Source organism: Aggregatibacter sp. HMT-949, from assembly GCF_041734645.1.
In the GTDB taxonomy this organism is placed as follows: Bacteria; Pseudomonadota; Gammaproteobacteria; order Enterobacterales; family Pasteurellaceae; genus Rodentibacter.
This window is the reverse complement of the sequence record NZ_CP162010.1, coordinates 1322601-1380271: the sequence shown is the minus strand read 5'-3', so window position 1 is coordinate 1380271 and position 57671 is coordinate 1322601. Positions and strand designations below refer to the sequence as shown.

The 57671-nt window shown below is 44.7% G+C and carries 50 protein-coding genes, 5 tRNA genes, 3 rRNA genes and 1 riboswitch (2 of these 59 cut by a window edge); of the genes, 32 read left to right on the top strand and 26 right to left on the bottom strand.

Translation table 11 applies throughout. The features are described 5' to 3' along the window. The 3 genes from AB3F25_RS06410 to hflC all read left to right on the top strand — a co-directional run. Positions 1 to 823 carry the 3' portion of a carbon starvation protein A gene (locus AB3F25_RS06410; protein WP_373603034.1) on the top strand. 773 nt of this gene lie to the left of the window's left edge, so the window shows 823 of its 1596 coding nt (coding positions 774-1596); its start codon lies beyond the left edge, outside the window; the stop codon is at positions 821 to 823. 134 nt (positions 824 to 957) lie between these two features. Next, complete coding sequence (gene hflK / locus AB3F25_RS06405; protein WP_373603033.1) at positions 958 to 2172, top strand: FtsH protease activity modulator HflK; 1215 nt, start codon at positions 958 to 960, stop codon at positions 2170 to 2172. After that, positions 2172 to 3059 (top strand): protease modulator HflC, encoded by an 888-nt coding sequence (gene hflC / locus AB3F25_RS06400; protein ID WP_373603032.1) that lies wholly within the window; start codon positions 2172 to 2174, stop codon positions 3057 to 3059. Before hflK ends, hflC begins: the two co-directional genes overlap by 1 nt. A gap of 271 nt (positions 3060 to 3330) precedes the next feature. Here the strand turns inward: hflC and hemL are convergent, their stop codons facing one another. Beyond that, positions 3331 to 4614: a glutamate-1-semialdehyde 2,1-aminomutase gene (gene hemL, locus AB3F25_RS06395; RefSeq protein ID WP_373603031.1), complete on the bottom strand. Its 1284-nt coding sequence runs from the start codon at positions 4612 to 4614 to the stop codon at positions 3331 to 3333. 128 nt (positions 4615 to 4742) lie between these two features. On the opposite strand from hemL, the gene wecA reads away from it, so the two are divergent. From wecA to rnd, 14 genes are all read left to right on the top strand, one after another. Beyond that, complete coding sequence (wecA, locus tag AB3F25_RS06390; protein WP_373603030.1) at positions 4743 to 5810, top strand: UDP-N-acetylglucosamine--undecaprenyl-phosphate N-acetylglucosaminephosphotransferase; 1068 nt, start codon at positions 4743 to 4745, stop codon at positions 5808 to 5810. Positions 5811 to 5985: 175 nt separating this feature from the next. Continuing rightward, positions 5986 to 6062: transfer RNA gene (locus tag AB3F25_RS06385), tRNA-Arg, on the top strand. 29 nt (positions 6063 to 6091) lie between these two features. Further along, a tRNA-His gene (locus AB3F25_RS06380) sits at positions 6092 to 6167 on the top strand. A gap of 18 nt (positions 6168 to 6185) precedes the next feature. Beyond that, positions 6186 to 6262 (top strand) — tRNA-Pro (locus tag AB3F25_RS06375). Positions 6263 to 6454: 192 nt separating this feature from the next. Further along, positions 6455 to 7995, top strand: a 16S ribosomal RNA gene (locus AB3F25_RS06370). A 77-nt stretch (positions 7996 to 8072) separates the two neighbouring features. After that, a tRNA-Ile gene (locus tag AB3F25_RS06365) sits at positions 8073 to 8149 on the top strand. Between the two features lie 43 nt (positions 8150 to 8192). Beyond that, positions 8193 to 8268, top strand: a tRNA-Ala gene (locus AB3F25_RS06360). A gap of 276 nt (positions 8269 to 8544) precedes the next feature. Continuing rightward, positions 8545 to 11441: ribosomal RNA gene (locus tag AB3F25_RS06355) — 23S ribosomal RNA — on the top strand. 188 nt (positions 11442 to 11629) lie between these two features. Beyond that, positions 11630 to 11745: ribosomal RNA gene (rrf, locus tag AB3F25_RS06350) — 5S ribosomal RNA — on the top strand. The 16S, 23S and 5S rRNA genes sit together here with 5 tRNA genes alongside, the layout of an rRNA operon. A gap of 260 nt (positions 11746 to 12005) precedes the next feature. Continuing rightward, positions 12006 to 13928 (top strand): ATP-dependent DNA helicase, encoded by a 1923-nt coding sequence (locus AB3F25_RS06345; protein ID WP_373603029.1) that lies wholly within the window; start codon positions 12006 to 12008, stop codon positions 13926 to 13928. A 12-nt stretch (positions 13929 to 13940) separates the two neighbouring features. Then, positions 13941 to 14675 carry a tRNA (adenosine(37)-N6)-threonylcarbamoyltransferase complex dimerization subunit type 1 TsaB gene (tsaB, locus tag AB3F25_RS06340; RefSeq protein ID WP_373603028.1) on the top strand — a complete coding sequence of 245 codons (735 nt, stop codon included), beginning with the start codon at positions 13941 to 13943 and terminating at the stop codon, positions 14673 to 14675. A gap of 27 nt (positions 14676 to 14702) precedes the next feature. Then, on the top strand, positions 14703 to 15242 hold the full coding sequence (locus AB3F25_RS06335) for a Slp family lipoprotein (RefSeq protein ID WP_373603027.1): 540 nt from the start codon (positions 14703 to 14705) through the stop codon (positions 15240 to 15242). A 44-nt stretch (positions 15243 to 15286) separates the two neighbouring features. Continuing rightward, on the top strand, positions 15287 to 16975 hold the full coding sequence (gene fadD, locus AB3F25_RS06330) for a long-chain-fatty-acid--CoA ligase FadD (protein ID WP_373603026.1): 1689 nt from the start codon (positions 15287 to 15289) through the stop codon (positions 16973 to 16975). 56 nt (positions 16976 to 17031) lie between these two features. Next, entirely contained in the window at positions 17032 to 18183 is a 1152-nt protein-coding gene (gene rnd / locus AB3F25_RS06325) for a ribonuclease D (protein WP_373603025.1), read from the top strand. A 180-nt stretch (positions 18184 to 18363) separates the two neighbouring features. Here the strand turns inward: rnd and pta are convergent, their stop codons facing one another. Together pta and AB3F25_RS06315 are read right to left on the bottom strand one after the other, a co-directional pair. Beyond that, entirely contained in the window at positions 18364 to 20499 is a 2136-nt protein-coding gene (gene pta, locus AB3F25_RS06320) for a phosphate acetyltransferase (protein ID WP_373603024.1), read from the bottom strand. A gap of 67 nt (positions 20500 to 20566) precedes the next feature. Continuing rightward, the gene (locus AB3F25_RS06315; RefSeq protein ID WP_373604344.1) at positions 20567 to 21769 is read right to left on the bottom strand and encodes an acetate kinase; all 1203 of its coding nucleotides are present in this window, start codon (positions 21767 to 21769) and stop codon (positions 20567 to 20569) included. A 219-nt stretch (positions 21770 to 21988) separates the two neighbouring features. Between AB3F25_RS06315 and yfbV the strand changes: the two genes are divergently transcribed. The 3 genes from yfbV to purF all read left to right on the top strand — a co-directional run bounded on the left by yfbV (position 21989) and on the right by purF (position 24561). Next, entirely contained in the window at positions 21989 to 22432 is a 444-nt protein-coding gene (gene yfbV, locus AB3F25_RS06310; protein ID WP_373603023.1) for a terminus macrodomain insulation protein YfbV, read from the top strand. Between the two features lie 109 nt (positions 22433 to 22541). Continuing rightward, positions 22542 to 23033: a CvpA family protein gene (locus tag AB3F25_RS06305; protein ID WP_373603022.1), complete on the top strand. Its 492-nt coding sequence runs from the start codon at positions 22542 to 22544 to the stop codon at positions 23031 to 23033. A gap of 10 nt (positions 23034 to 23043) precedes the next feature. Beyond that, on the top strand, positions 23044 to 24561 hold the full coding sequence (gene purF / locus AB3F25_RS06300) for an amidophosphoribosyltransferase (RefSeq protein WP_373603021.1): 1518 nt from the start codon (positions 23044 to 23046) through the stop codon (positions 24559 to 24561). A 91-nt stretch (positions 24562 to 24652) separates the two neighbouring features. Here purF and yedF read toward each other — a convergent pair whose 3' ends face one another. The 4 genes from yedF to ribA all read right to left on the bottom strand — a co-directional run bounded on the left by yedF (position 24653) and on the right by ribA (position 28100). Continuing rightward, on the bottom strand, positions 24653 to 24922 hold the full coding sequence (yedF, locus tag AB3F25_RS06295; RefSeq protein WP_373603020.1) for a sulfurtransferase-like selenium metabolism protein YedF: 270 nt from the start codon (positions 24920 to 24922) through the stop codon (positions 24653 to 24655). A 31-nt stretch (positions 24923 to 24953) separates the two neighbouring features. Beyond that, complete coding sequence (yedE, locus tag AB3F25_RS06290) at positions 24954 to 26177, bottom strand: selenium metabolism membrane protein YedE/FdhT (RefSeq protein WP_373603019.1); 1224 nt, start codon at positions 26175 to 26177, stop codon at positions 24954 to 24956. 209 nt (positions 26178 to 26386) lie between these two features. Continuing rightward, complete coding sequence (locus tag AB3F25_RS06285) at positions 26387 to 27139, bottom strand: Nif3-like dinuclear metal center hexameric protein (RefSeq protein WP_373603018.1); 753 nt, start codon at positions 27137 to 27139, stop codon at positions 26387 to 26389. 304 nt (positions 27140 to 27443) lie between these two features. Next, on the bottom strand, positions 27444 to 28100 hold the full coding sequence (ribA, locus tag AB3F25_RS06280; RefSeq protein ID WP_373603017.1) for a GTP cyclohydrolase II: 657 nt from the start codon (positions 28098 to 28100) through the stop codon (positions 27444 to 27446). Positions 28101 to 28168: 68 nt separating this feature from the next. Between ribA and AB3F25_RS06275 the strand changes: the two genes are divergently transcribed. Together AB3F25_RS06275 and nagK are read left to right on the top strand one after the other, a co-directional pair. Then, entirely contained in the window at positions 28169 to 28885 is a 717-nt protein-coding gene (locus tag AB3F25_RS06275; protein ID WP_373603016.1) for a phosphatase PAP2 family protein, read from the top strand. A gap of 63 nt (positions 28886 to 28948) precedes the next feature. After that, positions 28949 to 29863, top strand: a complete 915-nt coding sequence (nagK, locus tag AB3F25_RS06270) for an N-acetylglucosamine kinase (RefSeq protein WP_373603015.1) — start codon at positions 28949 to 28951, stop codon at positions 29861 to 29863. Between the two features lie 282 nt (positions 29864 to 30145). On the opposite strand, the gene AB3F25_RS06265 is transcribed toward nagK, so the two are convergent. The 7 genes from AB3F25_RS06265 to potA form a co-directional block, all read right to left on the bottom strand. Next, a complete protein-coding gene (locus AB3F25_RS06265) occupies positions 30146 to 31339 on the bottom strand; it encodes a Bcr/CflA family multidrug efflux MFS transporter (protein WP_373603014.1) in 1194 nt (397 codons plus the stop codon). Further along, entirely contained in the window at positions 31340 to 32038 is a 699-nt protein-coding gene (gene rsuA / locus AB3F25_RS06260; protein WP_373603013.1) for a 16S rRNA pseudouridine(516) synthase RsuA, read from the bottom strand. It abuts the gene before it with no gap. A 56-nt stretch (positions 32039 to 32094) separates the two neighbouring features. Then, a complete protein-coding gene (gene hypA, locus AB3F25_RS06255; protein WP_373603012.1) occupies positions 32095 to 32436 on the bottom strand; it encodes a hydrogenase maturation nickel metallochaperone HypA in 342 nt (113 codons plus the stop codon). Between the two features lie 177 nt (positions 32437 to 32613). Then, positions 32614 to 33696 carry an extracellular solute-binding protein gene (locus tag AB3F25_RS06250; protein ID WP_373603011.1) on the bottom strand — a complete coding sequence of 361 codons (1083 nt, stop codon included), beginning with the start codon at positions 33694 to 33696 and terminating at the stop codon, positions 32614 to 32616. Between the two features lie 128 nt (positions 33697 to 33824). Continuing rightward, on the bottom strand, positions 33825 to 34598 hold the full coding sequence (gene potC / locus AB3F25_RS06245; RefSeq protein ID WP_373603010.1) for a spermidine/putrescine ABC transporter permease PotC: 774 nt from the start codon (positions 34596 to 34598) through the stop codon (positions 33825 to 33827). After that, a complete protein-coding gene (gene potB / locus AB3F25_RS06240; RefSeq protein WP_373603009.1) occupies positions 34598 to 35458 on the bottom strand; it encodes a spermidine/putrescine ABC transporter permease PotB in 861 nt (286 codons plus the stop codon). The genes potC and potB overlap by 1 nt, the downstream gene beginning before the upstream one ends. Next, on the bottom strand, positions 35442 to 36560 hold the full coding sequence (gene potA / locus AB3F25_RS06235; RefSeq protein WP_373603008.1) for a spermidine/putrescine ABC transporter ATP-binding protein PotA: 1119 nt from the start codon (positions 36558 to 36560) through the stop codon (positions 35442 to 35444). The genes potB and potA overlap by 17 nt, the downstream gene beginning before the upstream one ends. A gap of 302 nt (positions 36561 to 36862) precedes the next feature. Between potA and pepT the strand changes: the two genes are divergently transcribed. Further along, a complete protein-coding gene (pepT, locus tag AB3F25_RS06230; protein WP_373603007.1) occupies positions 36863 to 38098 on the top strand; it encodes a peptidase T in 1236 nt (411 codons plus the stop codon). 144 nt (positions 38099 to 38242) lie between these two features. On the opposite strand, the gene AB3F25_RS06225 is transcribed toward pepT, so the two are convergent. Genes AB3F25_RS06225 through queC form a run of 3 tightly spaced genes read right to left on the bottom strand, consistent with a single transcriptional unit; the run spans position 38243 to position 39979 of the window. Continuing rightward, positions 38243 to 38917, bottom strand: coding sequence for a 7-carboxy-7-deazaguanine synthase QueE (locus tag AB3F25_RS06225; protein WP_373603006.1), 675 nt, complete (start codon positions 38915 to 38917; stop codon positions 38243 to 38245). Further along, entirely contained in the window at positions 38878 to 39303 is a 426-nt protein-coding gene (gene queD / locus AB3F25_RS06220) for a 6-carboxytetrahydropterin synthase QueD (RefSeq protein WP_373603005.1), read from the bottom strand. The genes AB3F25_RS06225 and queD overlap by 40 nt, the downstream gene beginning before the upstream one ends. Continuing rightward, on the bottom strand, positions 39296 to 39979 hold the full coding sequence (queC, locus tag AB3F25_RS06215) for a 7-cyano-7-deazaguanine synthase QueC (RefSeq protein ID WP_373603004.1): 684 nt from the start codon (positions 39977 to 39979) through the stop codon (positions 39296 to 39298). The genes queD and queC overlap by 8 nt, the downstream gene beginning before the upstream one ends. 1 nt (position 39980) lies before the next feature. Continuing rightward, a riboswitch (PreQ1 riboswitch) is annotated at positions 39981 to 40025 on the bottom strand. A gap of 106 nt (positions 40026 to 40131) precedes the next feature. On the opposite strand from queC, the gene AB3F25_RS06210 reads away from it, so the two are divergent. After that, positions 40132 to 40866 carry a glutamine amidotransferase gene (locus AB3F25_RS06210; protein ID WP_373603003.1) on the top strand — a complete coding sequence of 245 codons (735 nt, stop codon included), beginning with the start codon at positions 40132 to 40134 and terminating at the stop codon, positions 40864 to 40866. A 66-nt stretch (positions 40867 to 40932) separates the two neighbouring features. Next, the gene (locus AB3F25_RS06205) at positions 40933 to 41076 is read left to right on the top strand and encodes a hypothetical protein (RefSeq protein WP_373603002.1); all 144 of its coding nucleotides are present in this window, start codon (positions 40933 to 40935) and stop codon (positions 41074 to 41076) included. Positions 41077 to 41131: 55 nt separating this feature from the next. On the opposite strand, the gene AB3F25_RS06200 is transcribed toward AB3F25_RS06205, so the two are convergent. After that, positions 41132 to 41686 carry an NAD(P)H nitroreductase gene (locus tag AB3F25_RS06200; RefSeq protein WP_373603001.1) on the bottom strand — a complete coding sequence of 185 codons (555 nt, stop codon included), beginning with the start codon at positions 41684 to 41686 and terminating at the stop codon, positions 41132 to 41134. A gap of 112 nt (positions 41687 to 41798) precedes the next feature. Between AB3F25_RS06200 and sppA the strand changes: the two genes are divergently transcribed. Both sppA and AB3F25_RS06190 read left to right on the top strand, forming a co-directional pair. After that, entirely contained in the window at positions 41799 to 43664 is a 1866-nt protein-coding gene (sppA, locus tag AB3F25_RS06195) for a signal peptide peptidase SppA (RefSeq protein ID WP_373603000.1), read from the top strand. Further along, entirely contained in the window at positions 43637 to 43888 is a 252-nt protein-coding gene (locus AB3F25_RS06190; protein ID WP_373602999.1) for a hypothetical protein, read from the top strand. Before sppA ends, AB3F25_RS06190 begins: the two co-directional genes overlap by 28 nt. Positions 43889 to 44120: 232 nt before the next feature. Here the strand turns inward: AB3F25_RS06190 and AB3F25_RS06185 are convergent, their stop codons facing one another. From AB3F25_RS06185 to AB3F25_RS06160, 6 genes are read right to left on the bottom strand one after another with little or no spacing between them, the layout of a single operon-like run. After that, positions 44121 to 45053 carry a bile acid:sodium symporter family protein gene (locus AB3F25_RS06185; RefSeq protein WP_373602998.1) on the bottom strand — a complete coding sequence of 311 codons (933 nt, stop codon included), beginning with the start codon at positions 45051 to 45053 and terminating at the stop codon, positions 44121 to 44123. Between the two features lie 57 nt (positions 45054 to 45110). Beyond that, on the bottom strand, positions 45111 to 45920 hold the full coding sequence (locus tag AB3F25_RS06180; protein ID WP_373602997.1) for an ATP-binding cassette domain-containing protein: 810 nt from the start codon (positions 45918 to 45920) through the stop codon (positions 45111 to 45113). Positions 45921 to 45923: 3 nt separating this feature from the next. Then, on the bottom strand, positions 45924 to 46979 hold the full coding sequence (locus AB3F25_RS06175) for an oligopeptide/dipeptide ABC transporter ATP-binding protein (protein WP_373602996.1): 1056 nt from the start codon (positions 46977 to 46979) through the stop codon (positions 45924 to 45926). A gap of 12 nt (positions 46980 to 46991) precedes the next feature. After that, positions 46992 to 47879 (bottom strand): ABC transporter permease subunit, encoded by an 888-nt coding sequence (locus tag AB3F25_RS06170; protein WP_373602995.1) that lies wholly within the window; start codon positions 47877 to 47879, stop codon positions 46992 to 46994. Beyond that, the gene (locus AB3F25_RS06165) at positions 47869 to 48834 is read right to left on the bottom strand and encodes an ABC transporter permease (RefSeq protein WP_373602994.1); all 966 of its coding nucleotides are present in this window, start codon (positions 48832 to 48834) and stop codon (positions 47869 to 47871) included. Before AB3F25_RS06165 ends, AB3F25_RS06170 begins: the two co-directional genes overlap by 11 nt. Positions 48835 to 48836: 2 nt before the next feature. Beyond that, a complete protein-coding gene (locus tag AB3F25_RS06160) occupies positions 48837 to 50534 on the bottom strand; it encodes an ABC transporter substrate-binding protein (RefSeq protein WP_373602993.1) in 1698 nt (565 codons plus the stop codon). Between the two features lie 69 nt (positions 50535 to 50603). Here AB3F25_RS06160 and AB3F25_RS06155 point away from each other — a divergent pair, with 69 nt between their 5' ends. After that, positions 50604 to 52046 carry a YcjX family protein gene (locus AB3F25_RS06155; protein ID WP_373602992.1) on the top strand — a complete coding sequence of 481 codons (1443 nt, stop codon included), beginning with the start codon at positions 50604 to 50606 and terminating at the stop codon, positions 52044 to 52046. 149 nt (positions 52047 to 52195) lie between these two features. On the opposite strand, the gene AB3F25_RS06150 is transcribed toward AB3F25_RS06155, so the two are convergent. Next, positions 52196 to 53068 carry a VirK/YbjX family protein gene (locus tag AB3F25_RS06150; RefSeq protein WP_373602991.1) on the bottom strand — a complete coding sequence of 291 codons (873 nt, stop codon included), beginning with the start codon at positions 53066 to 53068 and terminating at the stop codon, positions 52196 to 52198. A 68-nt stretch (positions 53069 to 53136) separates the two neighbouring features. On the opposite strand from AB3F25_RS06150, the gene AB3F25_RS06145 reads away from it, so the two are divergent. Then, on the top strand, positions 53137 to 54216 hold the full coding sequence (locus AB3F25_RS06145) for a TIGR01620 family protein (RefSeq protein ID WP_373602990.1): 1080 nt from the start codon (positions 53137 to 53139) through the stop codon (positions 54214 to 54216). A gap of 36 nt (positions 54217 to 54252) precedes the next feature. Here AB3F25_RS06145 and cls read toward each other — a convergent pair whose 3' ends face one another. Next, positions 54253 to 55713, bottom strand: coding sequence for a cardiolipin synthase (cls, locus tag AB3F25_RS06140; protein WP_373602989.1), 1461 nt, complete (start codon positions 55711 to 55713; stop codon positions 54253 to 54255). A gap of 13 nt (positions 55714 to 55726) precedes the next feature. On the opposite strand from cls, the gene AB3F25_RS06135 reads away from it, so the two are divergent. The 3 genes in view from AB3F25_RS06135 to AB3F25_RS06125 are tightly spaced (at most 32 nt apart) and all read left to right on the top strand, a layout consistent with a single transcriptional unit that may run on beyond the window. Continuing rightward, on the top strand, positions 55727 to 56407 hold the full coding sequence (locus AB3F25_RS06135) for a TIGR01621 family pseudouridine synthase (protein WP_373602988.1): 681 nt from the start codon (positions 55727 to 55729) through the stop codon (positions 56405 to 56407). Between the two features lie 32 nt (positions 56408 to 56439). Further along, on the top strand, positions 56440 to 57243 hold the full coding sequence (gene xthA / locus AB3F25_RS06130; RefSeq protein WP_373602987.1) for an exodeoxyribonuclease III: 804 nt from the start codon (positions 56440 to 56442) through the stop codon (positions 57241 to 57243). Between the two features lie 9 nt (positions 57244 to 57252). Then, positions 57253 to 57671, top strand: the 5' portion of a protein-coding gene (locus AB3F25_RS06125; RefSeq protein WP_373602986.1) for a TIGR01619 family protein. It continues 355 nt past the right edge of the window; 419 of the gene's 774 nt are visible here — the first part of the coding sequence; the start codon lies at positions 57253 to 57255; its stop codon lies beyond the right edge, outside the window.

The window sequence follows — 57671 nt, the reverse complement described above, 5'->3', positions numbered from 1 at the left end:
TGGCCAAGGCTTAACTTGGGATAAATTTACACAAAACTTCCAAGTCAAAGGCGATGTACCGGTTTGGCCGTTATTATTCTTAACCATTTCTTGTGGCGCGTTATCAGGTTTTCATGCTACTCAAACTCCGTTAATGGCGCGTTGTGCTGAAAATGAAAAAGAAGGTCGTTTCATTTTCTACGGTGCGATGATTACCGAAGGTATTATTGCGTTAATTTGGTGTATGGTCGGTTTAGCATTCTATGAGAATCCACAAGCGTTACAAGATGCCATCTCTGCTGGTTCGCCATCTAAAGTGGTGTATGACAGTTCATTGCATTTCTTAGGCTTCATTGGCGGTATTTTTGCGGTGTTAGGTGTGGTTGTTCTTCCTATTACTTCCGGCGATACTGCATTCCGCGCCGCGCGTTTACAGTTAGCAGAAATCTTCAATATTGATCAACGTTCACTGTCTAAACGTTTATTGATTGCCGTGCCTTTATTTGTGTTAGGTTACTTTGTTTCCACCATTGATTTTAGCCTGTTATGGCGCTACTTTACTTGGGCAAACCAAATGACAGCTATGGTGATGTTATGGACCGGAGCAGCTTACCTATATCGTTACCATAAATTCCATTGGGTAGCGTCCATCCCGGCGTGGTTTATCACCACTGTTTGTGCAACTTACTTATACTACAATAAAATCGGTTTTAACTTAGATTATCAATTGTCTGTATATCTAGGTTTGGCTACAACAGTATTGTTTATTGTATTATTTTTCACCTTACTTAAACCGTTAGGTGATCGCGATGAAGAAGCTTATATCAACAATATAAACGCATAATTGCTTTAAAAGCATAAAACCGTTTAAGTGAAAGCTTAAACGGTTTTTTCTTGCCAAAATCGCTTGCATTTTAATAGACGCATCCCTATTAATTCGCTAAACTCGCAACAATTTTTTGACAAATGGAGAACGACATGTCGCAGAACGGTTCAGGACAAGATCCTTGGGGCAAGCCGGGGCAAAACAATGAGCAAAAGCCCGAAAACTCATCTAATAACGGATGGAGTTCAAATCAAAACCGCGGAAATCAAGAACAATCCCCGCCGGATATTGAGGAAATTTTTAGTAATTTACTGAAAAAACTTGGGAGAGGCGGTAAAAATGGCGGTCGGAATAATGCCGGTTCTAATCCTTCTCCTTTAATGCCAAATTTCGGTAAAGTGTTACCGGTTGCTATTGCGCTTGGTGTGATTGTTTGGGGCGTGAGCGGTTTTTACACAATTAAAGAGGCAGAACGCGGCGTAGTGTTGCGATTCGGTGAACTTTATTCCATTGTGCAACCGGGCTTGAATTGGAAACCGACTTTCGTTGATAAAGTGATTCCGGTAAATGTCGAACAAGTTAAAGAGTTGAAAACACAAGGCGCGATGCTGACACAAGACGAAAATATGGTGAAAGTAGAAATGACAGTGCAATATCGCGTGCAAGATCCGGCGAAATACCGTTTCAGCGTGACTAATGCCGATGACAGCTTGAACCAGGCGACCGATAGTGCATTACGTTATGTAATTGGCCATATGACCATGAATGACGTACTGACGACCGGTCGCGCCGTCGTACGTGAGAATACGTGGAAAGCCTTAAACGAAATTATCAAGCCTTATGATATGGGGCTTGAAGTGATTGACGTAAACTTTCAATCCGCGCGTCCGCCGGAAGAAGTGAAAGATGCTTTTGACGATGCGATTAAAGCGCAAGAAGACGAACAGCGTTTTATTCGTGAAGCCGAGGCCTATGCGCGCGAGAAAGAGCCGATTGCGCGCGGTGATGCGCAACGTATTATTGAAGGTGCAACGGCTTATAAGGACCGCATTGTATTAGATGCGCAAGGGGAAGTAGAGCGTTTACAACGTTTATTGCCTGAATTTAAAGCGGCACCGGATTTATTACGCGAGCGTTTATATATTCAAACCATGGAAAAAGTGATGGCAAATACACCTAAAGTGATGCTAGACGCTAATAATGGCAACAATTTAACCGTATTACCGCTGGAACAAATTATGGCTAAAAAAGCCACTTCGAAAACTGAAGGGGCGCCTGATGCTACACCGGTTTCAGTGCAAATGGGCGTTCAGCCTCAAGTTCAACCGACCATGACCGAACCGGTTCGCCAAGGGAGATTTAATTAATGCGTAAATTTTTATTACCCGTTATTTTCGTGATCGCGGCGATAATTTATTCCAGTGTAGTAGTCGTGACCGAAGGTACACGCGGCATTATGTTAAGATTCAATAAAGTGCAACGCGGCGCTGACAACAAAGTCTTGGTGTATGAACCGGGTTTGCATTTCAAAGTGCCGCTAATTGACAGCATTAAAGTGTTGGATGCGCGTATTCGGACATTAGACGGTTCAGCAACGCGTTTCGTGACCGTCGAGAAAAAAGACTTGTTGGTCGATTCTTACGTGAAATGGAAAATTAGCGATTTCGGTCGTTTTTATACTTCTACCGGTGGTGGTGATTACAGTCAGGCGGCGAGCTTGTTAAGTCGTAAAGTCAACGATCGGTTGCGTTCGGAAATCGGTACCCGCACCATTAAAGATATCGTCTCCGGCACCCGTGGCGAGCTGATGGAAGGTGCAAAAAAAGCGTTAAATTCAGGGCAAGACAGTACGGCTGAACTAGGTATTGAAGTGGTGGATGTACGCGTGAAACAAATCAACTTACCGGATGAAGTCTCTTCTTCTATTTACCAACGTATGCGCGCCGAGCGTGATGCGGTAGCGCGCGAACATCGTTCGCAAGGTAAAGAAAAAGCAGCGTTCATTCAAGCGGATGTGGATCGTAAAGTAACCCTAATTCTTGCCAATGCGAATAAGACCGCACAAGAATTACGTGGTTTAGGGGAGGCAAGCGCTGCAAAATTATATTCAGATGCGTTTTCTCAAGAACCGCAATTCTTTAGTTTCGTGAGAAGTCTGAAGGCCTATGAAGCGAGTTTCGCCAATTCCGATAATATGATGATTTTAAAACCAAATAGCGATTTTTTCCGCTTTATGCAAGCGCCGAAAAAATAATATGAACGAAAAATGCCGTCAAATGTGACGGCATTTTGTTTTGAAGCATGCAAGGAAATGGTTGGCGAAGTGCTAGAAACAGCATCCTAGGTTAATCAAATGAATCGTTGTCAGTTTGAAGTTCCAAAATAGCACCGCATTGGAGGTCGTTTCAATGCGGTGCTATTTTGGAAGTCTGAAATTATTTATGCTTTGATGCGTTTTCTGGCAGACCGAGGAACGCGCAGTTTTCCTATAACGAGATAATTAGCATTTGGTGGCTAAATTGTACTTAGGTTAGTGCGGCAAAGGCAATGTCCGCCGCTTCTAGCGTTTTGGCAATATCTTCGTCCGTATGGGCGAGAGACATAAAGCCGGCCTCAAAGGCAGATGGGGCAAGATAAACGCCTAAGTCCAACATTTTATGGAAGAATACTTTGAATTTTTCCGTGTCGCATTTCATCACTTCGGCGTAAGACGTCACTTCTTTTTGCTCGGTGAAGAAAATACCGAACATCCCGCCTACATAGTTCACAACGAACGGAATATGATGTTTTTCCGCTAGCGCTTTTAAACCGAGGCAAAGTTTTTCAGTTTTTTCTGCAAGTTGTTGCTCGTTGCCCGGTTTTTTCAATTCTGTCAAACAGGCTAAACCCGCCGCCATCGCAATCGGGTTACCGGAAAGCGTACCAGCCTGGTAAACCGGGCCAGTCGGTGCAAGATATTCCATCACGGCTTTTTTTCCGCCTACTGCGCCTACCGGCATACCGCCGCCAATGACTTTACCGAGCGTGGTTAAATCAGGCGTTACGCCATAATAAGATTGGGCACCGGCAAGCGCTACGCGGAAGCCGGTCATCACTTCGTCGATGATCAACAGCGCACCGTATTGGTCGCAAAGTTCGCGTAAGCCTTGTAAGAATCCGGTTTTTGGCGGTATGCAATTCATATTGCCGGCAACGGGCTCGATGATCACACAAGCAATGCTATCCGGAAATTCTGCAAAGTGTTTTTTTACTGAATCAAGGTTGTTGTATTCAGCGGTCAGTGTATGCTTGGCGAAGTCTTCCGGCACGCCGGGTGAGCTCGGTTGACCGAGTGTTAAGGCGCCGGAACCAGCTTTTACAAGCAGAGAATCAGAATGGCCGTGGTAACAACCTTCGAATTTTAAGATTTTGTCGCGGCCGGTATAACCGCGCGCTAAGCGAATTGCTGTCATGGTTGCTTCTGTTCCCGAGCTAACCATGCGTACCATTTCAATGGAAGGCACGATTTCACAAACTAATTCGGCCAGATCAATTTCGGAAGGTGTTGGTGCGCCGAAGCTTAAACCGTTGGATGCCGCTTTCAGCACCGCATTCAAAATCGTCGGGTGGTTATGTCCTAAAATCATCGGCCCCCAAGAACCCACATAATCAATATATTGTTTGTCGTCTGTATCGTAAATATAAGCGCCTTGTGCTTTTTGGATAAACACCGGCGTACCGCCTACGCCTTTAAAGGCGCGAACCGGTGAGTTCACGCCACCGGGAATAACGGCTTGTGCGCGGGAGAAAAGTGCGGTTGAATTGGTCATTATTTTTTCCTTTCGTTTCACTATAAAAAATGCCTTCATTGTACTTAAAAACGTGTGCTTTGTTAAAAATATCTTTCTCGCGAAATTTTCATTGTGTTATTCTTTGCAAAAAATTTTAAGGGCGAATTATGTTGAGTATTGTTGTAACTTTTTTGGGCGCATTTTTAACATTAATTGTGATGCGTCCGATTGCAAATAAAATCGGTTTGGTGGATAAGCCGAATTATCGTAAACGTCATCAAGGCGCGATTCCACTTATCGGTGGAGTGTCGCTTTTTATGGGTAATTTTTGTTACTACTTAATGGAATGGGATCAACTCCGCCTTCCTTATTTATATCTGTTTAGTATTTTTGTGCTGCTTGCCATCGGGATTTTGGATGATCGTTTTGATATCAGCCCGTTTTTACGCGCGGGTATTCAAGCGGTGTTAGCTATTTTGATGATTGATTTGGGTGGCGTATATTTGGATCACTTAGGCCAGATCTTAGGACCTTTTCAGCTAACCTTGGGTTCGCTTGGTTTGATTATTACTGTGTTCGCGACGATTGCAATCATCAATGCGTTTAATATGATTGACGGGATTGATGGCTTGTTGGGGGGATTATCTTGCGTGTCATTCGCGGCGATTGGAATTTTGATGCTTCGTGACGGGCAAATGGATATGGCATACTGGAGCTTTGCTTTAATTGCCGCAATGCTTCCTTATCTAATGCTCAATTTGGGTATTCCGTTTGGCCCAAAATATAAAGTTTTTATGGGGGACGCTGGAAGTACGTTAATCGGTTTTACTATTATTTGGATTTTATTGCTAAGTACGCAAGGCAAAGGGCACCCGATGAATCCGGTTACTGCGCTTTGGATCATTGCGATTCCATTAATTGATATGGTGGCGATTATTTATCGTCGTTTGCGCAAGGGTAAAAGTCCGTTTCGTCCAGATCGCTTGCATGTGCATCATTTGATGGTGCGCGCGGGTTTAACGTCGCGTCAAGCTTTTCTTTTAATTACCTTCGTTTCGGCAATTTGCGCGCTAATCGGTATCTTGGGAGAAGTCTATTATATAAATGAATGGGCGATGTTTGTTGGCTTTTTCATATTGTTCTTCTTGTATGTTTACTCTATAACGAGAGCATGGCGAATCACTCGTTGGGTAAGACGCATGAAACGTCGTGCAAAGCGGGCAAAAACACGATAATGAATGAGGGATGGGTAGTTATTTCTTTAATATGTAATATGTTTTTAAAAAATGCGAAAAATTTATAAATTTTATACAAATTGTGCAAAAAACTATCTTTCAAGAAAAAATTAGAAAAAAATGCTAGACAAGATTTTTTCAAATTATTAATATACGCGCCGCAACAACGCGGTATGCGTTCGTAGCTCAGTTGGATAGAGCGTTGGCCTCCGGAGCCAAAGGTCGCAAGTTCGAATCTTGTCGAGCGCGCCAGGTCAGTGCGATAAAAACTTAAATCTTTGGTGGCTATAGCTCAGTTGGTAGAGCCCTGGATTGTGATTCCAGTTGTCGTGGGTTCGAATCCCATTAGCCACCCCATCTTCTATAAGATTCTGCCGGCGAGTAGCGCAGCTTGGTAGCGCAACTGGTTTGGGACCAGTGGGTCGTAGGTTCAAATCCTATCTCGCCGACCATTTTATTTTTTGCTCTTTAACAACGAATCAGACAATCTGTGTGGGCACTTGTTGATTGACTTGTTTTAAAACTATTTTTAATTTTGAAGTCTTAATAGGTGCTAACTAGAAATTCATAAAACTTACTTTAAATTTAATTTATAAGTGAGAAGCGAAAACTTTTAGCAAGCAGTTTATTGAGCGATTAAACTTGAATTGAAGAGTTTGATCATGGCTCAGATTGAACGCTGGCGGCAGGCTTAACACATGCAAGTCGAACGGTAGCAGGTAAGTACTTGTACTTATGCTGACGAGTGGCGGACGGGTGAGTAATGTTTGGGAATCTAGCTTATGGAGGGGGATAACGACGGGAAACTGTCGCTAATACCGCGTAGAATCGGAAGATGAAAGTGTGGGACCGCAAGGCCACATGCCATAGGATGAGCCCAAGTGGGATTAGGTAGTTGGTAGGGTAAAGGCCTACCAAGCCTGCGATCTCTAGCTGGTCTGAGAGGATGGCCAGCCACACCGGGACTGAGACACGGCCCGGACTCCTACGGGAGGCAGCAGTGGGGAATATTGCGCAATGGGGGCAACCCTGACGCAGCCATGCCGCGTGAATGAAGAAGGCCTTCGGGTTGTAAAGTTCTTTCGGTGTTGAGGAAGGTTGTTGTGTAAATAGCGCAACAAATTGACGTTAAACACAGAAGAAGCACCGGCTAACTCCGTGCCAGCAGCCGCGGTAATACGGAGGGTGCGAGCGTTAATCGGAATAACTGGGCGTAAAGGGCACGCAGGCGGCTATTTAAGTGAGGTGTGAAAGCCCCGGGCTTAACCTGGGAATTGCATTTCAGACTGGGTAGCTAGAGTACTTTAGGGAGGGGTAGAATTCCACGTGTAGCGGTGAAATGCGTAGAGATGTGGAGGAATACCGAAGGCGAAGGCAGCCCCTTGGGAATGTACTGACGCTCATGTGCGAAAGCGTGGGGAGCAAACAGGATTAGATACCCTGGTAGTCCACGCTGTAAACGCTGTCGATTTGGGGGTTGGACTTTAAGTTTGGCGCCCGAAGCTAACGTGATAAATCGACCGCCTGGGGAGTACGGCCGCAAGGTTAAAACTCAAATGAATTGACGGGGGCCCGCACAAGCGGTGGAGCATGTGGTTTAATTCGATGCAACGCGAAGAACCTTACCTACTCTTGACATCCATGGAATCCTGTAGAGATACGGGAGTGCCTTCGGGAACCATGAGACAGGTGCTGCATGGCTGTCGTCAGCTCGTGTTGTGAAATGTTGGGTTAAGTCCCGCAACGAGCGCAACCCTTATCCTTTGTTGCCAGCGCGTAATGGTGGGAACTCAAAGGAGACTGCCGGTGACAAACCGGAGGAAGGTGGGGATGACGTCAAGTCATCATGGCCCTTACGAGTAGGGCTACACACGTGCTACAATGGCGTATACAGAGGGTAACGAAGCTGCGAGGTGGAGTGAATCTCAGAAAGTACGTCTAAGTCCGGATTGGAGTCTGCAACTCGACTCCATGAAGTCGGAATCGCTAGTAATCGCGAATCAGAATGTCGCGGTGAATACGTTCCCGGGCCTTGTACACACCGCCCGTCACACCATGGGAGTGGGTTGTACCAGAAGTAGATAGCTTAACCGCGAGGGGGGCGTTTACCACGGTATGATTCATGACTGGGGTGAAGTCGTAACAAGGTAACCGTAGGGGAACCTGCGGTTGGATCACCTCCTTACCAAAAATGAGCGACAGCGAGTGTTCACACAGATTGTCTGGTGTATTGTAGACAAATGAGCAGAAGAAACTACCCTTGGGTCTGTAGCTCAGGTGGTTAGAGCGCACCCCTGATAAGGGTGAGGTCGGTGGTTCAAGTCCACTCAGACCCACCACTCTGACGAGTGAGTGAAGTGGAAGCGGTAGTGATGATGAAATGGGGATATAGCTCAGCTGGGAGAGCGCCTGCCTTGCACGCAGGAGGTCAGCGGTTCGATCCCGCTTATCTCCACCAGTTATCATCGTTAAGTAAATTTTAAAATGTACTATAAGTTTCAAAATATAGTAAAAGTTTATTTAACGATAATAACTAAAAAATTTTATCAAACTGTTCTTTAAAAAATTGGAAACAAGCTAAAAACGAGAGATTTTCGAAAGAAAGTCTGAGTAAAACAAAATAACGACATGTTTTGTTAAAAACTCTGAATTGAACAAAAGCAATTTAAGAGTGTTAGTTGAATTAAAGATAGCTATTAAATGCAAATCGTAAGAAGAGCATTTGAGGTTGTATAGTTAAGCGACTAAGCGTACAAGGTGGATGCCTTGGCAATCAGAGGCGAAGAAGGACGTGCTAATCTGCGAAAAGCTTGGATGAGTTGATAAGAAGCGTTTAATCCAAGATATCCGAATGGGGCAACCCAGTGGGTGAAGAGCCCACTATCAACGAGTGAATACATAGCTTGTTGAGGCAAACCGGGAGAACTGAAACATCTAAGTACCCCGAGGAAAAGAAATCAACCGAGATTTCGTCAGTAGCGGCGAGCGAAAGCGAAGTAGCCTGTTAATGATAGCGACAGAGACAGAGGAATGTGCTGGGAAGCACAGCGACACAGGGTGATAGCCCCGTACTCGAAGTCCAGGTCGTGGTACTAAGTTAACGACAAGTAGGGCGGGACACGTGATATCCTGTTTGAAGAAGGGGGGACCATCCTCCAAGGCTAAATACTCCTGATTGACCGATAGTGAACCAGTACTGTGAAGGAAAGGCGAAAAGAACCCCGGTGAGGGGAGTGAAATAGAACCTGAAACCTTGTACGTACAAGCAGTGGGAGCCCGCAAGGGTGACTGCGTACCTTTTGTATAATGGGTCAGCGACTTATATTTTGTAGCGAGGTTAACTAAATCAGGGAGCCGAAGGGAAACCGAGTCTTAACTGGGCGAAGAGTTGCAAGGTATAGACCCGAAACCCGGTGATCTAGCCATGGGCAGGTTGAAGGTTGGGTAACACTAACTGGAGGACCGAACCGACTAATGTTGAAAAATTAGCGGATGACTTGTGGCTGGGGGTGAAAGGCCAATCAAACCGGGAGATAGCTGGTTCTCCCCGAAATCTATTTAGGTAGAGCCTTGAGCGGACACCTTCGGGGGTAGAGCACTGTTTCGGCTAGGGGGCCATCCCGGCTTACCAACCCGATGCAAACTACGAATACCGAAGAGTGATACTCAGGAGACACACGGCGGGTGCTAACGTTCGTCGTGGAGAGGGAAACAACCCAGACCGCCAGCTAAGGTCCCAAAGTCTATATTAAGTGGGAAACGAAGTGGGAAGGCTTAGACAGCTAGGATGTTGGCTTAGAAGCAGCCATCATTTAAAGAAAGCGTAATAGCTCACTAGTCGAGTCGGCCTGCGCGGAAGATGTAACGGGGCTCAAATATAGCACCGAAGCTGCGGCATCAGGCGAAAGTCTGTTGGGTAGGGGAGCGTTGTGTAAGCGGACGAAGGGAGTTCGAGAGGGCTGCTGGACGTATCACAAGTGCGAATGCTGACATAAGTAACGATAAAACGGGTGAAAAACCCGTTCGCCGGAAGACCAAGGGTTCCTGTCCAACGTTAATCGGGGCAGGGTGAGTCGGCCCCTAAGGCGAGGCTGAAAAGCGTAGTCGATGGGAAACGGGTTAATATTCCCGTACTTGGTAAAGCTGCGATGTGGGGACGGAGCAGGTTAGGTTAGCGTGCTGTTGGATATGCACGTTTAAGTTGGTAGGTGGGAAGTTTAGGCAAATCCGGACTTCTTTAACACTGAGAGATGATGACGAGGCTCTACGGAGCTGAAGTAACTGATACCACACTTCCAGGAAAAGCCACTAAGCGAAAGGCTTTACTAAACCGTACTGAAAACCGACACAGGTGGTCAGGTAGAGAATACTCAGGCGCTTGAGAGAACTCGGGTGAAGGAACTAGGCAAAATAGCACCGTAACTTCGGGAGAAGGTGCGCCGGCGTAGATTGTAATCCCTTGCGGATGAAGGTTGAACCGGTCGAAGTGACCCGCTGGCTGCAACTGTTTATTAAAAACACAGCACTCTGCAAACACGAAAGTGGACGTATAGGGTGTGATGCCTGCCCGGTGCTGGAAGGTTAATTGATGGTGTTATCGAAAGAGAAGCACCTGATCGAAGCCCCAGTAAACGGCGGCCGTAACTATAACGGTCCTAAGGTAGCGAAATTCCTTGTCGGGTAAGTTCCGACCTGCACGAATGGCATAATGATGGCCAGGCTGTCTCCACCCGAGACTCAGTGAAATTGAAATTGCCGTGAAGATGCGGTGTACCCGCGGCTAGACGGAAAGACCCCGTGAACCTTTACTATAGCTTGACACTGAACATTGAATTTTGATGTGTAGGATAGGTGGGAGACTTTGAAGTCGTCACGCCAGTGATGATGGAGTCGACCTTGAAATACCACCCTTTAACGTTTGATGTTCTAACGAAGCGCCCGGAACGGGTGTTCGGACAGTGTCTGGTGGGTAGTTTGACTGGGGCGGTCTCCTCCCAAAGCGTAACGGAGGAGCACGAAGGTTTGCTAATGACGGTCGGACATCGTCAGGTTAGTGCAATGGTATAAGCAAGCTTAACTGCGAGACGGACAAGTCGAGCAGGTACGAAAGTAGGTCATAGTGATCCGGTGGTTCTGAATGGAAGGGCCATCGCTCAACGGATAAAAGGTACTCCGGGGATAACAGGCTGATACCGCCCAAGAGTTCATATCGACGGCGGTGTTTGGCACCTCGATGTCGGCTCATCACATCCTGGGGCTGAAGTAGGTCCCAAGGGTATGGCTGTTCGCCATTTAAAGTGGTACGCGAGCTGGGTTTAGAACGTCGTGAGACAGTTCGGTCCCTATCTGCCGTGGGCGTTGGAGAATTGATTGGGGCTGCTCCTAGTACGAGAGGACCGGAGTGGACGCACCGCTGGTGTTCCGGTTGTGTCGCCAGACGCATAGCCGGGTAGCTAAGTGCGGAAGAGATAAGTGCTGAAAGCATCTAAGCACGAAACTTGCCAAGAGATGAGTTCTCCCACACATCAAGTGAGTAAGGGTTGTTTAAGACTAAGACGTAGATAGGCGCGGTGTGTAAGTGGTGTGAGCCATTGAGCTAACGCGTACTAATTGCCCGAGAGGCTTAACTATACAACGCTCAAATGTTTTTAGGAGAGCGGGTGAAGCTAACGAAAAAAACGAAACGAAACAAAACAGAATAAAAGTTTAGCTTGTAGCCAATAAAAGTGCGCATAAAGCATAAAGACGACAAAGACAACAAAGACCAAGACCAAGACATAAAGCTAACGTCCAAGGTCTAAAGTCTAAAACCGAATAATCCTGGCGGCGATAGAGCGGTGGTCCCACCTGACCCCATACCGAACTCAGAAGTGAAACGCCGAAATGCCGATGGTAGTGTGGGGCTTCCCCATGTGAGAGTAGGGCACCGCCAGGTAGATATGGAATGAACCCCGGTCACAAGGCCGGGGTTTTTTATTGGCGAAAAATCGCAAAACGGGAGAAAGACAAACAGCCCCAATGCGGTGCTCAAACCGATGTTCAATTCTGTGGCTTAATTGGCGCGCCTATAATCGTTTCCAATGCGGTGCTGAAATCACAATGCGTTTAACCTTTCTTTTTCTGCTTCGCTGGATTATCAATGACGCTTTGGGTGAATTTTGCTAAACTGACGCAAATTTTTCCTCTTATAAACGAATGAATTATCAGCAAGAAATCAACCAGATCTTCTCTATTGATGGTGCGCTAGGCCGAGCGATTAAAGGTTTTCGTCCTCGAATCGAACAATTGGATATGGCGCAATTCGTAGGCGAGACAATTCGGAATAAATCCTCACTTGTGATTGAAGCGGGAACCGGTACTGGTAAAACTTTTGCTTATCTTGCGCCCGCATTGCTCGCCGGGAAAAAAACGATTATCTCCACAGGTTCTAAAAATCTTCAAGATCAATTATTTAATCGTGATCTACCGGCAATTAAAAAGGCACTTAATTTCACCGGCAAAATTGCTTTATTAAAAGGTCGTGCTAATTATCTTTGCCTTGAACGCTTAGAACAAGTGATTGCGCAAGGCGTGCTTGGGGATAAATCGGTATTGGCAGATTTAGCCAAAGTACGCAAATGGAATAACGGTACGCAAACCGGCGATTTTACCGAATGTATTGAACTTGCCGAAGATAGTTCAATTATTTCGCAGTTGACCAGTACCGCCGAAAGTTGTTTGGGTACGGATTGTCCCAATTATGCTGAATGTTATGTAGCAAGCGCACGAAAAAAAGCCCTCAATGCGGATCTCGTTGTGGTTAATCATCATTTATTTTTTGCCGATATGGCGGTGAAAGAGAGCGGCTTCGGCGAGTTGATTCCAAATGCAGAAGTGATTGTATTTGATGAAGCGCACCAATTGCCCGATATTGCGAGTCAATATTTCGGACAATCTTTAACTTCACGACAATTATTTGATTTATGCAAAGATATTAATATCGTTTACCGTACTGAATTAAAAGATATACGGCAGCTCGGTAGTGCATCCGATACTTTGCTTAAAGTGGTGCAAGATTTTCGTCTATTGCTCGGCGAAGGCAATAATGCACGCGGAAATTGGCGTGAATTGTATACTCAAAGCGCGGTCAAAAAAGCCTTTGAATTATTGCAGGAAAAAATCGAATTTATTTCCGAAGTGGCTAAATTGGCTTTAGGGCGTTCGCAAACATTAGATAATATTTTTGAACGTATCGAATCCGTTAAAAACCAACTTAAACGATTGACGCAAACCAATATCACTGGCTATTGTTATTGGTATGAGAGCAATGGCCGTCAATTCGCCTTACATATTACGCCGTTAACCGTCGCAGATAAATTCGGTGAGCAAATGGCAGCAAAAGAAGCTGCATGGATTTTTACTTCGGCGACGCTTGAAGTCGGCGGAACCTTCAAGTATTTTTGTCGGCGTCTCGGCATCGAAAATGCTGTGCAGAAAGTTTTGCCGAGCCCGTTTAATTACCCTGAACAATCCCTGCTTTGCGTGCCACGTTATTTACCGAATGCCAATCAAACACACACCTTAAAATTCCTTGGCGCAATGCTTCTGCCCGTAATTGGAGCAAATAACGGGCGTTGTTTTGTGCTTTGCACTTCCTATTCCATGATGCGCGGCTTGGCGGAATATTTCCGCGAAAATAGCGAGCTTTCCATTCTTTTACAAGGTGAAACTTCGAAAGGCAAATTATTGGAACAATTCATTCAAGAGCCACATAGCGTACTAGTGGCTACTTCCAGTTTTTGGGAAGGCGTGGATGTGCGTGGCGATGCGCTTTCTTTGGTGATCATCGATAAATTGCCGTTCACTGCACCGGATGAACCACTGCTGAAGGCTCGCATTGAAGATTGTCGCTTGCAAGGTGGTGATCCTTTTTACGAGATTCAAATGCCTGAAGCGGTGATTATGCTCAAGCAAGGCGTCGGCCGTTTAATTCGTGACGTGACGGATCGCGGTGCGGTCATTATTTGTGATAACCGTCTTGTTATGCGTAATTACGGCAAAATCTTTTTAAAAAGTTTACCTAATTCAAGCCGTACCCGAGATCTCAACAAAGTGATACAATTTTTACAAAATAAATAATTGAGAACATAAATGACGAATTTAACTTTATTGGCGCTTGATACTTCCACTGAAGCTTGTTCTGTCGCGTTATTGTATAACGGTGAAAAAACGTATTTGAACGAATTGGCGCAGCGCACGCATGCTAAACGTATTTTGCCGATGGTTGATGAAATTTTGACAGATTCCGGACTTAAATTGAATCAACTTGATGCATTGGCCTTCGGGCGCGGTCCGGGTAGCTTTACCGGCGTACGAGTTGGGGCGGCTATCGCGCAAGGATTAGCGCTTGGTGCTGATTTACCGGTGATTCCAATTTCCAATTTGACCGCCATGGCGCAAGCGGCTTTTGAACTGTATCAAGCGGAAAACGTGGCCGCCGCGATTGATGCGCGAATGAATGAAGTTTATTTTTCTCAGTTGGTGCGTGAAAAAAAATGTACGGATTTTGGCCAATTTTTTATTTGGAAAAATCTAATTTCCGAGCAAGTGTGCTCACCCGAGAAAGCACTTGTGCAGCTTGTTAATAGCACCGCATTGAACATCGCTACGAGCACCGCATTGAGAGTTGGTACCGGTTGGAATGCTTACGCGCAATTTGCCACAAAAGGTTTGACAGGTTCGGATATTGAATTGCCGGATGCGCGTTATATGTTGGAATTGGCTCGCGTAGAATGGCTACAACAAAAAACGATTTCGGCGTTGGAGATTGAACCGATTTATTTGCGTAATGAAGTGACTTGGAAAAAATTAGCGGGGCGCGAATAGTTCAGGTTACGGAATAAGGAGAATCTTATGAAAGGAAAAACATACTTGTTGTTAACCGTGCTTTTGTGTTTAAGCGGATGCGTTTCAGTGCCGCAAGGTTTAGAAAAAGAACGATTTTCCATCACCCAATATCGTGCAATTTCGCCACAAGATTTGAATTGCCGTTGTCAATCGGTGCGTTTGGGCGGAAAAATTATGAGTTTTGAGGTTTTGCCGAATAAAACTAAAATCGAAGTGTTGAGTTTACCGGTTTCCGACTATTCCGGCGAACCGCTTGTAGAATCGCAATCAGACGGGCGTTTTATCGCGTATTTGAATGGTTTTATTGATCCGGAAAATTTAAAAGATCGTTATATTACGCTCGGCGGTCAAATAATCGGTAAACAGCAAGGCAACATCGAGCAAGCAAATTATACTTATCCGGTTATTCAAATTGAAAAATATCGCCTTTGGAGATTAACGAAAAGTTATTATTATCCTACTGACGATTGGGATGATTGGGGTTTTTGGGGCTGGCCTCATCGCCCGTGGTACAGCGAGCCGGAAATTCGCTATTATTTAAATTAGATGATAGAATCCGCCGTCAATTTTCCAATATTATAAGGTTAAAAATGGAAAAAATATGGTTTCAAAATTATCCGGAAGGTGCAGAAAAATTTCTGGATACTTCGAAATATGAATCAATTTTAGATATGTTTGACAAAGCGGTGCGCGAACATCCCGATCGTCCGGCATATATTAATATGGGGCAAGTGCTCACTTTCCGTAAATTAGAAGAACGTAGCCGCGCTTTCGCTGCTTATTTACAAAATGAATTTAAATTAAAACATGGCGACCGCGTGGCATTAATGATGCCGAATTTATTGCAATATCCTATCGCGCTTTTTGGTATTTTGCGCGCCGGTTTAATTGCGGTAAACGTTAACCCGCTTTACACGCCGCGCGAGTTAGAACATCAATTACAAGACAGCGGTGCAGTAGCGATTGTGGTGGTGTCTAATTTCGCCTCGACGCTGGAAAAAGTGGTATTTAACACGAATATCAAGCACGTTATTCTGACCAGAATGGGCGACCAGCTTTCCTTTGGTAAGCGTACCTTGGTGAATTTCGTGGTGAAATACATCAAAAAACTGGTGCCAAAATATAAATTGCCGAATGCGGTGACCTTTCGTGAAGTGCTGAGCATCGGTAAATATCGCCAATATGTACGTCCCGAAGTGGCGCGTGACGACTTGGCGTTCTTGCAATATACCGGCGGCACCACCGGTGTGGCGAAAGGCGCAATGCTTTCACACGGCAATATTATTACCAATGTATTCCAAGCCAAATGGATTGCTGAACCGTTTATCGGTGATCACGCTCGCCCGCGTTCGGCGATTCTAGCCCTGCCGCTTTATCATGTGTTTGCCTTAACTGTAAACTGTTTGTTGTTCCTCGAATTGGGTATAACGGCGATTTTGATCACTAATCCGCGCGATATCGACGGTTTCGTCAAAGAGCTGAAAAAGCACCGCTTTGAAGCTATTACCGGTGTGAATACTTTGTTTAACGCGTTGTTAAATAACGAAAATTTTAAAGAAGTGGACTTTTCTGCGTTGAAACTTTCCGTCGGTGGCGGCATGGCGATCCAGCAGTCAGTGGCAACACGTTGGCATGCGTTGACCGGTAGCAGTATTATTGAAGGATACGGTATGACGGAATGTTCCCCGCTGATTGCCGCTTGTCCGGTAAATGTGGTGAAACATAACGGTACTATAGGTGTACCGGTGCCGAATACGGATATTAAAATCCTTAAAGAGGATGGCTCCGAAGCGCAAATCGGGGAGCCCGGTGAATTATGGGTGAAAGGCGAGCAAGTGATGCGAGGCTATTGGCAACGCCCAGAGGCCACTAACGAAGTGTTGAAAGACGGTTGGATGGCGACGGGCGATATCGTGGTGATGGACGAAAGTTACAGTTTACGCATTGTGGATCGTAAAAAAGATATGATTTTGGTGTCTGGTTTTAATGTTTATCCAAATGAGATCGAAGATGTTGTCATGCTCAATTACAAAGTGGCGGAAGCGGTGGCAATCGGCGTGCCGCACGAAGTTTCTGGCGAAACGATAAAAATTTTCGTCGTAAAAAAAGACGAAAGCCTGACTCGCGATGAATTGCGGCAACATTGTCGTCAACATCTGACCGGCTACAAAGTGCCGAAAGAAATCGAGTTCCGCGATGAATTGCCAAAAACCAACGTTGGCAAAATCTTACGCCGCGTGCTACGCGACGAAGAAATCGCCAAACGACCAACACATTAATGCAATAAAATGGGATAGCGATATCCCATTTTTATTCCGACCTAAGAAAAAATTCCATGATAAAAGAATGTCAAAATCCACCGTGTTTTTCTCTGATTAACAGTAACTACGCGTTAGCCGATGTTTGTCAATCGGCGCGTGAACAAAGCGTGGTCGCGTTAGATACAGAATTTGTGCGTGTCTCGAGTTATTTTCCGAAACTCGGTTTAATTCAACTGTATGACGGTGAGCGTGTATCTTTGATTGATCCTTTAAGCATTACGGATTTTTCGCCTTTTGTAGCATTGCTGAGCGATCAAAACGTGCTCAAAATTCTGCACGCTTGCAGTGAAGATTTGCTGGTGTTTTTGCAGGAATTCGACCAACTGCCGCAACCGATTATGGATACACAAATTATGGCGCGTTTTCTTGGTTTGGGAACTTCGGCCGGTTTGGCGAAATTGGCGCGGCAATATTTGAACGTGGATGTGGATAAAGGCGCGACACGTACCAATTGGATCAAGCGCCCATTGTCTGAAAGTCAATTACATTACGCCGCTGGCGACGTGTGGTATTTATTGCCGCTGTATCATCGTTTGCAGCAAGAATTGGCGGCCGGCCCTTGGTTGAATGCGGTGCTGGCGGACTGCGCGCTTGCCTTGACGAAAACGAAAAAATTGCAAGCATATGATGCGGAAACTGCTTATTTAGATATTCCAAATGCGTGGAAATTGAATCCGCTAGAATTGGCGCGTTTAAAAATTCTCGCAAAATGGCGTCAAGAAGTTGCAATAACGCGTGATTTGGCGCTTTCTTACGTGGTGAAATCCGAGCATTTGTGGAAAGTGGCGAAGTACAATCCGCGTAATACCTCCGAAATGTTGGAAATAGGGCTCACCAACAACGAAGTTCGCGTGCGCGGTAAAAAGATTTTGCAGCTTTTAGCCCAAGCGCGTCGCATTTCGCCTTATGATTATCCGAAACGCATCGTACGCATCGTAGATGATGCACGTTATAAAAAAGCTATGCGTTTATTACAAGAAAAAGCCTACGAACTTACGCCACAAGGCTTAACGCTGGAAATTTTGGCGAGTAAACGCAGTTTGGAAGAGTTACTCAAATGGGTTTGGTTGTATAACGAACCGCAAGATAAATTGCCGGATTTATTGCTTGGTTGGCGCCGCGAAATCGGTTTGCAGTTGTTGTCATTGCTCAAATCCATTGAGTAGCAATATTGAAAACGTTGAGCCAAAACAGCACCGCATTGAACTCCGCTAGAGTCTGAATGCGGTGCTGTTTTGATATGTCAATTTGGGTGCCTTAAAAAATCAAGAAAGCTTAATGAATACAAGACAAAATGGCCGCACTTTTATGTCAAAAGTGCGGCCATTGCTGATTAGAATTGATGATTATTGTGTTGCTTGAATTGCCGTTAACGCAATGGTGTAAACGATATCATCAACTAATGCACCACGGGATAAGTCGTTCACCGGTTTGCGCATACCTTGTAACATTGGGCCGATAGAAACTAAATCCGCAGAGCGTTGTACCGCTTTGTAAGTGGTGTTACCGGTGTTCAAGTCAGGGAATATGAAAACGGTAGCTTTACCCGCTACAGGAGAGTTTGGCGCTTTGGAACGCGCGACGTCTTCCATCACTGCCGCATCGTATTGTAACGGACCGTCGATAAGTAAATCCGGACGTTTTTCTTTCGCGATACGGGTTGCTTCTTTCACTTTTTCGACATCGGCACCGCTACCGGAAGTGCCGGTAGAGTACGAAATCATCGCCACTTTCGGATCGATACCAAAGGCTTTAGCGGAGTCGGCCGATTGAATTGCAATTTCGGCTAATTGTTCCGCCGTCGGATCCGGATTCACCGCACAGTCGCCGTATACCAACACTTGATCCGGTAACAACATAAAAAAAATAGAGGAAACGATTGAACTGCCCGGTGCGGTTTTGATGATTTGCATCGGCGGGCGAATAGTGTTGGCCGTAGTATGAACTGCACCGGAAACCAAGCCATCTACTTCGTTGGCTTCCAACATCATGGTGCCGAGTACTACCGTATCTTCCAGTTGTTCGCGAGCTGCGCTTTCAGTCATGCCTTTCGCTTTACGTAATTCGACTAAACGATTCACATAATTTTCGCGTACGTCAGCCGGATTGATAATCGTGATACCTTTACCTAATTGCACACCTTGCGCTTCGGCTACACGTTGCACGGACGCAGGATCCGCTAAAAGAATACATTCGGCGATGCCGCGTTCTGCACAAAGTGCTGCCGCTTTAATGGTGCGAGGCTCATCGCCTTCGGGAAGAACGATACGTTTTTTGGCAGCACGAGCAAGTTCGGTTAATTGGAAACGGAATGCCGGTGGTGATAAGCGACGTAAACGGGTGGAGCCGGCAACGAGGCCATTGATAAATTCGGCGTTGAATTGCTCGCTCATATAACGTTTAATGCTTTCGATACGTTCTTTGTCATCAACCGGAACTTCAAGATTAAAGCTTTGTAAACTTAATGCGGTTTGCCAAGTATTGCCTTCAATGCGGAAAATCGGCAATTTGCTGCTTTCGAATACGTGCTGGCAAAGTTTATTGATTTGTGCATCAATTTTGTATCCGCCGGTTAATAACATCCCGCCAATTTCTATGCCGTTGGAAGCCGCAAGTGCTGCCGCGACAATCACATCCGGACGATCGGCAGAAACTACTAACAAGCTACCGGCACGGAAATGTTCCACCATGTTTGGTAGGCTTCTGGCGCAGAAAGTGATACCACGAATACGACGATTAATATCACCTTCATTGATAATAGCCGCGCCTAAGTGTTTTACTAGGTCTATTGCGCGAGTTGCGATTAATTCGGCGGACCAAGGCACGCAAGCAAGGAGTTTGATTGAACCGGTGGCGAATAATTTAGTTAATTCGCTTTCGCTATTATGGCTGTGTTGGAAAGAATCGAAAATTTCGGTTAAGTCCGGACGGGTACGACCGGATTCGTCAATCGGTGCGTTAAATTTATTAATCACGACACCTAATAAATTCGGGTTGTTTTTGCCGCCAAATAACGAGGCATCCGCTTCTACGCGTTCTTTTAACTCCGCTGGAGTTTCGGTTGCAGGCGCTGCCACTAAAATGATTTCGGCATCTAATGCTTGGGCGATTTCGTAGTTAATGCTATTGGCATAGCCGTGCTTGCGGGTCGGGATTAAGCCTTCGACCACTACGATTTCGCTGTTTTTCGCCAGTTGTTGGTGATTTTCAACGATTTTTTCTAGTAATACATCGGATTGGTTTTGACCGATTAGTGATTCCGCCACGCTAAGCATAAAGGGTTCGGCGGTTTCCAATGCGGTGCTGGTGCGAACGATGGAGGTTGTTCGGTCTAATTGATCTTCTCCGGAGTTCGGTTGAGAAATTGGTTTCATAAAACCAACTTTCGCGCCTTTTTGTTCCAAAGATTGGATTAAGCCGAGACTAACGCTGGTCAAGCCTACACCGGCGCTGATGGGAATAAGGATAATTGTACGGGACATAATAAACCTTAACTTGATTGAGTTATAAATAAAAACTGCCGAAAAAATTCGGCAGTTTGGAGTGAAATTAGAAACAAAGTTTTGCGGTGTCTTGCGCGATCACTAATTCTTCGTTAGTTGGAAGTACCATCGCAATCGGCGATCCTTCTTTGGTGATGATGCCTTCGTTACCGAAACGCGCTGCAAGATTACGTTCTTGATCAATTTGGTAACCGAAAAGTTTTAAGTGATTTAAGGTGATTTCACGCACATGAGCTGAATTTTCGCCGATACCGCCGGTAAATACGATGGCATCTAAACGTTCACCGATTACCGCCATGTAAGAACCGATATATTTGGCTAAACGGTAGCAGTAAACATCTAATGCGCGTTTTGCTGGGATTTCTTTTTCGTAATTATCTTCCGCGTAACGGCAGTCGCTGGTGACTTCGGTTAAACCTAAAAGACCGGATTTTTTGGTTAATGTGGTTTCGATTTTTTCTACCGACATACCGAGCGTGTTGTGCATGTAAAACATAATTGCCGGGTCAATATCGCCGGAACGGGTGCCCATTACCAAACCTTCTAATGGTGTTAAGCCCATGGAGGTATCGATACATTGGCCGTGACGAATGGCAGATACAGAACCGCCGTTACCCAAATGGCAAGTGATGACGTTAACTTTATCTTCGGCAATGCTTAAACGTTTCGCCGCTTCACGGCTGACAAAATAGTGGCTGGTACCGTGTGCACCGTAGCGACGAACGCCGTGTTCTTTATATAAAGAGTACGGAAGCGCATAAAGGTAAGCTTCTTCCGGCATAGTTTGATGGAATGCGGTATCGAATACGACGACGTTTTTGTCTTTTAAATGCGGGAATAATTTAAATGCTTCACGAATACCGATTAAGTGCGCTGGGTTGTGTAACGGAGCGAATTGAATGGCGTTTTCGATTTCGTTTACCACGTCATCCGTTACGATCATTGATTTGGTTAACTTTTCGCCGCCGTGAACAATACGGTGACCGATTGCGCAAATTCCGTTTTGTAGTTCAGCATCTTTGCTGAAAATATTTTTTACGATGAAGTTTAACGCTTCCGCGTGCGCTGCACCGGCGCCTAAGTCCGCTTGTCCTTTTTCACCGTGCAATTTCCATTTAATACGTGCTTCCGGCAAATAGAACGCTTCAGCTAAACCTGATAATTTTTCATCACCTGAAATCGGATCAAGGATGGAGAATTTTAATGAGGAGCTACCGCAGTTAAGAATAAGAACAAGTTTTGACATAATAAACCCATTATATTTAGTTGACGGAAATTTGCCGTGCTCGAATAAATCGACTGAAGCAAACCAAAAAAAACGTGCATAGAATACACCTTTTAAGTAATAAAATAAATTCATAGCGAAAGAAAAAATCCGGCTTCAAGCATCGCAAAGCGAATATTCGATGAGATAGTAAGTTACGGTGGATTGGCGTATTATAGGCACTGTTATTTTAAGGGTGTTTTTATGTCATTTTTTTCGGTTTTTAAACAAGGGCAAACTTATCTCAATACTTGGCCACAAGAGGCTAAATTAGGCATGATTTTTCCGGAAAATCGTGTGATGAAAACGACGCGTTTTGCGCAGAAAACCATGCCGATCATCGCTGTGTTTTCTGTTGTGTGGCAACAGCTTTACGCCAAATCGGATTTAATGGCGTTTTCGCTTGCAATTATGACGGCATTTTTGGCCTTGTTGATTCCCTTGCAAGGGCTTTATTGGTTAGGTAAACGCGCCGCTTCACCGTTGAAAGCGCAAAGTGCGGCTTGGTTTTATCATATTTGTGAACGTTTGAATAAAATCCATGAACCTTTGCCTTTGGTGCAAGAGCAACCGACATACCAACATTTGGCCGAAGTTTTAAAGAAAGCGCAAAATCGATTGGATCGCGCATTTTGGCAGGAGCTCTGACCGAATCTACGTGCCGAATTAATCTTACGCAAACGTTTTCTTTTTTACTTTATTTTTTGTAGAATACCGCAGCTGCTTAGGCAGCTCTTTTTTATTGAGAGATTTTTTAATGATTGATTACATTATTATCGGCATCATCGCTTTTTCTATTATCGTCAGTTTACTGCGCGGTTTTGTACGCGAAGTGCTGTCCCTTGCCAGCTGGGTGGTGGCGTTTATCGTCGCCAGCCAGTTTTACCCATCTCTTGCTGCTTATTTGACTCAAATCGACTCCTTATATATTCGTAACGGCACAGCGATCGGGATCTTATTTGTATTGACGTTAATCGTCGGCGCCATCGTTAATTTTGTGATCGCCCAGCTAGTGGATAAAACCGGTTTAACCGGTACCGATCGTGTGTTAGGTGCGGCTTTCGGTTTATTGCGTGGCGTGTTAATTGTGGCTGCCGTTTTATTTTTCTTGGATACCTTCACCAATTTTGAACAAACCGAGTGGTGGAAAGAATCAAAATTGATTCCGCACTTCGGCTTTATTATTGAATGGTTTTTTCAACAGCTTCAACAAAGTTCCAGTTTCTTAAATTCAACACTTAATCAATAAGGGTCATGAAATGTGTGGTATTGTCGGGATCATCGGTCAAAATCCGGTTAATGAATCTATTTATGCAGCGTTAACGTTGTTGCAACATCGCGGACAAGATGCCGCCGGTATCGTCACGGTGGACGACGAGAATCGCTTCCGTTTGCGCAAAGCCAATGGCTTGGTCAGCGACATTTTCAGACAAGAACATATGTTACGCTTACAAGGCAATGCCGGCATGGGACACGTACGTTATCCGACGGCGGGCAGTTCCAGCGTCTCGGAGGCACAACCGTTTTATGTCAATTCGCCTTACGGCGTGACGTTGGTGCATAACGGCAATCTCACCAATTCCGCCGAACTCAAAGAAAAAGTGTTTAAAAGCGCACGTCGTCATGTCAACACCAATTCCGATTCTGAGCTGTTGCTTAATATTCTCGCCAATCACCTCGACAACATTCCGCAAGATCATCTTGATCCGCAAGATATTTTCTACGCAGTGAGCAAAACCCACAAAGATGTGCGCGGCGCCTATGCGTGCTTGGCGATGATTATCGGTCACGGCATGGTGGCGTTTCGCGATCCCTTTGGTATTCGACCGCTGGTTTTGGGTAAACGCGAAGAAAACGGTCAAACCGAATATATGTTCGCGTCGGAAAGCGTGGCGTTAGATGTTGCCGGTTTTGATTTCGTGCGCGATGTGGCGCCGGGCGAAGCGGTTTACGTGACTTTCGATGGCAAGCTGTACGCACAACAATGCGCCGTCAATGCGGTGCTAAATCCGTGCATCTTTGAATATGTCTATTTTGCCCGGCCGGATTCTATTATGGACGGTGTATCCGTGTACGCCGCACGCGTTCATATGGGGGAAAAACTCGGCCAAAAAATCGCGCGTGAATGGCAAAATGAACTGGAAAATATCGATGTGGTGATTCCCGTACCGGAAACGTCCACCGACATTGCGTTACAAATCGCCAACGTTTTAAACAAGCCGTATCGCCAAGGTTTTGTAAAAAACCGTTACGTAGGACGCACCTTTATTATGCCGGGTCAGGCGCAACGTATCAGTTCCGTGCGCCGGAAACTCAATACCATCAAAGCGGAATTTAAAGATAAAAATGTGTTGTTGGTGGATGATTCCATTGTGCGTGGCACCACTTCCGAGCAAATTGTGGAAATGGCGCGCGCAGCCGGCGCGAAGAAAATTTATTTTGCCTCCGCCGCACCGGAAATTCGTTATCCGAACGTGTACGGCATTGATATGCCGAGCAAAGACGAATTGATCGCTTATGGCCGCGATGTCGATGAAATTGCGAAATTGATCGGTGTGGATAAATTGGTGTTCCAAGATTTAAGTGCGCTCACCGAATCTGTGCAACAAGAAAATCCGGCAATTCAAGGCTTTGATTGTTCCGTCTTCACCGGTGAATATGTAACCGGCGATATCACGCCGGAATATCTCGACAATATCGCTTTGCAACGCAATGATGGCGCGAAGAAAATGCGTGAAAAAGACGCCACAAATTTAGAAATTCATAATGAAAGGTAAGAAAAAGTGCGCTGATTGATTTAACCGTCAGTTTGTATTTGAAGGTCAAAAATAGCACCGCATTGGAAGCGCTCCCAATGCGGTGCTGTTTTTAACGTTGAATTAAATAACGCAACTTGGTGCCGTCTTGTTCCACACTCAATAAGGTGTAGCCGTGGTTTTTAGTGTCCACTGGGATATTGTTGATGGATTGTGCGCAGTCGCTTAACAGTTCCAGAATTTCGCCTTTTTGTAGCTGTGGCATCGTCTCTAGCATGACGATTGCCGGGTACGGGCAAGGTTCACCTAGTGTGTCTAAGGTATAATCCGGGGTAATGTCTTGCGGATCTTTATCTAATTTTTGTACAACGGTAAATGCCATAATATTTCCTTTTTTGTTGATGAAGAATAAATTACGCGCCGCAGCCATTCATTGGCGTTTGAGCGCTCGCGAGTTTTGCTTTAGTAAGGAAGCGTTTTTCCCACCAAATCACGGCGACTAAGCAGAGAATTAATAAACCGTAGTTCACCAATAACCCGCCGACCGGGCCGAATTCTTTCAGTAAGTTGAGCTTTTCGTAATCAAGCGCCAGTAACGGTGCCAAATCATCCCAAGCGTATGCCAAATAAGTGGAACCAACCACATTGCCTACGCCGACCCACATGAAATGTACTTGACCTTCCATTGAACGATACATCCAGCCGGTTTCGCAGCCCCCCGCCAGCACGATACCGAAGCCGAACAATAAGCCGCCGATAATGGCATTTGGACCTGCCCACATGATTTTCGGTGATACGCCGAGTTGAATGTAACTAAATACGCCGATGGTGCCCACGATAATGCCGAAAATAATTGCTTTCGCCATATAAGCGCGGCCGGTTACCCAAAGATCACGGAAGGCTGAAGTGAAGCAGATTTGTGCCCGTTCGATTAGCAAGCCGAAAGCTAAACCACACAGCATGGCAAAGCCGAGTTTGACGGATTGGGTCATCACATAAAGGGACGCGATGAGATAGATGAAAAACACCGCTATGCCAAACCAAAAACGGCGTTGGGCTTTTTTCGGGTCGCTTTCCTGTAATTTCGCTGCCCCTTTTTTTAGTTCCAGTTTTACGCGGAACATAGGAAGAAGCGTAAATTTCACACCTACATAAGAACCAATTGCGGTAGCGATGGTAAAAAACCAGGCATGCACGGAAAATTGCGGAATTCCGGTAAACAGTGAGGCGAGGTTACACCCCATTGCCAAGCGTGCACCGAAACCGGCCAGAGCACCGCCAATTAAGGCTTGAGCGATACGGCGTTTATGCGGCTGGTTACGCCATTTGACGTTGTTTGCCCACAATGCAGCGGAAATACAGCCGGCGAACATACCAAGAATCATCACGCCATCAATACGGGTGAAAATGGTACCTTGCATACCGATTATTTTGTAATAGCTCCAATCGGATACATCCACGCCAAGCGCTTGCAAGGCGTGTCCGCCCCAACGGGTAAATTCCCCCGTTACCGCCCAATAAGTGCCGGTTACGCCGAAATAATAGGCGGAAATTACCCCCGCTGCGATTACTGCTACGACAGGGTTCCAATATTTAATCAGATAATTTTGTTTGAATTGTTGCAAAATCTCTTTCATAGAAAACCTTAAAGATTGAATAGAAAATTTGCAAGAAAGGTATAAATAATGTGAAAAAAGAGGGATTCATCATTTTCCTATACACAAAACTTGCGACATAAGACAAATGGATTGTCGGGCGACATGATAGCATGGATTGCTTTTAAAGAATAGAGGTGCGGTTCACCGTTAACATAAAGAGGTAACCGCGTGGTTTACTTGTTGAGATATTAGGCCGGATTATCAATATCCTTAAATTCCACCACCAAACCGTATTCTTTGGCTAGCCATTCGCCCAAGGCTTGAATGCCGTAACGTTCGGTGGCGTGGTGGCCGGCGGCGAAGAAATGAATGTTTTGCTCGCGTGCGGAATGAACTGTTTGTTCCGATACTTCGCCGGTAATAAATGCGTCACAACCTTGTGCTGCAGCCAGATCGATATAGCCTTGACCGCCCCCGCTGCAAAGGCCGATTTTGCGGATTAATTGCGGCCCGTTAAGACAAGCCAGCGGTTTGCGATTTAATGCGCGTTCAATACGGTGCTCAAACGCAACTCCGCTTAACGGTTCGCGCAGTTCGCCCCAAACGGGAATACTCACCGCGCCGCTTTCGAGCGGTTGGAGATTTTCAATGCCGAGCAATGCAGCAAGTTGCGCGTTATTGCCCAGTTCGGGATGCACGTCTAACGGCAAATGATAAGCGTATAAATTAATATCGTTTAGCAGTAAGGTTTTAATCCGCTTTCCCTTCATACCGCGAATGCACGGATTTTCGTTTTTCCAAAAATAGCCGTGGTGTACCAGCACCGCATCGGCACCTTGTGCCGCGGCGTAATCAATCAGCGCTTGGCTTGCCGTTACGCCGGTAACGATTTTTTGAATCTCTGCTTTGCCTTCTACTTGCAAGCCGTTTGGTGCGTAATCGTTAATGCCGTTAGAATTGAGTTTGCACTTGAGAATATGTTCGAGTTCGAGATTGTTCATGCTCTGTCGGAAATGAGAAAAAGGTGGGCTATGTTACGAAATTTCCTGCGACATTTCAAAAAAAATGGCTAGTGCGAAAAGTTGGGGGAAGTGCACTAGCCAAGTTTCATTACTATCTAGTATCTAAAACGAGATTCATTATATATAAATATATATAATGAACAAGAGAAATTTACAAATTTATAAAAATAAATAAGAAATTTTTGTAAAGCTTGATTTTGATCACAAAAATACATTTATTTAGTCGACGATTTAAATGAAAAAAACCGCCTTTTAAGGCGGTGGATATGTTGTGCGGCTTTAGTTATTTCTGATTCATCACTTCTTCTTGACAGTGTGGGCATTCCATTAAGTACTCTTGCTTGTTATGTACGATGTAATGTCCCATTTTTTTTGCTTTGGTGTCGAGGTATTTGGTGTTGTAGCGATTTTCGCCCACATTGAGCGGGACGCGCTCCACCACATTGATACCGGCTTGTTTCATGGTGTCCACTTTTTGCGGATTATTTGTCATTAGACGCACTTTTTTCACACCGAGCAATTCGAACATATCGGCGCACACCGCAAAATTCCGTTCGTCCGCTTTAAATCCAAGGGCGAGGTTGGCCTCGATGGTATCCATACCTTGATCTTGCAAAGCATAGGCACGAATTTTATTAATCAAGCCGATGCCGCGACCTTCTTCCCGGTGATAAATCAACACGCCGCGTCCTTCTTCTTGAATTTGGCGTAGCGCCGTGGCAAGTTGAAAACCGCAGTCGCACTTTAAGCTGTGTAACGCGTCGCCGGTTAAGCATTCGGAGTGGATACGAGCTAAAACCGGTTCTTCTTCGTTCGAAATATCGCCCATTACCAACGCGACGTGTTCTTTTTTACTATCCGGCAATTCAAAGCCCACTAGTTTAAAAATGCCGTATTCAGTGGGCAGGTTGGCTTGCGCGACCCGTCGAATTTTTGCCATAAAGTTGTCCTTCTTCGTTTTCGATTCTGTTAAAATGCGCACTTTATTTTTATTCTTAAGGAGCGCTTATGTTTAAAAGGCTGTCATTATATATGTTATTACTTTGTCTTGTACCGTTTTTTGTTTGGGGATTTTCCTATCGGTGGCATGGCAACGGCCAATTAAATGAAGCCGATTATTGGTTGTATTTGCTCACCGAAACAGGCAGTGCGCCTTATGCGCTTATTACTTGTGCGTTGTTTGCGCTTATTTTTCGCTTCTTATTTCGTAGCCGTAAACAATGGCTTTTCGCCGTATCAGTGATGGCGCTTTCGGTGGCGGCCACACAAGCCTTGAAAACCGGCTTGAAAGCGGTGTTTCAAGAACCGCGTCCGTTTGTTACGTATTTGGCAGAGCAAAACAATAGCAGCACAGAAAGTTTTTATCAAAATGATCGCGCTCAACGGGCATTAATTGCTAAAGACTTTTATTCCCAAACGGATACGCCCGCTTGGTTAATTCATCATTATGAAAACGAAACCGGCTATTCGTTTCCGTCCGGTCATACTCTTTTTGCGGCAACCTGGTTAATGTTGGCAGTTGGTTTTACTCAATTGACGGGTAATCGTAGCAGAGCGGCGAAATTGTTGATCGGTGCGATATTGGCGTGGAGTTTATTGATGCTAATCAGTCGCCTACGCCTCGGTATGCATTATCCGATCGATTTATTGGTGGCGATAATTACGGCTTGGTTAGTGAATGTAATTATTTTCGGCTTTTTACTGAAAAAACGATCTTTGTCATAAATTTTAATAAAACGTGCGGTTAGAATTCTCGTCAATTTTAACCGCGTTTTTTAAGGAGAGGCTATGTACTACGGTCTAGACATCGGCGGCACTAAAATTGAACTCGCCGCGTTCAACGAAAAATTAGAAAAATTATATTCCGAACGCGTGGCGACACCGAAAACGGATTACGATGAATGGCTTGATACTATTGTGGAGCTGGTTAAGCGCGCCGATGCACGTTTCGGTGAACGCGGCAGCGTGGGGATGGGCGTACCGGGTTTTGTTAATCAGCAGACCGGTTTGGCGGAAATCACGAATATTCGCGTGGCCGATAATAAACCGATTTTACGTGATCTGTCCGAACGCTTGGGGTGCGAAGTACGAGCGGAAAATGACGCGAACTGTTTCGCCTTGTCTGAAGCGTGGGACGAGGAAAATCAACAGTACCCGAGCGTGCTCGGTTTAATTCTCGGTACAGGCTTCGGTGGCGGTTTCGTGATTAACGGCAAAGTGCATTCCGGTCAAGTGGGCATGGCAGGCGAATTGGGACATTTGCAGCTCAATTATCACGCATTGAAATTACTCGGCTGGGATAAGGCGCCGATTTATCCGTGCGGTTGCGGCAACACGGCTTGTTTGGATACTTATCTTTCCGGTCGCGGCTTTGAAATGCTGTATCGCGATTTAAAAGGCGAGGCGCTTTCAGCTCGCGAAATTATTGATGCGTTCTATCGCGGCAAAGAAAGTGCGTTGGATTTTGTGACACTTTTTGTGGAACTTGCGGCCATTTCAATCGGCAATATCATCACCGCATTTGACCCGCATATGATTGTGCTCGGCGGCGGTTTATCGAATTTCGATTATCTTTACGAAGCCTTACCGAAAGCGCTTCCGCCGCATTTAATGCGTACTGCCAGAGTGCCGCCGATAAAAAAAGCCAAACACGGCGATTCCGGTGGCGTACGCGGTGCAGCGGCGCTATTCTTAGGCAAATGATTTTGTTTACATTGAAAACAAAAGCGATGCCAATGCGGTGCTAAAAGCGAAGGTCATTTCAATGCGGTGCCGGTTGGCGCTTTTGTTTTTTACCGAACGCGAAAGGATTTTTTGAGTAAAACTTTTGATTTCGAGGAATGTGTAGCAAATGCACAAAATGATTGGCGAGTGAAATATAAGTTTGTATGTAAATAGCACCGCATTGAGAGCGATTCCAATGCGGTGCTATTTTGTGAGGGTAATTTTCGTTTGTGCGTTTGTTCGGTAATTTCGTTCCGCACGCTATTTGGTTAAATTTCGACAAGCCAAAAAATAATAGGAGAATGCGGAAATTACTACGCAAGCGCCCATGGTGTAAAGCATTGGTGCGGCGCTGTCCATTTTCATCATCGCGACCAATGTGCCCATTAATGCGCCGATAGCGAAACGTACACTACCTACCAGGGAATTTGCAGTGCCCGCCATATTCGGAAATTTTTCTAAAATTGATGCCATGGCGTTTGAAGAAATCAACGGGTTTTGTCCAACGAAAAATGCCACACCGAGCGCTATCGACCAAAAGCCTAGATTAAAAAGTGCGCTCAAAACCAGCCACATTCCGGCTAGAAATTGAATGGTAATACCGATACGTAGCATAGTTTCTGCGCCAAATTTTAATACAAAACGTCCGTTTAGGAAGGAGGCGAAAGTCATAATCGCGATATTGAGCATAAAGAAATAACCGAATTCATCCACCGCAATACCGTAAATACCGATATATACGATAGAGCCGGCCGTCAAAAAGGCGAACAATCCGCCAAAGCCGAAAGAGGCGGCGAACATATAACCCAGCACTTCTTTTTGTTTCCATAAAGCCATGAAGTTCCGTGCGATGATATTGAGGCGTAGCGGAATGCGGTTTTCTTTTTTATGGGTTTCGGGAATGATGAAAAAGACCAATAGCGCCGATAATACGCCCATAAATGACATGACATAGAAAATTGCATGCCAGTGGGCATATTTCACGATGTACCCACCGATTACCGGTGCGATGAGCGGTGCTATCATAAAGACCAGCGTGATAGTGGACATGACTTTAGAGAGTTCGTTTTTGCTAAATAAATCGCGTAATAACGCACCGGAAAGTACGACCGGCGCAGCACCGAAAAAGCCTTGTACAAAGCGAAGGGTGGTGAAATTGCCGATAGTATTGATTTCCGTCAGGATTAAGGCGGTAATTGCACTGATAATAACGCCGAGCAAAATAATCGGTTTACGTCCGAAGCTATCGCCGAACGGTCCCCAGAATAATTGACCGAACGCCATGCCGTAAGAAAATGCGGTAAGCGTATGTTGTACCTGTTCCGGACTGATGTTGAGATCTTCGGCGATAGCTAAAAATGACGGCAGATACATATCTACGCCGAAGGGTGGCAACATGGATAAAATACCGAGAGTGGCAATAAAAATAAAATCAGGTTTGATTTTTTTGTTCATTTATTTCACCAAATTTTCAATTTCTTCGGGCGTTAACGGACGAAATTCGCCTTCTTGCAAGGATTCGTCTAATACTACGTCGCCGATTTTCCAACGATGAAGACCGATGACTTTATTACCGAGTGCGGCAAACATGCGTTTTACTTGGTGATAACGCCCTTCGGAAAGGGTGAGATTAACGTTGTAATCATCAAGAATTTCGAGTTTCGCCGGTTTGGTTGGCGTTTTTTCGCCGCGCAATAAAATGCCTTCGGTGCAAGCTTGCGCATAATGCGTTTCCACGGGATCGGCGAGTGTGACGAGATAGGTTTTTTCGCAATGATGTTTCGGCGAGGTGATGCGGTGCGACCACTGCCCGTCATCGGTTAATAGCACGAGTCCGGTGGTATCGACATCCAAGCGCCCCGCGCTGTGTAATTTGCCGGTGAGCGGATAGTCGAAAAATTGATAAATATTCGGGTAGTCGCCGTCATCGTTGGAACATACGTAGCCTTGTGGTTTATTCAGCATAAAATATAGTCCTTCGTCAAGCCAGCCGAGTAATTCCTCTTCAAAATAAATTTGGTCTTTCGATGAAACTTGGCGCGCACCGCTTTTTTCAATTTCTCCGTTAATTTTGACTATGCCTTGGCGAATGGCTTTAGTGGCTTGGGAACGGGTTAGGCCGGTGTTTTCGGCGATAAATTTGTCTAGTCGCATAGGGTCTCTGTGATGAATTCCGGATGTTTTGTTACGAGGAAATATGAACGGAATGGTTATTCGAATGCCATTTCTTTTATTCTCAATTCAGTACCGTTTTGTCGCTGTAAATGAGGACTACCGCATTGAGGGCAGATGTCGTGGTGCGCTTGAATTTCTACTTGTTTTTCGCATTGCCAGCACCAAGCGAGGGCAGGAATTTCGATAAGGTGAAGCGTGCAACCTTCGGCCGGTGTGCCTTGGCAGCTAATGTCGAAGCAAAATTTCAATGCATCCGGTTCCACGCACGAAAGTGCACCAATTTCCAACCAAAGTTCGGTGACTTTTTTTATATGATGGGTTTTACATTGCTGTTCTACGATTTCCAATATATTTTGGCAAAGGGAAAGTTCGTGCATAAATCCTCCGAATTTATTGAGCGCTTATTTTAGGAAAATGTTTGGGTGCGTGGCAAATATATTGAGAAGATTGCTTGATACGCTGCAAAAAACTGAGCTTAAATAACAGCACCGCATCGGAACTGCTTCCAATGCGGTGCTGTTTTAGTATAGCGCACTCTTTTTTGAGAGAACGATTTATTTCGCCGCTTTCAGTTCTTGATAATATTGTTCGTAATATTGAATGGCATCGCCCACATCATCTTGCCAATGGCTGTTTTTTAACACTTCAGCGGTAGGGTAAATTGCCGGATCTTCGGTGATTTCTTTCGGCAATACTTTTTTCGCTTCCAGGTTGGCGGTTGGATAACCGATGGCAAGGGTTAATTTTTCGGCCGCTTTCGCACCTAACATATAGTTAATCAGTTTGTGCGCGCCGTCCGGGTTTTTAGAGGTTACCGGAATGGCTAAGGTATCCACCCAAAGTACCGGGCCTTCTTTCGGGAACACCATATCTAACGGAGCTTTCTCTTTTTTCGCAATACGCACGGAACCGTTCCACAATTGACCTACTTCCACTTCACCTGAAATGAAGGCGTTTGCCGGGTTGTCGGAATTGAAAGAAAGCACGTTCGGACGCAATTTCAATAATTCTTCGTAAGCCTGTTTGATAATTGCCGGATCTTGTGTATTCGGATCTTGACCGATTTTCAATAAAGCAATGTTGAATACTTCGCGCGCGTCGTCTAATAATTGTACTTTATTGGCAAATTCCGGTTTCCATAAATCGCCCCAAGAGGTGAAATCGGCGCCTTTGTAGCTATTGGTGTTAAAGGCAATGCCCGGCGCGCCTAATAATTGCGGAAGGGAATATTTGTTGCCTTTGTCGTAAGGTTTGTCGAGCCAATCAGGGTCTAATTCTTTAATAACAGGTAATTTGCTGTGATCCAGTTCTTTTAACATGCCTTCGCGCGCCATTTTGGAAACGAAGTAGTTAGAAGGGGCAATGACGTCATAACCGCCGGCGGCGCCTTGGGTTTTGATTTTTGCATACATGGTTTCATTGGACTCAAGGCTGGAAACGATTACTTTGATGCCGGTTTCCTTAGTGAATTCGTCTAATAAACCGTCCGGAACGTACTCGGTCCAAGTATATAAATATACAGTATCATTAGCAGCCGCCGGTGCGTTAGTCCTTTCAGACTTGTTCTCTTTGTCGTTACAAGCGGTTAATGTTGCGGCAATTAAACCGGCAGTAAGCAGACCTGCAAATTTTTTCATTTTTGTTTGTTCTCCGTAAAAGAGGGTAAAAAAACACCTGCGTAAAATGCAGGTATAAAAAAACGCCTTGATTGTGCGTCAAGGCGTATTGTATGTGCTATTAGATTATTTGTGAAGCATTATTATGACTAGATGTCTTTGTGTTTCTTACCGATAAATTGGCTTGCAACAACGAGTAATAATGACAGCACAATCATGATGGTGGCAAGGGCGTTCACCTCCGGCGTGACCCCGGTTTTTACCAAGGAGAAAATGCGCAACGGCAGAATTTCATAGCTGACACCGCTGACGAAAGAGGATACTACAACGTCGTCCAACGAAATGGTGAAACTTAACAACCAGCCGGAAACCACCGCCGGCAAGGCAAGCGGTAGGATAATTTTGCGTAAAATGGTGATTTCGCTTGCTCCCAAATCTTTCGCCGCTTCCAACATTCTGGCATCAAAGCCATTTAAGCGGGAGAAAATAGTTACCGTTACATAAGGCAAACAGAAGGTCACGTGTGCCAACAATAAGGACCAGAAACCTAAAGAAATCCCCACAACCATAAACAACGCGAGTAAGGATACCGCCATAACGATATCCGGCGACATCATCACGATAAACAACATGCCGCTCACCGCCTGTTTACCGCGGAAGCGATAGCGATATAAAGCAATTGCGGTTAAACCGCCGACAATAGTCGCTAAAGTTGCCGCAAAGAAGGCGATGGTGACAGAGTGAATCGCTGCTTGGATTAGGGTGTCGTTATTAAATAAACGCTCGTACCAGTTCCAACTGAAACCTTTCCAACTTAAACCGTAGCGGTCTTCATTGAAAGAATTCGTCACTAAAATAATAATCGGGATATACAAATAAGCGTATACCACAAACATAAAGATATTGCGTAGTAAACGGCTCATTACTCCAACTCCACTTTCTTATTCAATAGTTTATTCGCGCGGTAGTACACGAAAATTAACAATGCCATTAAGATGGTTAAACCGATACTGATTGCCGAACCGAACGGCCAGTTGCGGGAAATTAAGAATTCACTCTTAATCACGTTACCCACAAGTAAGACTTTCGCACCACCAAGCAAGTCAGCGACATAGAACATGCCCATTGCCGGCAATAATACCAACAGGCAACCGGCAACGATGCCCGGCATGGTGAGAGGCAGAATTACGCGGAAGAAACGTTGAAATGCATTAGCGCCTAAGTCTTTTGCCGCTTCCAATAAGCGTCCGTCAAGTTTTTCGATAGCGGAGTAGAGTGGCAGAATCATGAACGGCAGAAGCAAATACACCAAACCGATAATGACCGCCACTTCGGTGTTCAGAATTCGAATCGGTTCACTCAGAATGCCCATGTCCATCAGCATAGTATTCAACACACCTTTCACGCCGAGGAATACTTTCATGCCGTAAATTCGAATAAGTGAGTTTGTCCAGAATGGCAATACCACAAGGAACAATAAGAGCGGTCGATATTTCGGATGAATTTTGCTGACCATAAAGGCGAACGGATAGCCTATCACTAAGCAAATAATGGTGGCGATGCCCGACATATATAATGAATTCCACACCACCTGCGCATAAAGCGGATTAAACAGATTGATGTAGTTATCAAAATTAAATGGCAAGCTATAAAAGTCACTACCATCTCGGGTTAAAAAGCTTACGACCAACACCAATAAGTTTGGGATCAGCACGAAGAAGATTAGCCAACCGAAGATAATCGCAACAGTAATTTTTTGGAATTTATTATTGATTATCTTCATCGTTGAGTACAACCTCCCAACCTTCGTGCCATGTAATACCCACGCGTTGACCGACACTGTGATCCATATGTGGGTCGTCTTCGTTAAAGAATTCACTAACCAATACGCGTTTGCCGTTATGCTCAAATTCCACGGTGGATTCCAATGTCATGCCTTTGTAAGTACGGTCGATAATATGACCGATGATGGCTTTGGAATGCTCATGCTCGTCCAGTTCTTCAATCACAATATCTTCCGGGCGAAGCAATACTTGAAGTTGCTGATCTTTTTCCACCGGAATGTCCGTATAAATGTCGCAAATACGACCTTCTACGTTAGCGAGTACCACATTTTCTGATTTACGCTCAATCACAGTGGCATCGAAAACGTTAATTTCGCCGATGAAACGCGCCACAAACAAGTTTGCCGGATCTTCATAAATCTCACGCGGAGAGCCGTCTTGTGCAATTTTACCTTTACGCAATAAGACAATACGATCAGACATGGTGATTGCTTCTTCTTGGTCGTGGGTCACGAAAATAAAGGTAATGCCTAATTGGCGTTGTAATTGCTTTAATTCATATTGCATTTGTTTGCGCAATTTATAATCCAGCGCAGACAAGGATTCATCAAGTAATAATACTTTCGGTTTATTCACCACCGCGCGGGCGATAGCGATACGTTGTTGCTGACCGCCGGAAAGTTGGGTCGGTTTACGATCCGCCATTTCTTCCAGTTGCACCATACGCAAGGCTTCCAGTACGCGTGGTTTAATTTCTGCTTCCGGCACTTTTTGCATACGCAAACCGAATGCCACGTTTTCAAAAATAGTCATGTGCGGAAACAGCGCGTAACTTTGGAATACGGTGTTTACGTGGCGTTTTTCAGCCGGAACATTGGTAATGTCTTCACCGTCCAAAATAATATTGCCTGAATCCAATTCTTCCAAACCGGCTAATAAGCGTAAAACTGTCGTTTTACCGCAGCCGGACGGACCGAGAATGGTGACGAATTCACCGTTATTAATGGTTAAATTGAAATCGCTAATAATGGTGTTGGAACCGTAAGATTTTTTGATTGAACGAAGCTCGATAATCGGCTTGTTTTGAACCGGATTTTCCACTAGCTTTGGTTTTCTCCCTAATTTCACCAATAATTTTGGTACTGAGTAGAAACAGGAACCTGCCGGATAGCAGGCGCGACTAAAAAGAAGACGCTATGATATAGTGAAATATCAATAATGAAAAGGATTTCATGCCTTAAAAAGGCAAAAAACTTACCCGTTAAAAAATACCTCAAAAGACATCATACTTTTTGTTTTTATGCCTTAATTTTCAGTTAATTAGCGAATGTTTGCTATATATCAAGAATCCTATTGGGGATTATCTTTAAACTAAAAACGATAATTTATAAAAGGTTACCAAAATGGAAACAAATGATTATAAAAAAAATTTATTAACGCGCTTTTTGCACTATGTTTCTTTCGATACGCAGTCCAAACCGAGCGCAAAACATTCGCCGAGTTCCGTCGGACAAATGAAATTGGCACAAAATTTACAAAAAGAATTGACGGAATTGGGCTTACAAAACGTGCAAGTGAGCAAACACGCCGTCGTGACTGCTTATTTGCCGGCAAATTGTGCCGAACTTTCTCATACTATCGGCTTAATCGCTCATTTGGATACTTCGCCGGAATGTAGCGGTAAAAACGTGCGGCCGGAAGTCATTGAAAATTATCGTGGCGGCGATATTGCGCTGGGGAGCGGCGAGGAGTTTATCAGTCCGGCATATTACCCGTTTATGCATCAATTAATCGGTAAAACTTTAATCGTCACCGACGGCAACACGCTATTGGGCGCGGATAACAAAGCGGGAATAGCCGAAATTATGACCGCATTGGAAGTGCTTCAACAAGGCGGTTTGCCACATTGTAATTTACGTGTCGCTTTTACGCCGGACGAAGAAATCGGACTCGGCATGCAATATTTTCCGTTGGAGGATTTTCCGTGTGATTGGGCTTATACATTTGACGGCGGCGAAGTGGGCGAGTTGGAATATGAAAACTTTAATGCCGCAACGGCAAAAATTCATATTGTCGGTAGAAACATTCATACCGGTTACGCCAAAGGAAAAATGGTGAATGCGTTGGCGTTGGCATGCGATTTCCACCAAGGTTTTTCTAAACAAGATGTGCCGGAAAAAACGAGCGGCAGAGAGGGCTTTTTTCACTTGAATCACCTTGCTGGCGATGTTGAAAAGGCCGAATTGCATTATTTAATTCGTGATTTTAACGCCGAATCTTTTGTGCGCCGTAAACAATTCGTGCAGGATTGGACCGCAAAATTTAATGCGGAAAAAGGCTTGAAACAACCGATAGAATGTGTCGTTCAAGACAGTTATAAAAATATGTATGAGGCGGTGAAAAAAGTTCCGCAAGCAATTTCCATTGCTGAAAAAGCGATGGAAATATGCGGTGTGAAGGTTATTCACAAAGCCATCCGCGGTGGCACGGATGGTGCTTTTTTATCGGCAAACGGGTTGGCTTGTCCGAACATTTTTACCGGTGGCTACAATTTTCACAGCAAGCATGAATTAATCTCGCTTGAAGGAATGGAAAAAGCGGTAGAAGTGATTGTTGAAATGGTAAAACTCAAAAAATAATCAATAGTGTAAATTTTATCGAAATTATTGCGACAAAGGCGCGAAAGGAGTGCCGAATTGCTCGGATGTCAAAATAGCACCGCATTGGAACTGCTTCCAATGCGGTGCTATTTTCGATAGAGAAATTCTTTTTTCGCTTGAAGTTTATGCTATGCCGATTAATTTATGCGTTTGTAAACTCAGCTGCCATTTGGGTTTATTTGGGCGTTGGTTGAGTTGTCCGAGTTGAGTAATTGTTTCCAGTAAATTCATTTTGCCGTCGATTTCGCAAGGCGAAAGGTAATAATGTTCGGCTTGAATTTTTTGTTCAATGCGTTCGCAAAACGGGAGTACATCTTCATCTGCTACGATGCGTACTTCGTCAGCGACTTCAATACAACGCGCTTCGTATTTATAAGCGTAAAGCCGTTTAGGACTGGCGGCAATGTAATCAATTTGCTTAGGAACGGGTTTTAAACCGTTGGTTTCCATTGCTAAAAAATAGCCGTCGGCCTTGAATTGCTCAAGTAAAAAATCAAGTTTCGGTACGATGGTTGGTTCACCGCCGGTGATGATAATGTTTTTCGCCGAAAATGAGCGCACTTTGGCTAAAATTTTTGATGCCGACCAACGTTCGAATTGATTATAGTCCGTATCGCACCAAGTACAGGCCAGATTGCATTTGCCGAAGCGCACGAAAATGCTTGGCATACCGGTATTAAAGCCTTCCCCTTGCAGGCTTTCAAAAATTTCGACGATGCGAAAGTAGGGTTCGGAGTCGGAGAGTTTTTCCACCGTATTTACTCCGAATATTCGCAAAATGAGGTTGGGGTTTCCCATAAACGAATGGAGGAAACGGCGAGTTTTTCTTCGTATTTCAAACGATTAAAAATAAAACGTGCCATTTCTTCCGCCGTAGTACGAAAAGGAACGCCGAATGTTTTGGAGTTTAATTCTTGTAGAAGTGAAGCGATTTTACTTTCCCGTTCGCTATTTTCATCGTAAATAAAAGCGTGATCCAACGGTTCTAGCACCGCTTTTTTCACTACGGCTTTCAAATCGGCAAAATCAATTACCATGGCTTTTTTAGCACCGCATTGGTGTAATGTATCCGCAATTTCCACTTGTAGTTTATAAGTGTGGCCGTGCAAGTTCTGGCATTTGCCGTCATGACCGTCCAACAAATGTGCCATGTCAAAACTGAATTCTTTGGAAATTTTAAACATTTTCACCATCCCTTTGGGCTAAATATTCAGCTAAGCCTTTATCACGTAAAATACAACTCGGGCATTTGCCGCAACCGCCTTCTACGCCTTCGTAGCAAGTGTGTGTATGGCGACGGATATAATCTAACGCACCGAGCTCATCGGCAAGTTGCCAAGTTTGCGCTTTGTTAAGGTACATTAATGGGGTTTTAAGATTGAATCGATAGTCCATCGCGAGATTAAGGGTGACATTCATGGATTTGATGAAGACGTCTCGACAATCAGGATAGCCACTAAAATCTGTTTCGCATACGCCGGTGATAATGTCGGAAATGCCTTGCCCCTTGGCGTAAATTGCAGCATACAGCAAAAATAGCGCATTGCGTCCATCGACAAAGGTATTCGGCATATCATCGCCTTTTTTCTTGATTTCGACAGATTCGTCCATCAGCGCGTTGTGCGTGATCGCTTTGATTACAGACATATCAATCAGTGTTTGTTGCACGCCTAAGTCTTGCGCGATCCATTTCGCTTTTTCCAGTTCAATAGCGTGACGTTGGCCGTATTGAAAACTGATGGCTTCAACATTCTCTACGCCGTATTCGGTGATGGCTTGAATTAAACAGGTGGTGGAATCTTGTCCGCCGGAAAAGATCACAATCGCTTTGCGATCGCTGTTTGGATTGGAAATATGCATATTTTACCTAGTTTTTTAGTGTAGGAGGTTTGCGAACTACGAAAGGCTGGCATTGTAGTGAGAAAGCGTGGGGTTGGCAAGTCACGCATTTTTCGAAAGATGTCATGTCGTGTTAGAATAATCGGCAAATTCATTATTTCAAGAGACAGACGATGAAGGTTCATTTTATTCAACACGAAAGCTTTGAAGCGCCGGGAGCATATTTGGAGTGGGCAATGGCGCGCGGTTATCAGGTGAGTTTTTCAAAAGTGTACGAATATCAGCCATTACCCGATGAACACGCGATCCAAAATTTGGATCTTTTAGTGATTTTAGGCGGGCCGCAAAGTCCAAGCACCATGCAAACCGAATGCCCGTATTTTGATAGTCAAGCGGAGCAAACGGTGCTCAAGCGGGCTATTGATGCCGGTAAAGCAGTGGTGGGTGCTTGTTTGGGCGCGCAACTTATCGGTGAAGCCTTGGGGGCTGCGTATGAACACAGTCCGGAAAGGGAAATCGGCAATTTTCCGATTCGATTGAATCGGCAAGGATTGGACGACCCTTTGCTATCACATTTTGGCGAAAGCACAGTGGTTGGTCATTGGCATAACGATATGCCGGGGCTTACGCCGAACACGCAGATTTTAGCGACCAGTGCCGGTTGTCCGCGCCAGATTGTGAAATATTCGGCGTTGGTTTATGGCTTTCAGTGCCATCCTGAATTGACGCTAGACGTAGTACGACAATTAATTGCGGCGCAAGCCAATTTAGTTGAACAAAGCCAACAGCACCATTTTGTACAGCATCCGGACGAGATCTTGCTTTATGATTATCGCGAAATGAACGAAAAATTATGGTTATTTTTAGATCGATTGATTGAGGCTTATCGCCAAACAACGCAAAACTAAAGTCCGCGGCATTGTAAAAATTGTGCTACAATCGCGCCGCTTTTATTTATGGCAAAGGTAAAGTGTATGAAAAAACTACTATTAATCATGGCAAGCGTGTTGGTTATTTCCGCGTGCGCCAATAAAGATGTCTATTTTAACGGTTCGGAAGGCTCTCATTCGGGCATGAAATTCGATAAAGATACTCGTCAGTGGGGCGTAAATCGATAAATTCCCGGCAGAGGTAAACGAAAAATGAGCGGTTTATAATAAACCGCTCATTTTGTTATAAATAACTGACAAATGCTGTTGTATTGCTTTGACGGCATTCGCGTTCGGCTTTTTCTGCTGCCGTCCCGATCATCAATAGCGCCACTATTTCGTCTTGTTCGCGGCAGCCAAGAGCTCGACGTAATGCGCTGCCTTTTACCCATTTATTGGTAAGCCAAACATTGTCGAAACCTTGCGCGTTAGCGGCGAGTTGAATGCCGTAAGAAGCGCAGCCGGCAGTAATTAATTGTTCCCATTTTGGTACTTTATCCGCATCGGGAGTGATTTTTGCGATAACCGCTATCACCATTGGCGCCCGATGGGCGAGATTCTCCGCTTTTTTTAATTTATCTTCGCCGAGCTTCAGCTCCAGCACCGCATCCTTTAGTAACATCTCCAATTTGTTCAATCCTTCATATTCTATGACTACAAAATGATAAGGTTGGAGTTTGCCATGATCCGGAGCACGTAATGCGGCTTGGAAAATTTGTTCGAGTTGCGCTTTATTCGGCGCCGGCGCAATGAGTTTTTTATTGGAACGACGGGTGGTTAAAAGCGTTAAAGTATCCATTTCTTGCCTCGTTGAATAAGTTTGTGAAATTAAAACGTGGCAGATTATAACATAGTTTTCATGGGCGCTTTGTGTTACCCTAAGCGCAATTTTTTTCATTTCAAAAAAGCTTATGAACCCAGTATTTAAAGTACTCCGATACGGTTGGAAAACCCTAAATTTTATTCGTGATTTGGTCATGAATTTATTCTTTTTAGTTTTTGTTTTATTGCTAGTAACGCTTGTCGGTCTAACCGGCGGCGGTAAAAAAACAGCGGTTAATTTATCTACCGATAAAGGCGCGTTGCTATTGAATTTAGATGGTTATTTGGCGGATAACCGCGACGATGCGTTGAATTGGCAACAGGCGCTAAAAGAATTGAGTGGTAATGAGCACTCGCCGTTAAAGATTTCTACTTTTGATTTAGTTTATGCCATTAATTTGGCGAAAGACGATGCCGGTATTCGCGGCTTAGTGTTGGATCTTAATGATTTTTCCGGTGGCGATTTGCCTGCAATGAATTATATCGGCAAAGCCATTGAAAATTTCAAAATTACCGGAAAACCGGTTATTGCCTTTGCCGATAATTATTCCCAAGGGCAGTATTTTTTAGCAAGTTTTGCCGATCAAATTTATCTGAATCCGAACGGGCAAGTCTTGATTCAAGGTTTGACGCAAGAAAATTTATACTATAAAGACCTATTGGACAAACTCGCCGTCACGCCACATATTTTCCGAGTGGGAACTTATAAGTCGGCGGTGGAACCGTTTTTACGCAACGATATGTCGCCGGAAGCGAAGGCTAACGCGAATCAATGGCTGAATGGTATGTGGCAAAGTTATTTGCAAACGGTGAGTGTGAATCGCCATGTAACGACAGATAAATTTGCACCTGACGCGAAACAATATTTAACTGAATTGAAAGCGTTGAAGGGCGATGCTACGGCATACGCATTACAACGTAAATGGGTGACGGAATTAGTCACGAATTTGGGTTTAGAACAAAAACTAATCGCGCTGTTCGGTCAAAATAGCGAAGGCGAAGCGAAAATGGTGGATTTTTCTACCTATTTATCGGGTTTTGAAGATCGTCTTATGCCGTCCGATGAGGAAAATAAAATCGCTGTGGTGAATGTGGAAGGCGCGATTATCGACGGCGAAAGCCTTGACGGCGACGTGGGCGGTGACACTATTGTGCGTTTGTTGCGCAAAGCGTATGACGACGAAAAAGTGAAAGGCGTTATTTTACGCGTGAACTCGCCGGGTGGTAGCGCTTTTGCTTCGGAATTGATCCGCCAAGAAATAGCGAATTTACAAAAAGCCGGCAAGCCGGTGGTTGTCTCGATGGGCGCAATGGCTGCCTCGGGCGGTTATTGGATTTCGGCGACAGCCGATTACATTATCGCCGATCCGAACACTATAACGGGGTCTATCGGTATTTTTGCCATGCTACCGACTTTTGAAAATGCGATTAATAAAATCGGCGTGAATGCCGATGGTGTAAGTACCGGTGATTTGGCGGAAATGTCCGTTTTTAGTCCGCTTTCAAAGAATATGCAGGATATTTATCAACTTGAAATTGAACACGGTTACGATCAATTTTTGACACTCGTCGGCCGCGGACGTCAAATGTCGAAGGCAGCAGTGGATAAAATTGCACAAGGACAAGTGTGGCGCGGTACCGATGCCTTTAAACACAACCTGGCAGACGAATTGGGCGATTTTGATCGTGCCGTTGAAAAGATCGGCGAACTGATTAATGTTTATCGTGATACGGTGATTGAAAATTTCAGCGTGGAGTGGATGACGGAAGACGATGGAAGTTTGATCGGCAAGCTTTATCGTGATTTAAAGCAAAGCAGCCAATCGTTGGTCGCTACCTGGTTTGATTTACCGAAGCCGATTCGACAAATCAAAGAAGGATTAAACCGGTTGAATAAATTTAATGATCCGAAAGGACAGTATTTATATTGTTTGAATTGCGGAACGGTGAGATAACGGAGAAAGCGGGCGAAAGTCCGCTTTTTTATTTTGCCTTTTCAGCGTACTGCATTGAAGTCGCATTTGAGCACCGCATTGAAGTCGCATTTGAGCACCGCATTGAAGTCGCATTTGACACCGCATTGAAGTTACATTTGAGCACCGCATTGAAGTCGCATTTAAGCACCGCATTGAAGTTGCATTTTAGCACCGCATTGAAGTCGCATTTGACACCGCATTGAAGTTACATTTGAGCACCGCATTGAAGTCGCATTTGAGCACCGCATTGAAGTCGCATTTGAGCACCGCATTGAAGTCGCATTTGAGCACCGCATTGAAGTTACATTTGAGCACCGCATTGAAGTTGCGTTTAAGTACCGCATTGAAGTCTCATTTAGGCATTAGGGTGCACCTAAGAATTGAAAAGCCTCTTTTAAAAGAGGCTTTAGGTTTGAAGTTGCGGTCGATTTTGCGCTATTTTTGGTTTTTCATATTGGCGAAAATATTCGCCAAAATTGGGCCGGAGACGTTGTGCCAGAAGCTGAATAAGGCGCTCGGTACGGCAGCAATCGGATTGAAATGTGCGGCGGCAAGGGCGGCGCCTAAGCCGGAGTTCTGCATACCCACTTCAATAGCGATAGCTTTGCTGTCGGCGGTGTTTAGTCTGAATAATTTCGCTGCTAGGAAACCGACAAAATAACCCAGGCAGTTATGCAATACGACGACGCTGAAGATTAGTAAACCGGACTCTACGATTTTATCTTTGCTTACCGCTACTACAGCCGCCAAGATTAATACGATGGAGAGTACGGATATCAGCGGGGTGATTTGACTGACTTGCACGATGGTTTTTTTGAATAAGGCGCGCACGACTAAACCCAAGAAAATCGGGAATAACACCATTTTCAAGACGGACATAAACATGGCGGAAGCGTCGATATCAAGCCATTGGCTGGCTAACAGATAGAAAATCGCCGGGGTTAAGAGTGGGGAAAGTAACGTTGAGATGGTGGTGCAGGCGACGGATAATGCGGTGTTACCTTTGGCCAAATAAGTCATCACATTTGATGAGGTTCCGCCCGGGCAAGAACCGACCAAAATTACTCCGACAGCCAAATCAGGCGGTAAATCAAAGGCTTTGGCGAGAATAAAAGCGAGGCCGGGCATGATAATGAATTGACCGGCAACACCGATAATTACCGCTTGGGGGTGTTTTGCTACTTCGCCAAAATCATTGAAAGTGAGGGTGATTCCCATACCAAACATGACAAGGCCTAGTAAATAAGGGATGTAAGGTGCGAAAATTTTAAATTCCGCGGGAAATAAAAATGCGAGAACAGCGAAAACGATTGCCCATAAAGCAAAAGTTTTGCTAACGAATTGTGTAAATTTAAGCAAGGCTTGCATGGTTTTTCCTATGTGGTTTAAAAGAGCTGCCGATTCTAAAGAGGTTTTTCCGACAAATCAATCGTCGATATCGGCGCGCATCCAAGCGCGTTTGTCTAATAGGCCGCCAAAATGACTTTCTACTAGACGCTTGGTAACGGTGGTTTGCGGATTACTGAAGAGATCGCGTGGCGTGCCGTATTCGATCATTTTGCCTTCGTCCATTACCAGTACGTAATCCGCTATATGTTTTACCAAACCGAGATCTTGCCCGACGTAAATATAAGATACGCCGAGGTGCGATTGTAAATCTAAAGTCAGATTGAGTAGTTGTATGCGTACGGAGGAATCAAGCGAATCAAGCGCATCGTCCACAATAATGATTTCCGGCTCTAAAATGAATGCGCGAGCTAAAGCGACCCGTTGTTTTTGGCTGACGGAAAGATTTTTGATTTTTAGATTGGTGTAGTCGGGATAAAGTCCGACCATGGTGAGGGTTTCAAAAATTTTTTGGTTGCGCGTTTCTTCGTCCCAATCAGTCGTGAGTCGAAGCGGCGTATCCAGTGCTTCGCCGATATTCTGACGCGGATTGAATGCGGAATTTGCGTCTTGGAATACCATACGAATATGCTGGGTTCGGTAACGGGAGTTTTCGAAATTCAGCGTTTCGCCGTTAAATTTTATTTCTCCGGAGGTGGGTTTAATCATTCCGGCGATCATTTTTACTAAGGTCGATTTGCCGGAACCGTTCTTACCGATAATGGACAGGGTTTGTTTACGCTCCAGATTGAAAGTCACATTCTCCACCGCATTGAAGGCTTTTGAACCAAACCAACGCGCCGGGCCATCAAAGGTTTTACAGAGATCAATCACTTGTAACAACGGCATGTTTTATTCCTTATTGTTGGGCTCGGCGGATAGCGTGAGCGGTGAAGTTGCAACGTTTTCTTTAGTGCGTCTTTCGCGTAAGTTAATCGGAAAATGGCAGGAAAATTCGTGTTGTTTAATGCGTTGACGCGCCGGTTTTTGAATGCATTGTTTTTGCGCAAACGGACAACGCGGGCCTAATCGGCAGCCCACCGGCATTTGTTCTAAAATTGGTACGGTGCCTTCTAGCGCTCCTAGTTTGCTTTTAAAGGCGAGTGCTTGGGTGAAATCCGGTACTGAATGAATTAATGCCTGAGTATAAGGGTGGTGCGGTGAGTCTAATAAAGCTTGAGTCGGCGCCGATTCCGTGTTTTGACCACAATAGAGTACTGAAATCCCGTCGCAAAGTTCGCAGATACTGCGGATATCATTACTTGCTAATAGAATGCTGGTACCTTGGTTTTGGTTCATGCTGGCAAGCAGGCGGTAAACTTGGCGCGCAGTGATGGATTCCAACGTATTGGTTGGTTCGTCAGCAATCAATAAACGTGGTTGATTCGCCACCGCAATGGCGATCATCACTTTTTGGCCTTCGCCTTCAGTAAGTTCGTTCGGGTAGCTTGCCATAATATCTTTGTGTTCTTTTATTCCTACCCGATGCAACAGTTCGATGGCGCGACGTTTTTTCCAGCCGAACCAATGCCACCATTTACCGCGAAATGTCCAATTTGGAATACTTTGTATTAATTGTTTACCGATTCTTCGGCTCGGGTCTAAACAGGTAAGTGGATCTTGGAAGATCATAGAAATTTCTTTGCCCACTAATTTACGTCGTTTCGCCGGTGGGAGCTTGAGTAATTCCACATCATCAAAACGAAAGCGATCGGCGGTGATAATCCAGTCTTCTTTGATGGCGTTACCGATGACTTTGGCGATTAAACTTTTACCGGAGCCGGATTCGCCCACAAGACCCAAGATTTCGCCTTCGTTGAGGGTTAAATTTACACCATCTACGATTTTAATGCGGCCGCTTGACGTTTTAATTTCGATATTGAGATTGCGGATGTCTAGAAGTGCCATAGTTTGTTTGTGTTATTCGTAATATTGGTTAATGGCTTTGCATAACCCGTTGGTGAATATAATGCTCACTAAAATGGTGAGGATAATGGCAAAACCCGGCAGCAATACTGCCCAAGGCGCGAGATAAATCAGTTCTAAGGAATCTTTAATCATCGCACCCCATTCAGGCATCGGACGTTGCGCCCCGAGGGAAATAAAACTTAAGGCGCTGATATCAAGAATAGCGATGACAAAGGCGCGTGAAATTTCTTGGATATAAGTTACTGTAATGTTGGGTAAAATTGTGCCGCTCAATAGTTCTCTATCAGAGATGCCATCAAGTTTTAACATTACCACGTATTCTTTTTTGAGTTCCTGTTGTATCGCACGATAAATCGCATGAATAAAATAGGGCAGAATCGCCAATAAGGTGGAAATAATCGCGTTCATCAAACTTGGTTCCATGAACGTGGAAATAATAATGGCGATTAATAAAATGGGCAGCGATAAGAAGGCATCGAAAATATGTCCGAGAAAACGTGCTTTAAAACCGTCCGACATTCCCGCCACAATGCCTAACGCTCCGCCGATAATTGCAACTAAAAATACGACGATAAGCGAAGAACCAAGGGTATAGCGTGCGCCCATAATCAGGCGGCTTAACACGTCGCGGGCTAAATCATCGGTGCCGAAGAAAAAGGCGATTTTTCCTTTTTCCCCCCAAGACGGTTGCATTAGTTCTTGTCCGACAAATTCCATACTATCGCTATAAGGCGCGATGAACGGAGCAAAGAGTGCGGTTAAAATGAGTAAGAAAAATAAGTAAAAGCTGAATAGAGCAACACGGTTTTTACGAAACTGTAGCCAAATTTGATAGAGCGACGTGCTTTCACGAAATTCATCAGGTTCTTTATCTTGCATACCAACCTTTCTTATTAAACGGATCAAGCATAAACATAAGCGTTTTGGCAAGAGAGTCGATGACAATAATGCAAATGCCCAACACAATTACGCCGGCGGAAATACTGTTGTAATCTTGATTGGTCACCGCATTGATAAGCCAGCGCCCGATGCCGGGCCAGCCCAATGCGGTCTCCACCAGCATACATTGGGTGAGTACTAAAGTGAATACGCGGGTAATTTGCGGAATTAATAGCGGAAACGTATTGCGAAAGACGTAACGTTGCAAAATTGTCCATTTCGACCAGCCGCGCGTAATGGCGACTTTAGTGTAATTTTGTTGCAGAATGATCTCCGCGCGTTGTTGAATGATGCGAATTATTTCCATAGTCGGCAAAATACCTAAGACTAAGGTTGGTAATGCAAGATGTTGCAACACGCTTTGCACAATTTTAGTGCGGTAAGGCACGTCCGTAAACCACACGTCAATCACCGGAAAACCGCTGATCGGTTTGATTTCATAAAGCAAATTATATTGCCCGCTGGCGGAAATTTCCCAACCATAAATTGCTGCCGCGTAAAGCAAAATTGGCGCCAGCCAGAAAATAGGAATAGATAACCCCACATAGGAAAGGGCTTGCAGACTTTTCGAAAAAATGCCTTGATTATTGAGCGCACTTAAAATTCCCAAAGGAATACTTAAAATTACTGCAAGCAGAAGTGCGCTAAAACAAAGTTCTAAAGTCGGCGGTAACACCGTAAAAATTAGCGATTTTAGCGATTGTCCGCCGTTATAGGTGATGCCTAAATCCCCCTCTAATAAGGCGCCGAGATAATGAAAATAACTGCTGTAAATATTATTTGTAACAAGGGCGGCATTGAGTGGATCACGCATTAAGATGGCGAAGCTAAGCAGCGTTAAAATCAACAATAACAAGGCCGCCCAAAGCAGATGGCGTAATGCGGACCACAACATTATTATTTTTTCTCCTTGGTAAAGTAAAGCGTCGAGAAGTTCATGCTGCCGAACGGAGTTACTTGTACGCCTTTCACTTTGCTGCTTGCCACTAAAAAACGCTTGACGTTCGCAATCGGTATGATCGGTAATTCATTTAACACTAAATCCTGTGCCGCATTGTAATCTTTGGCGCGGTCGCTCAATGCGGTGCTGGTGAGCGCGTTATCCATCAGCTCATTAAACTTCGGATTGCACCAGTTAGATAAATTAGCCACTTCATTTTTCGTATCGCAACTTAAAATTGGGCGCATAAAACCGTCCGGATCAAGGTTTCCGGCCAACCAACCGGTAAGGATCATATCGTAATCTTCCGTCGCGTGATTGAGTTGTTCTAACAGAAATGTGCGAGTAACCGAGCGAACTTTTACTTCCACACCCGCTTGCGCTAAATCCCATTTAATCAATTCTGCCGTTTTAAGCGGCGATGGGTTATACATTTGCTCTTCATTGAGTACCCACATAGTTAAATGCAATTTTTTATCTTGCAATATTTTTTTTGCTTGTTTCGGCGAGTAATCAAAATCAAATTCCGGTGTGTTTACACCGGACGCCCAAGAGACGTTCGGGATGATGTTATTAGCCACCGTTGCAGTGTTGTGATAAATGTTACGTACAATACGTGCGCGGTTAATGCTTCGGGAAATTGCTTGACGAATCTGTACGTCTTGCATCAATGGTTTATTAAAGTTAAACGCCAAATAAGACAAATTCATGCCGTCCGCCGATTGTAGATAATAGCGTTCGTCATTATCGTGCAACAGGCCAAGTTGACTCACTTCCGGATAAGCGGCGATTTGGCATTCATTATTGAAAAATTTAACGAGGCGTCCGGTTCTATCAGAGGAAAGATCCACTACGATATGCTGGATTTTTGCGTCTTTGTTCCAGTAATTGTCGTTGCGTAATAAACGCACATATTGGTTATAAACATAATCCTGTACTTGATAAGGCCCCGTGCCGACGGGATGTGTATCTAATTGGGCAAGGTTATCATCGGCGCTTAATTGATAGGTATATTCTTGTGAAAAAATAATGGCGTATTGGCTGGCAAGATGGGACAAAATTGAGGAATCCGGCTCAAATAATTCAATCTTGACTAAATAAGGATTCACCGCACTGACAGATTTAATTTTTTGGTTTAATTTGATGCTGTCGAAATACGGAAAACGCACTTTTTTCGCTTGTTCATGGAATACGCGATATTGTGGATTTTTATCATGCGTCGGATTATCTTGATTCAAAATTGGCAGGTAAGTGTCGTGCCCGAGTACACGATTAATAGAAAACACCACATCTTCCGCATTAAAATCACGCGTCGGCGTAAACCATGGGGTGTGGTGAAATTTCACGCCTTTGCGTAAATTAATTAAAATCGTTTTGCCATCGTCGGAAATTGAATAGGACGTCGCTAAAGAAGGCGTCACCGTCGCACTATGATTTTTAATTTCAAATAATTTGTTATAAATTTGCTCCGTCACCACATTCATACTGGTGCCGGCATCCGCCGTTTGCGGATTAAAAGAAAAACCCGACGCATTGGTGCAATAAATCAGTCCGTTTTCCGTTAAACTTTGCGGTACGCGCGGCGCTGCTTGAACTTGCGATAACAAGCTCGTATTTAACAGGAAACAAAGAAATGTCAGGTTTAGGCGCAACATAATGAGTGGGTTATGATAAATTATGCCGCAAATTGTAAGGTATATTAGTAAAAATGGCTAGGTTATTGAATGCTTAACACCCTCCAAAAAGAACTCAATCAAATCATTAACCGCGGGTTTGACCGCAACTTACGCTTGGCGGTAACCGGTTTAAGCCGTAGTGGAAAAACCGCATTTATTACCAGCTTGATCAATCAACTGTTATCCGTTAATCAAACTTCACCAAATCATTTGCCATTATTCGAAGCGGCGCGCAACGGTTCGATTTTGGCGGTAAAACGTGTGCCACAGAATGATTTTAGCGTACCGCGTTTTGATTATGAGGCTAATTTAAACGATCTGCTCCAACGGCCACCGCATTGGTGCCGCTCCACACGAGGTGTGAGTGAAACCCGTTTAGCAATCCGTTTTCAGCGTCAATCCGGTTTGCTGCGTCATGTGAAAGAGCGCGGCACGCTTTATTTGGATATTTTTGATTATCCGGGCGAATGGTTGTTGGATTTACCGTTGCTTAATTTGGATTTCCAACAATGGTCGCTGGAACAGCATCAAATTACACAGGGCGTACGGGCGGAATTAGCGCAACCTTGGTTGGCGGCGCTCAAAAAATTGGATCTCAATGCGGTTGCGAATGAAGATGTTTTAGCCAAACTCGCCAAAAGTTATACCGATTATCTCCATCAATGCAAAGAGCAAGGCATGCAATTTATTCAGCCGGGACGTTTTGTTTTGCCGGGAGAATTGGAAGGCGCGCCGGCGTTGCAATTTTTCCCATTGGTACATGTGTCGGAAGCTGACTGGAAAAGATTGAAAAAAGATGCCAAATCAAACAGTTATTTTGCACTCTTGACTAAACGTTACGATTATTATCGCAATAAAGTCGTGAAAGGTTTCTATGAGCAGTATTTTTCCACATTTGATCGCCAAGTGATTTTGGCGGATTGCTTAACGCCGTTGAATCACGGCCGACAAGCATTTTTAGATATGCAAGCCGGGCTGAACGGGCTGTTTAAAAATTTCCATTACGGTAGCCGCAATTTTTTGACCCGTTTATTTTCCCCGCGCATTGATAAATTGATGTTTATCGCCACTAAAGCGGATCATATCACGAGCGATCAAATGCCGAATTTAGTCAGTTTGATGCGCCAATTAGTGCAAGAGGGCGGTCGCCATGCGGAATTTGCAGGCATTGATACGGAATATGTCGCCATCGCCGCTATTCGTGCCACCAAACAAGTCATTGTGAATCAAAACGGCAAACAAATTAAGGCGATTCAAGGTGTACGTTCGAAAGATAAGCAGCTCATTACTCTTTATCCGGGCAGCGTGCCAAGCAAATTGCCAAATCAAGAATTTTGGCAAAAACGTGCAAATTTTGGCGGTGAAAACGGGACGGGCGTGCATTTTGAATTTGATCATTTTGAGCCGCAACCGCTTGAACAAGGCGACGTAATTCCACATCTACGGATAGATGCGGTGTTGCAGTTTTTGCTAGGCGATCGATTTGAGTAAGCGATGATAATTTTGGCAAGTTCGTCATTGCCTTACTCCAAGTATAGAGCAAGGCACCGAACAACGGGGTTTCAATGCGGTGCTAATTTGATCGTGTAATTTTGCCTTATCGCAACGATGGCAATGCTTGTAAACGGAAGCGGCGGGAATTAACTTAGACGTTGCCGAATATCGTTCGCTAAGGAATCCAGCATTTCATAACGTTTGCGATACATGGAACGTTTTTTGCTGACGATATCTTCGAGCGGTTTGCGTTCGATTTCCAGTGGCAGTTGCCAATAAGGCGCGTGGTAAACGCCTTGATTTTCTTGCCAGAATTCGTCGTAATCAAACAAAATCTTACTGCGTGCGGAAAGCCGATATTTGCCTTGCGATTTATGCGGAATACCGACTAACTCGCATTGCCAATGTTTTGCCAGTTCGCGAAATACATTCATTAGCATAAACATCGGGCGCACGCCGTGTAAATCTTTGGTAGCTTGTTTCACCAATTCTTGCGTATTGCCGTGGCGCGGGCCTTGCATGGACGCGATAAGTAATTGATTCGGCGCCAAGAAAGTAAAAGAGGCATCATAAATGCGCTCGTCTTTTTGATTTCGAATGTTGATGGCGAAGTAGCCCTCGAAAGGATCGATTTCATTAATGCTTAAATTCAGCGTAAGATCGTTACTTAATCGGCTGATTAAAATTACTTGTTCTTTAAGCAATCGCTCGCATAAGCTCAAACCCAATTTTTGCTCTGCAATATTCAGATTTTGCGTAATCGCCTCGAATCGTTGCTGAGCAGAAAAACGTTTGTCGCAATAAGTGCTCAATAAGGGATTGAAACGATAATAATCTCGCGTAAAAAGTAACTTCCATTGATTTTTTTGATTTAAAAATTCAATCAGTTGATCACATTGTTTTTGGTGAAGAAAACGGTACGCATAGTAACGAAGCTTCTCGCGCAATTGTTTCGCTAAAGGGCGGTCTTTGGAATAAGGATACATTTGCGCGTAAGTCGGAAAGGAAATGTTAGTCATTGGGTTATTTTAGTTTGATTGGTTATCGCATAGTGCGAACAGAAATAAAAAACAGGGCGTATTTTATAATGGAAAAGCAAATTTTCAATCAGAATAATGAAATCGAGGCGGAAACCTTTCGCCCGAAACAACAATTTACTCATGTGGAAATTATTCCCGATGAAACCTTAGAAGGCGACTCGCTTGACGACCAATTCGAGCGTTCAATAACGCCGCAATCCGGCATTTGGAAAACCTTGCTGAAACTAACCGCACTTTTGTTCGGTACGGCGACATTGGCGCAATCGGTGCAGTGGATTTGGGACAGTTGGCAAAATCAGCAATGGATTTATTTGGCATTTTCGTTGGTAAGTCTTGTCATCGTGTTATTCGCTATCAAAGAAATCTTCGGCGAATGGCGTCGTTTAGTGCGCCTGAAAAAACGCGAACGGTTGCAGCAACAAAGCCGCTTACTATGGCGCTCTGATGCCGATATAGCGGGCTTCAATGCGGTGCCGGATCGCCCCTTCGAATATCAAGACGGCGAACAAGGTAAAGCACTTTGTTTAGCGATGGTGGAAGCGTTGCAGTTAGATAATCAATCGCCCACCGTTGTGCAATGGCAAAATCAGCTCGATGACGCCTATACCGCACAAGAAGTGGCGCAACTGTTTAGCCGAAATGTGCTTAAACCGTTTGATGCTAAAGCGAAAAAATTGATTGGCAAAATGGCGGCAGAATCTGCCGTGGTGGTGGCGATTAGCCCGTTAGCCTTGGTGGATATATTTTTTGTGGCGTGGCGCAATTTGCGTTTGATCAATAACATCGCCGAGATTTATGGCATCGAACTTGGCTATTGGAACCGCATTCGGTTGTTGCGCATGGTGTTGCTGAATATCGCTTTTGCAGGTGTAACCGAAATGGTGCAGGATGTCGGACTGGATTGGCTTTCACAAGATCTCACTGCCAAACTTTCAGCACGTGCGGCGCAGGGAATTGGCGTCGGTCTATTAACCGCGCGGCTTGGCGTGAAAGCCATGGAATTTTGTCGTCCGCTTGCTTTTCAACAAAATGAAAAACCAAAACTTTCTCATATTCAAAAAGAACTGCTCACCACGGTTAAAGATGCGGTGCTAAATAAGAAAGTGAAGGAAAAAGAAGTGGTGTAAAAGAAAATGCGCGTTAGATAACGCGCATTTTTGTTATTACAACAACGGACTGAACAAAAAGAACAAGCGTTCGATAATGCGATAATAAAATGGGCGGACGAACCATTTTTGTTTGTCGAGCAATTCCGAATTGGCAATGTAACTTTCGTGCAAAATCGCTACTTCGTTAGCAAACGCGCGATCTTCAACTGCAAGGGCCAGTTCGAAATTTAAGAAGAAACTGCGCAAATCCATGTTCATGGTGCCGATGAGTGAGAGCTTGTTGTCGATTAACACGCTTTTGGTGTGCAACAATCCCGCTTCAAATTCGTAGATTTCTACGCCGGCGGAAAGTAAATCGTCAAAAAACGTACGACTTGCCCAGCCGACCATTAAGGAATCGTTTTTCTTTGGCAGTACCAAGGAAACTTTTACGCCGCGTAACGCTGCGATACGTAAGGCTTCGGCGATGCTGTGGCTTGGCACGAAATAAGGCGATGTAATTGTGATACTTTCGCGTGCGGCATAAATTGCCAGCGCTAAACTTTGTGGCGCGAGATCGTCCGGAAACGCAGGGCCGGTGGCGATGACTTGCACTGAATGGGTGTCATTGTCGTCAATCGATACAAGTGGACAATTCGGCAACTGCAGCGGCAGTTCTACACCCGTTTCGATTTCCCAGTCCCACGCATGCAAACTGTTTAACACGGCAGACACCGCGCCGTTTACGCGCACCATCACATCCACCCAATTTCCCACGTGGCGGTCTTGCTTGAAAAACGCCGGATCGACCATATTCATGCTGCCGGTGTAGGAAATTTGATTATCGATAACGATAATTTTGCGATGTTGACGCAAGTCGATGCGGCTAAAAAACATTCGAAACGGATTAACGTGCAAGGTTTCCACAATTTCGATGCCTTGTGCGCGCAGCTCACGACAGGCTTTGCTTTTCAAAAACGGACGACTGCCCACAGAATCAAGCAAAATACGAATGTTCACTCCTCGTTGTTGCGCTTCAAGCAAGGTTTGCGCGATATTTTCCACCATGCCTTGATTCGACCAAATATAAAATACCATATTGATAGAATGCCGCGCTTGCCGAATATCCTCGATAATGCTCTGCATGATGTTTTCTGCCGTGTCGAGAATATGTAGCTCGTTGCCGCGAATACAAGGAATGCCCAAACGACGATAATTAAGATCGAAGAGCGGTCGATATCGCAGGTTTTTCGGCATACTGATTAAATCGGTTTGCTCGGATAAATGTGCCAGCCAGGCGCGATATTTCGGATGCAAGCGACGAAAGGCGTCGGCGCGTGTGCTGCCGAGTTTTATTTCGCCGAAAATTAAATAGGCTAACACGCCGATCACCGGCACAAGATAAATCAGCATTAGCCAAGAAAGGGTGGCGGAGGAAGACTGTTTTTTCACTAAGAGACGCAGGGTGACCGAGATAATGGTTAGCCAAGCCAACATGGGGATGATATAAACCAGTATAATATGCTCAAGATTCATTAAAATTTAACTTATGACATTTGAAATTCTTTTAAAACGACGCGATTTTATCATCATTTACAAGCCTTGTGGCATGAGCGTGCATAAAGACGGGGCTGAGGTCGGACTCACCGAGCTTATTGCGCGGCAGCTGGGAGTCGCGCAGGTATGGTTGGTGCATCGCTTGGATAAAGTGACATCGGGCTTGTTGCTCCTCGCCCTCAATGCCGAAAGCGCGGCGGCACTTTCCCGACTGTTCGCAGAGCACCGCATTGAAAAAACTTACCTCGCCTTAAGTGGGCAAAAGCCGAAAAAGAAGGAAGGTCTCATTATCGGTGATATGCGAAAAGTCAGAAATGGCGCATGGAAATTGTGCCAAGGTCGCGAAAACCCGGCGATTACGCGATTTCAGTCGGTCAGTTGTGAAGCAAATTTGCGTTTATTTGTTTTGCAACCGAAAACCGGTAAAACTCACCAATTACGCGTCGCCATGAAAAGCCTCGGCAGCCCGATTTTAGGCGATGTGCTTTACGGTAAAAATGACTCGGCGTTTGATCGGACTTATTTGCACGCGGCTCGTCTGCAATTCGAATTTAACGGCGAAACATTTGATGTGTTTGCTGCGCCGCAAGAGGGAGCATGGTGGCGGAAAGCAAGCGTTCTGGCCAAAATGGCCGAAAAGCCGTTTTTAGGAAACGCGCAAATCTCTGTATAATAGCCAAGATTTTTTTCTTAATAGGAACACTAATGAAATTTATTTCTTTTAATATTAATGGGTTACGAGCTCGTCCGCATCAACTTGAAGCGATTATTGAAAAATACCGACCGGATGTTATCGGTTTGCAGGAAATTAAAGTGGCGGACGAACAATTTCCTTATGACATCACGGAAAACTTGGGATATCACGTGTTCCATCACGGTCAAAAAGGCCATTACGGCGTAGCGTTGCTGACCAAACAAGCGCCGAAAGCAGTACGTCGAGGTTTTCCGACAGACGGCGAAGACGCCCAAAAACGTATCATTATGGCTGATTTTGAAACGAAATTCGGATTGCTTACGGTGATTAACGGTTATTTCCCACAGGGCGAAAGTCGGGCACATGAAACGAAATTTCCGGCAAAAGAAAAATTTTACGCCGATCTTCAACGTTATTTAGAGAAAGATCACGATAAATCAAATCCGATTCTTATTATGGGCGATATGAATATCAGCCCGAGCGATTTGGATATCGGCATCGGCGAAGAAAATCGCAAACGTTGGTTACGTACCGGCAAATGTTCGTTCTTACCGGAAGAACGTGAATGGTATCAGCGTTTGTACGATTACGGTTTGGAAGACAGTTTTCGCAAACTCAATCCGACATCAAACGACAAATTTTCGTGGTTCGATTACCGCTCAAAAGGTTTTGACGACAACCGCGGCTTACGTATTGACCACATTTTAGTGAACCATCAATTAGCGCAACATTGCGTGGACGCAGGCATTGCGTTAGACATTCGCGCATTGGAGAAACCTTCCGATCACGCACCGATTTGGGCGGAATTTAAATAGGAAAATCAAATGGATATGGCTAATTGGCAGAATTATCGTTCGAGCGTGAACGGTATGCCTGCCGTGTTTACCGCAAATATTGAAAACGTTGAACAATTTCGCGACAACAATTGTAATAAAATCGTACAATTTGCGCTTTTTTATGAACGCGACGAAACAGGGATGCCATCGGCAAGGGAATATGATCTGTTGATTCATCGTATATTTAAATTGCTTGCGCAATTGAGTGCGCTTCCGCAGGTATTTTTTGCCGGGCATTTTATTTGTAACGGCCAGGTCAAAATGCATTTTTACTGCGAACGACCGGAAATTGTGCTGGAAACTTTGTCGCAAATCGATTTTGTGGAAGAAATAAACGTACAAGATGATCCGAATTGGGATATTTATTTCGATTTTCTGTTGGCCTCGCCGTTAGAAGTGAAAATAAA

What these genes read in the sequence shown, in the direction of transcription:
- AB3F25_RS06180 (WP_373602997.1), bottom strand. Translation starts at nt 45,920, where the DNA reads ATGCCGTTGTTACAAGTGATTGATCTCTGTAAAACCTTTGATGGCCCG.
- hflK (WP_373603033.1), top strand. Translation starts at nt 958, where the DNA reads ATGTCGCAGAACGGTTCAGGACAAGATCCTTGGGGCAAGCCGGGGCAA.
- potC (WP_373603010.1), bottom strand. Translation starts at nt 34,598, where the DNA reads ATGAGCCGTTTACTACGCAATATCTTTATGTTTGTGGTATACGCTTAT.
- rsuA (WP_373603013.1), bottom strand. Translation starts at nt 32,038, where the DNA reads ATGCGACTAGACAAATTTATCGCCGAAAACACCGGCCTAACCCGTTCC.
- cls (WP_373602989.1), bottom strand. Translation starts at nt 55,713, where the DNA reads ATGAATCTTGAGCATATTATACTGGTTTATATCATCCCCATGTTGGCT.
- yfbV (WP_373603023.1), top strand. Translation starts at nt 21,989, where the DNA reads ATGTCATTTTTTTCGGTTTTTAAACAAGGGCAAACTTATCTCAATACT.
- sppA (WP_373603000.1), top strand. Translation starts at nt 41,799, where the DNA reads ATGAACCCAGTATTTAAAGTACTCCGATACGGTTGGAAAACCCTAAAT.
- yedF (WP_373603020.1), bottom strand. Translation starts at nt 24,922, where the DNA reads ATGGCATTTACCGTTGTACAAAAATTAGATAAAGATCCGCAAGACATT.
- nagK (WP_373603015.1), top strand. Translation starts at nt 28,949, where the DNA reads ATGTACTACGGTCTAGACATCGGCGGCACTAAAATTGAACTCGCCGCG.
- AB3F25_RS06305 (WP_373603022.1), top strand. Translation starts at nt 22,542, where the DNA reads ATGATTGATTACATTATTATCGGCATCATCGCTTTTTCTATTATCGTC.
- hypA (WP_373603012.1), bottom strand. Translation starts at nt 32,436, where the DNA reads ATGCACGAACTTTCCCTTTGCCAAAATATATTGGAAATCGTAGAACAG.
- AB3F25_RS06345 (WP_373603029.1), top strand. Translation starts at nt 12,006, where the DNA reads ATGAATTATCAGCAAGAAATCAACCAGATCTTCTCTATTGATGGTGCG.
- AB3F25_RS06150 (WP_373602991.1), bottom strand. Translation starts at nt 53,068, where the DNA reads ATGACTAACATTTCCTTTCCGACTTACGCGCAAATGTATCCTTATTCC.
- AB3F25_RS06335 (WP_373603027.1), top strand. Translation starts at nt 14,703, where the DNA reads ATGAAAGGAAAAACATACTTGTTGTTAACCGTGCTTTTGTGTTTAAGC.
- queC (WP_373603004.1), bottom strand. Translation starts at nt 39,979, where the DNA reads ATGCATATTTCCAATCCAAACAGCGATCGCAAAGCGATTGTGATCTTT.
- purF (WP_373603021.1), top strand. Translation starts at nt 23,044, where the DNA reads ATGTGTGGTATTGTCGGGATCATCGGTCAAAATCCGGTTAATGAATCT.
- pta (WP_373603024.1), bottom strand. Translation starts at nt 20,499, where the DNA reads ATGTCCCGTACAATTATCCTTATTCCCATCAGCGCCGGTGTAGGCTTG.
- AB3F25_RS06205 (WP_373603002.1), top strand. Translation starts at nt 40,933, where the DNA reads ATGAAAAAACTACTATTAATCATGGCAAGCGTGTTGGTTATTTCCGCG.
- hflC (WP_373603032.1), top strand. Translation starts at nt 2,172, where the DNA reads ATGCGTAAATTTTTATTACCCGTTATTTTCGTGATCGCGGCGATAATT.
- AB3F25_RS06200 (WP_373603001.1), bottom strand. Translation starts at nt 41,686, where the DNA reads ATGGATACTTTAACGCTTTTAACCACCCGTCGTTCCAATAAAAAACTC.
- AB3F25_RS06160 (WP_373602993.1), bottom strand. Translation starts at nt 50,534, where the DNA reads ATGTTGCGCCTAAACCTGACATTTCTTTGTTTCCTGTTAAATACGAGC.
- AB3F25_RS06155 (WP_373602992.1), top strand. Translation starts at nt 50,604, where the DNA reads ATGCTTAACACCCTCCAAAAAGAACTCAATCAAATCATTAACCGCGGG.
- AB3F25_RS06250 (WP_373603011.1), bottom strand. Translation starts at nt 33,696, where the DNA reads ATGAAAAAATTTGCAGGTCTGCTTACTGCCGGTTTAATTGCCGCAACA.
- pepT (WP_373603007.1), top strand. Translation starts at nt 36,863, where the DNA reads ATGGAAACAAATGATTATAAAAAAAATTTATTAACGCGCTTTTTGCAC.
- AB3F25_RS06210 (WP_373603003.1), top strand. Translation starts at nt 40,132, where the DNA reads ATGAAGGTTCATTTTATTCAACACGAAAGCTTTGAAGCGCCGGGAGCA.
- AB3F25_RS06265 (WP_373603014.1), bottom strand. Translation starts at nt 31,339, where the DNA reads ATGAACAAAAAAATCAAACCTGATTTTATTTTTATTGCCACTCTCGGT.
- AB3F25_RS06185 (WP_373602998.1), bottom strand. Translation starts at nt 45,053, where the DNA reads ATGCAAGCCTTGCTTAAATTTACACAATTCGTTAGCAAAACTTTTGCT.
- AB3F25_RS06275 (WP_373603016.1), top strand. Translation starts at nt 28,169, where the DNA reads ATGTTTAAAAGGCTGTCATTATATATGTTATTACTTTGTCTTGTACCG.
- AB3F25_RS06225 (WP_373603006.1), bottom strand. Translation starts at nt 38,917, where the DNA reads ATGGGAAACCCCAACCTCATTTTGCGAATATTCGGAGTAAATACGGTG.
- AB3F25_RS06175 (WP_373602996.1), bottom strand. Translation starts at nt 46,979, where the DNA reads ATGGCACTTCTAGACATCCGCAATCTCAATATCGAAATTAAAACGTCA.
- AB3F25_RS06145 (WP_373602990.1), top strand. Translation starts at nt 53,137, where the DNA reads ATGGAAAAGCAAATTTTCAATCAGAATAATGAAATCGAGGCGGAAACC.
- tsaB (WP_373603028.1), top strand. Translation starts at nt 13,941, where the DNA reads ATGACGAATTTAACTTTATTGGCGCTTGATACTTCCACTGAAGCTTGT.
- rnd (WP_373603025.1), top strand. Translation starts at nt 17,032, where the DNA reads ATGATAAAAGAATGTCAAAATCCACCGTGTTTTTCTCTGATTAACAGT.
- AB3F25_RS06135 (WP_373602988.1), top strand. Translation starts at nt 55,727, where the DNA reads ATGACATTTGAAATTCTTTTAAAACGACGCGATTTTATCATCATTTAC.
- hemL (WP_373603031.1), bottom strand. Translation starts at nt 4,614, where the DNA reads ATGACCAATTCAACCGCACTTTTCTCCCGCGCACAAGCCGTTATTCCC.
- AB3F25_RS06165 (WP_373602994.1), bottom strand. Translation starts at nt 48,834, where the DNA reads ATGTTGTGGTCCGCATTACGCCATCTGCTTTGGGCGGCCTTGTTATTG.
- AB3F25_RS06285 (WP_373603018.1), bottom strand. Translation starts at nt 27,139, where the DNA reads ATGAACAATCTCGAACTCGAACATATTCTCAAGTGCAAACTCAATTCT.
- xthA (WP_373602987.1), top strand. Translation starts at nt 56,440, where the DNA reads ATGAAATTTATTTCTTTTAATATTAATGGGTTACGAGCTCGTCCGCAT.
- AB3F25_RS06170 (WP_373602995.1), bottom strand. Translation starts at nt 47,879, where the DNA reads ATGCAAGATAAAGAACCTGATGAATTTCGTGAAAGCACGTCGCTCTAT.
- ribA (WP_373603017.1), bottom strand. Translation starts at nt 28,100, where the DNA reads ATGGCAAAAATTCGACGGGTCGCGCAAGCCAACCTGCCCACTGAATAC.
- potB (WP_373603009.1), bottom strand. Translation starts at nt 35,458, where the DNA reads ATGAAGATAATCAATAATAAATTCCAAAAAATTACTGTTGCGATTATC.
- queD (WP_373603005.1), bottom strand. Translation starts at nt 39,303, where the DNA reads ATGTTTAAAATTTCCAAAGAATTCAGTTTTGACATGGCACATTTGTTG.
- yedE (WP_373603019.1), bottom strand. Translation starts at nt 26,177, where the DNA reads ATGAAAGAGATTTTGCAACAATTCAAACAAAATTATCTGATTAAATAT.
- fadD (WP_373603026.1), top strand. Translation starts at nt 15,287, where the DNA reads ATGGAAAAAATATGGTTTCAAAATTATCCGGAAGGTGCAGAAAAATTT.
- wecA (WP_373603030.1), top strand. Translation starts at nt 4,743, where the DNA reads ATGTTGAGTATTGTTGTAACTTTTTTGGGCGCATTTTTAACATTAATT.